We start from the raw sequence: 56,004 nt of genomic DNA, 5'->3' as shown, positions 1-56,004 counted from the left end.
GCGCAACGCCGATCAGCCGCATCAGCAGCGGATAGACTTCGATATTGTCGATGATGCCGACATCGCCTTTCAGGCCGGTGCCGCTCGCGACGAACAGCGCGAGCATCTCCGGGTCCTGATTGTCATAACCGTGTGCGCCGCCCTTGACGGGCCAGGTCGGCGTGCCCGCGATGATCGACCAGCCGGGCTCGGCGATGCAGATGATCGCGGCGACGCGCGGGTTCCGGCCATAGTGCAGCCGCTTCGGCAATTCCTCGCGGCGGTTGCAGACCATATGGTCGTGCGGTTTTAGCAGCGCCTCATATACGCGGTTATCGGTTCCCGCGGCGGGCTCGATCGCGGCGTAGGGGCCGGTCTCGACCGCGATGATGCTGGGAAGGTCGATCAGGTCGGCGAGCTGGATCACGCGGCTTTCGTCGATCGCGCGCATGCCGTGGTCGGCGACGACGATCATCCGCGCGGGCTGCCCCATTGCCGCCAGGCCCGAGACAAGCTCACCAATCCGCGCGTCTACCCCCGTGATGGCGGCATTCACCTCGGCGCTGTCGGGGCCGAACCTATGCCCGGCGTCGTCTACCGCCTCGAAATAGAGCGTGACGAAGGCAGGGCGGATATCGGCGGGTCGGCGCATCCAATCGAGGATCGTGTTGACGCGCTGCGCATAGCCGACATGCGCGTCGTAGCGCAGCCAGTCGGGCGGCCGGTTTTCGTGGATTGCGACCTCGCTGCCCGGCCAGAACATCGTCGCGCTGCGTACCCCGGCCTTGCCCGCCGTGATCCATGCGGGTTCGGCCTCGTTCCACCAGAAGGGATCGAGCGACTGCTTCGGATCACCGAGGCTGAACCGCACATCGGGGCGGCGCGGGTCGATCATATTGTTGCCGACGATGCCATGATTGTCGGGGCGCTTGCCGGTAACGATCGCATAATGGTTGGGGAAGGTCTTGGTCGGGAAGGACGGGCGTAGTTTGCCGTGTGCGCCCTCCGCGGCGAGCCGCGACAGGTTCGGCGTGATGCCGCGACCCAGATAATCGGCGCGAAAGCCGTCGATCGAGATCAGGATCGTCACCGGCTTGCGCTCGCCTCCCTCCTGCGCGTGCACGGCGAAGGGAAGCAGGAGGGCGAGCAGCAGCGAGAAAAGGCGGTTCATGCGCGCTCCGCTATGGCGCGTATGTGACGGCTCGGCGACACGTCACGCCATCTTGATCCCGGCGACATCGCGCTCGACGACCCCCGTCGCGCGCTTCGACAGCGTGTTCACCGGCGTCGTCACCTTGTCGACCACCATGAAGTGCGTTTGCCACGCCTCGCGGTTCACGTCGCACACGAGATAGCCGCGCTGATCGTTCGCGAATTTAAGCTCGGGGTTCTGGCTCAGGAACATATCGGTGCCGTTGCGCCGATCGCTGCCATCGCCGCCCGACGAGATCGATGTCGCGACGAATTCGGAGCCGACCACCTTGTCCTTCGACACCAGATCGCCGCAGAAATTCTGATGCTCGTCGCCGGTCAGCACGACATTGTTCTTGAGCCCCGCCATGCGCGACAGGATGCGCTCGCGCGGCGCTTCATAGCCCGCCCAGCTGTCGAGGTTGACGATCTTCTTCGGCTCTTCGGCCTTCCGCCGCCGGTCGAGCGACATCATCGTAATCTGCTGTGCAAAGGCGTTCCACGTCGCACCGCCCTTCGCCAGATTGCGGCCGAGCCACTCCTCCTGCGCCTTGCCGAGCACCTGCTTATCCCGGGCGAAGACGTCGGGGCACGCGGGCTTGAAGCCGTCGTCACACGGCTGGTCGTCGCGATATTGGCGCGTGTCGAGCAATTGCATCGCCATCAGGTCGCCCCAGCGAAATTCGCGGTTCATCGCGACCATGCCGCCGCGCGGCAGCAGCGCCTTGCGCACCGGCATATGCTCGTACCACGCCTGCATCGCGGCCTGCTTCTTCAGCATGAAGACCTCGGGCGACGCCGCTTCGGGATCGTTGACGTCGAGGCCGAGTTTCCAGTTGTCGACGTCCGACACCCAGTCGTTGCGGATCTCGTGATCGTCGAAGCTCGACAGGAAGGCGTGGACCGATCGCGCCGCCTGCAGGTCGATGTCGCCGAGCTGCTGCGCATAGGCGTTGCGGAAATCATTGACGTCGACAAGTGCCCGGTGCGCATGCTTGCGCACCGGCCGCGTCGGCAGCCCGGTGTTGAACAGATACTCCTCGCTATATTCGTAGATGAAGTCGCCATAATGATAGACGAAGGCGAGGTCTTCGCGCGCGAGGTGACGATAGGCGCCGAAAAAGCCCGCCTCGAAATGCTGGCATCCCGCAACGCCGAATTTCAGCGCATCGGCCTTGGCACCCGGCGCGGGCAGGGTACGCGCGCGGCCGCGCAGGCTGCGCTCGCCGCCCGCCGTGAAGCGGTAATAATAAGGCCGGTCGGGTTGCAGCCCCGCCACCTCGACATGGACGCTATGCGCCAATTCGGGACGCGCGAGTTCGGTCTCCTTGGCGACCACATCGCGAAAACCGCTGTCGCTTGCGACCTCCCAGTCGACGGGGAAGTTCGCCAGCGGCATCCCGCCATGGCGTTCCATCGGTTCGGGGGCGAGGCGTGTCCAGATGACGAAGCCGTCGCTCGCCGGATCGCCTGCCGCAACGCCAAGGCTGAACGGGAACTCGCGGAAGATACCGCCCTCGGCGCGCAGGATCGCGGGGGCGGCAAGGCCGGCGAGCGTGGCTCCGGCGAGGAAATGGCGGCGGTTGAACATGGCTGGGCTCCCCGGGGGCGAATCGAAGTCCCTGATAGCCCAGCCATATGTTTCATCAATGACCGATGCGGGCGAAGATCAGAACCACATCCGTGCCATCCACAGCGCCATCGCGACCATCATCACATTCTCGGTCAGCGAGACGAAGCCCAAAGGCACCTTGCTACTGCCGCCGACACACGCGCATTTGATGTCGCGCTTGTCGATATAGACCGCCTTGAACACCGACACCGCGCCGATGCCGCCGATGAAGAGCGCAAGCGGGATCGACAGCCAGGGCAGCGCATGCGCGGTCATCAGAACACCGGCGAGCCCCTCGGCAAAAGGATAGATGCTCGCATAGGGCACCCAGCGCTTGGCGAGCAGGTCATAGTTCAGGAACATCGTCGCGAATTTGTCGACGTCCTGCAGCTTGAGCAATGCGAGGACGATCATGCTGAACGAGATGAACCATTCGGCGGCGCGCAGCGTGAAGGCATCGCCATAGACCGAGAAGCTGGTTGCGAGCGCCATCAGCGCGGTCATCGCGAACAGCGCGATCACGGGCGTGTAGCTGGTGGCGTCGGGATCGGCGACTTTCAGCCCGAAATGACGGCGCAGATCGTCGTGGCCGCCGATCCGCACGCCGTCGATGAAGGTCTGCGGCGTCGTCTTCACGCCATGCTCGGCCTTGAACGCGTCGGTTTCCTCGCGCGTCGTCAGCCAGCGGTCGTCGACCGTAAAGCCGCGGCTTTCGAGCAGATGTTTCGATTTGAGGCCATAGGGGCAGGTGTGCCCCGGCATGACCATGCGATGGAGGGTTGCTTGTTTTTTCATGCGCCCCATATAGCCTCCGTACTATGGTACGGAGTCAAGCGATGCAATTGACGATCGGGAAATTGGCGGCGGCGGGCGATGTCGGGGTCGAAACTGTCCGCTATTACCAGCGCCGCGGGCTGCTCGACACGCCCGCGCGAAGCGGCGGTGACGGCTGGGGAGGCGGGATCCGGCGTTATGATGAAAGCGACCTCAGGCGGCTGAAGTTCATTCGCGCGGCGCAGGCGGCCGGATTTACGCTGGAGGAGATCGGCGAATTGCTCGCGCTTGAGGCCGGCGACGACCGGGTGCGGGTGCGCACCCTCGCGCACCAGCGGATCGAGGCTCTCGATGAAAAGATCGAGCAGATGGCCGCAACGCGCGCCGCCCTCGCGCGCCTCGCCGAGCAATGCGCGGCGAGCGACAAGGGACCGTGCCCGATTTTGACAGCGTTTGAGCCTTAGCGCCGTCGGAGCCGTTCCGGAGACGGCGGCTTTCGACCGATTCCCGTCATTCCCGCGAAGGCGGGAATCCCGCTTCATTCTCGCCGCCGCCAAGCGGGATCCCCGCCTTCGCGGGGATGACGAAGAAGGGGAAACGCGACAGCTTACCACCCCAAAGCAGGCATCTGCCGCTCGAAAAAAAGCGCTGTCCTACACTATTCGGCTGTGTCAGCCTTCATCCCGGCTCTTTGAATTGGTGGATAAAGGCGGTCGCTACCCGAACAGTCTGGTGCAGCAAGGCGCGGCGTCAACACGCCGCGAGGGTTCAAATCGGCGTGCGCATAGGGCTGAACTTTCCTGAACTTTGGACCGTCATTCCTGAGTCTGTCGAAGGGGTCGCAATGACGAATGGGAGGAAGTGACCGTTTGCGGACTCCAACACTCTCGTCACCCCGGACTTGATCCGGGGTCCATGACGACGGCGCGGCTGTGGATCCCGGATCAAGTCCGGGATGACGAAAGTTGGGTAGCGAACTTCCGCTAACCGCCCGAAGACGACATTCCGCCGAAGGTCTGGTAGCCTGCCGTCGCGGGCTGTCGGCGCCCGTCGCGCGAAAATCGTGAGGGAGCGGGCGAGATGGTGGAGAATTTTGGAGCACTGGTCGGCTGGACACACCATGATGCGGGCGATCGCATAATGCTCCGGCTCGAAAGCGTACAGTCTTCGGAAGCGGTCAAGAAGCACGATCCCGATTTATTTCGGTTCCTTATGACCAAACAGCAAGCGGCGATCCTGGGCAATTATCTGGTGCGGGTTTCCGGGCAACCTCCATTGACCCCGAAAAAGCGGCGCTGGTTTCGGCGCTACTTCGGCTGACGGGCCTTCGGATCAGCTGTGCAAAAAGTGCATCACGTCGCCATCATGCACGACATAGGCCTTGCCTTCGGCGCGCAGCTTGCCCGCTTCGCGCGCCCGCGCTTCGCCGCCCAGCGCGACATAATCGTCATAGGCGATCGTTTCGGCGCGGATGAAGCCCTTCTGGAAATCGCTGTGGATTTCGCCCGCGGCCTCGGGAGCGGTCGCGCCGGTGTGGACGGTCCACGCGCGTGCTTCCTGCGGGCCGACGGTGAAGAAGGTGATCAGGTGGAGCAGTTCGTAACCGGCGCGGATGACGCGCGCGAGGCCGGTTTCGTGGAGGCCCATTTCTTCGAGGAACTCGAGCCGGTCGGCCATGTCCATCGTCACCAGCTCGCTTTCGATCGCGGCCGAAACGACGACCGCCTGCGCGCCTTCGGCGGCGGCCTTGGCGAAGACTTTTTCCGAGAAGGCGTTGCCGTTTGCGGCGCTGCCTTCGTCGACGTTGCAGACGTAAAGGACGGGCTTCGAGGTCAGGAGCTGCGCGGTGCGCAGGACGCGGGCTTCTTCTTCATCCTTGGGTTCGGTCAGCCGCGCGGGCTTGCCTTCGCGCAGCAGCTCAAGCGCCTGACCGAGCACCGATGCGGCGATCTTCGCTTCCTTGTCGCCTTGCGCGGCCTTCTTCGCGAAGGCGGGCACACGCTTTTCGAGGCTTTCGAGGTCGGACAGCAGTAGCTCGGTTTCGACCGTCTCGGCGTCGGCGACCGGATCGACCTTGTTCTCGACATGCTGGATGTCGTCATCCTCGAAACAGCGCAGGACATGGACGATCGCGTCGACTTCGCGGATGTTGCCGAGGAACTGGTTGCCGAGCCCTTCGCCCTTCGACGCGCCGCGCACAAGGCCGGCGATGTCGACGAAGGCGAGCTGGGTCGCGATGATCTTTTTGCTGCTCGCGATGGCGGCAAGCTTTTCGAGCCGCGCGTCGGGCACCGCGACGTTACCGATATTCGGCTCGATCGTGCAGAAAGGATAGTTCGCCGCCTGCGCCGCCGCTGTTTCGGTCAGCGCGTTGAACAGGGTGGACTTGCCGACGTTGGGCAGGCCGACGATCCCGCATTTGAAACCCATAAAAACTCCGTGAGGTTCGGCCTGCCGTGAATGAGGGGCCTGTGTTGCAGCGCCCCTAGCGCCAGATTGGCTCGGGCGCCAGTCTTTGCCGTTGCGCCCGGTTCAGACTTGCGCCTTTATCGCACCCGCCATGACGAAACCCCGCCTCCTCGCCGCCGCTATCCTTCTGACTCTCGGTGGGACCGCTGCCGTCGCCGCGCCGAACCGCTTCGAGGAAGGTGTCTTCACCGAACTCAACCGCTTCCGCAGCGATCCCGCCGGCTATGCCGAATATCTGCGCGACTATCGCCCGCGCTTCGAAGGCAAGCTGCTGGTCAGCGACGACGACAGCGAGATCGACATCATGACGCGCGAGGGCGTCGCCGCGGTCGACGAGGCGATCCGCGACCTTCGCCGCGAAAAGCCGCTGCCCGAACTGGAATGGAGCGATCCGCTGGCACGCGCGGCGGCCGACCATGTCGCGGTCCAGTCGCGCTCGGGCGCGGTGGGGCATTATACGCGGGGCAGCGGTCCCGGCGAACGGATGAGGGCGCGCGGCGGCGGGCCTTATGTGAACGAAGTCATCACCTATGGCCATCACACCCCCGAAGGCGTCGTCGACCAGCTGCTGATCGACGACGGTGTGCCCGACCGCGGCCATCGCCACAGCCTGCTGCGGGCGACGCACCGCTATGCCGGCATCGCATGCGGCCGGCATCCGGTGCACCGGACGATGTGCGTGACCTTGATGTCGCAGACGCGCGACGGCTCGCCCCCGCCGCCGCCCAAGCGCACACCCTGACGGGCCATCCGCTCCGCCCGGCGAAGGGGAGAGCGGACGGCGCGCGATCAGGCCCCGACCGGCTGGCTGTCGGTACGGCGCACGACGACGGTCGATGAGCGCGGCTGCTGCCCCGCGACTGGCCAGTTGCCCGTCGGGTGCTGGATGTTGACGAAGAAGGTCTTGAGGTCGGGCGTATAGGCCAACCCCGTGATCTCGGAGCCGAGCGGGCCGACGAGGAAGCGTTTCGACTGCTTCGTGACCTGGTCGACATAGAACATCGCATTGTGCCCGAACGCCTGGTCGATCGTCCGTCCCGCGACCCCCGAGTTACCGGGAACGCTATGGTCGGTCTGCACCCACATGCGACCCTGCGGGTCGATGCGGAGGCCGTCGGGGCTGGAGAAAGTGTCGCCGTTGATATTGCCGACGAGATTGCTGCCGCCCGCCGAAAGCGACGGATCGCCCGCGGTCAGGAAGATTTCCCAGCTGAACTTGGTCGCCAGCGGCGAATCGCCTTCTTCGCGGAACTTGATGATGTGTCCGTGCAGGTTGGTGACGCGCGGGTTGGCGGGGTCGACCACGCGGCGGCCGCTGTTGTTGGTCAGCGTGCAATAAATCGCCTTGTTGTCGGGCGCGACGGTCAGCCATTCGGGGCGATCCATCACGGTGCCGCCCGCGACGCGCGCCGCCGACGGGCAGTTGATCAGCACATCGGCCTGATTGTTGAAGTTGACCGTCGTCGGCGCCGGCGGGGTCGTGCTCTGGCTGACGTTGCCCGGGTCCTGCGCTCCGGCGGTCAGGCCGTTCTGGCCGACGACGAGTGCGCGCCATTCGCCCGTGCCATTGCCGTTGAAGCGCGCGACATAGAGCGTGCCATAGTCGAGCAGGTCGGTGTTCGCGGCGCGATTGGTGTTGCTCCAGGCCCGGTCTGGAACGAATTTGTAGATGCAGCCGGGAGTCGAATCATCGCCCATGTAAAAGGCGACGCGACGGTCACTGTTCGACATGAAGGCGACGTTTTCATGGCTGAAGCGGCCCATCGCGGTGCGCTTGGTCGGCTGCGCCAACTCGCGCAGCGGGTCGATCTCGACAACCCAGCCATAATCGCGCGCGGGCTGCGTGGGATCGAGATAATTGTCGGTCGTCTCTTCGCAGGTCAGGTAGGTGTCCCACGGGGTCCGGCCGCTCGAGCAGTTGTTGAGCATGCCCTTGATGGAGCCCGACAGCAGGCCGGCGGCGGGGCCGCCGGCGCGATAGCTGCTGTTGCCGGTGTAGCGGCGGTTATAGGTCGATCCCGGCTGCACGGCCCATTTGCCGTCGCTTCCCTTGGCGATTTCGACGACGCCGATACCGACCGCCGACAGGGCGAGCGCCTTTTGGTCGGCCGTCGCGGTGGCGGCGTTGTAGTTGCCTGCCATCAGGATGTTGAAGTCGGGATATTCGAAGTTCATCGCCAGGATGCCGCGGTTATTGGCATCGACGCCCGGAAAGGCGAAATATTCCATGCCGTCATGGTTGCCGCCCGCCCATTTCTCCGCGACCGCGGGGGTGGGGAAGCTGCCCGAATAGGCGGTGCCCGTTTCGACCGAATCGCCAGCCTTCAGCAGCACGTCGACGGTGTAGCCCGCGGGCACGGTGACCTTGTCATCCTGATTCGCGGCGACCGCGGCGAAACTGACGGCGTAGCTGACCGGCGGGGGCGTCGGTGTGGGGGTCGGTGTCGGGGTGGGCGTCGGCAGTACGACCGAGGGATCGCCGCTGGTGTCGTCGCACGCCGCGAGTGCCGGCAGGATCGACAGACCGAAGAGGCCGTTGCGGAGCAGCGTCCGGCGCGAGGGATTTTTGGCAACGATCGCCTCGAGGCTGTCGGGCCCCGGAAGCGTATCGGTGTCGCCGCGATAAGGCGCGCGGGCGTCGTCGGTAAGATGTGACATGCAGTCCCCCTGTTTTCGGTTGAGCCCCGGACTGGATCGTCCGGATGAGGTGGCGCACCGATTGCAGAGGGAGGTGTCAGCTAGATGGCTTCACCATGTCGGGAGCGTATGATTCCTATGACGCTTCAGTGACATCAGGAGCCGTCGGATCAGTCAGCCAGCGGGCGAAAACACGGACGTCCTGGGGTTCCCAGCCGAGATGCTCGTAAAGGCCCGCTACGGGGTTGCCATCGCGAAGCATCAACTCGACCTTGGGGCAGCCGCGAAGCCGGAGCCATTCGCACGCGGCGTCGAGCAATTGTCGCGCAAGGCCCTGTCCCTGATGGTCCGGCGCGACGCCCAGATAATAGATCCATCCGCGGTGTCCGTCGAAGCCGGTCATGGCGGTGGCGACGATCCGCGCGCCGCGTTCAGCCACAATGACCGTCGAAGCTTCATGGCCGAGCGCGCGCCCGAAATCGGCGTCCGGATCATTCCATGGGCGCGTCAGGCCGCACATTTGCCAGATCGCGACGACGGCATCGCGATCGGCCGCCGTTGCATCGCGCGTGGCGGTCATCCCTGCAGGCGCAGCGCGAGATCGCTCTGGAAGCGCACATCGTCGCCGCCCGCCAGCCATTTGGCCTCGGCGGCGATCGCGCCGAGCAGGTCGATCAGCGGCTCCATCTCGCTCTTGTGGTAATTGCCGAGGACATGGCCGGTGACGCGGTCCTTGTGTCCCGGATGGCCGATGCCGATGCGCACGCGGCGGAAATCCTCGCCGATATGCTGGATCATCGACCTTATGCCATTGTGGCCCGCCGCGCCGCCGCCTTGTTTCACTTTGACCTTCATTGGCGCGAGGTCGAGCTCATCGTAGAAGGCGGTGACATCCTGCGGGGTCAATTTATAGAAATCGAGCGCGGCGCGCACGCTGCGGCCGCTTTCGTTCATGAAGGTGCCGGGTTTGAGCAGCAGGATGCGCTGCGAACCGATGCGGCCTTCCTGGACCCAGCCCTGGAATTTCTTCGCGGGCGCCGGAAAGTCGTGGACATCGGCGATGACATCGGCGGCCATGAAGCCGACATTGTGGCGGTGCATCGCATATTGGGGCCCGGGATTTCCGAGGCCGACCCAGAGCTGCATGCTATTCGCCTTTCGTGGAAGGCCCCTCCCGCCGGGGGAGGGGCCGCCCGGATATGATTAGGCTTCTTCGCCGTCTTCGGCAGCAGCAGCTTCGCCGCTGTCGACGGTCGTGTCGCCTTCGCTCGACTTCATCGCCGAGGGGGCAACGATCGTGGCGATGGTGAAGTCGCGATCGGTGATCGCGCTTTCGGCGCCCTTGGGCAGGGTGACGTTGCTGATGTGGATCGAATCGCCAACGTCGAAACCGGTGACATCGATCGTGATCTCGTCGGGGATCTTGTCCGCGTCACAGGCGATTTCCAGCTCGTGACGGACGATGTTCAGCACGCCGCCGCGCTTCAGGCCCGGCGAGGCTTCTTCGTTCGTGAACACGACGGGAACCGCGACGGTGACCTTGGCGTCCTTCGAGATGCGGAGGAAATCGACATGGATCGGGCGATCCTTGACCGGGTGGAAAGCGACGTCCTTCGGCAGGGTGCGGATGGTCTTGCCACCCACGTCGACCATGACGACCGAGTTCATGAAGTGACCCGTCATCAGCTGCTTCATCAGCAGCTTTTCTTCGACGTGGATCATCAGGGGTTCTTCTTTGCCGCCATAGACAACGGCGGGGACGCGGCCATTACGACGCAGGTCACGCGAGGCTCCCTTGCCTCCGCGTTCGCGCGTCTCGGCCGTCAGCGTCAGCTGATCGCTCATATTATTTCTCCGAGAAACAGTTACACAGTTCCGCCACGCCTCCAGGGATGACCATGACGGAAGCCGGGGCGCTTAGCGGGGAAGCGGCGGAAATGCAAGCGCAACGGCGCCTATTGCACCCGCGTCACCTTCAGCCCGTCCGCTTCGAGCATCGCGGGCACGCCGTCGGCCCCGACAAGATGCCCCGCGCCAACCGCCATCAGCACCGTGCCAGGTTGTTCCAGCCGCTTTTGCACCCACGCGCTCCAGCGCCGGTTGCGGTCGGTGATGATCGCCTTGCGCGCCGCCGGTACGGCATCGACATCCTCGTTGATGACCTTTTCCAATGCTGCGACATCACCGCGGCCCCACGCCGCGGTCAGGGCGCCGACGTCTTTTGCCGCGTCGCCCGATTTTTGGGCGGAGCGAGTCAGGAGCGTGCGCTGCGTCTTCGGGTCGAGCGTTTCGAACAGCATCAGTTGCTCGCGTGCCGTCTCCAGCCCCCCGATCGGCTTTCGGGCGTCCTTGAACCGCTCGGTGAGGCGCGTTTCCACGCCGTCCGAGGAATCGAGTTCGGCATTCTGCGCCACGCGCTGGCCCATCAATACCATCACCGCCCAATCGTCGAGCGTGTCGCCGCCGAAATCGCCGCCGCTCGCCTCCAGGGCCCGGTAGCCGGCGAGTGCCTGCGGCGGCAGCCGTTTCTCCATCGCGAGCGGGGCGGTCCGGGGTGCGAGCGCCTGGAAAACGGCGCCCGCCTTCGCCAGTTCGGCGGGCGACAATTCCATCACCAGTTCGTCAGCCGTCCCGACCGCCTCGGCGACCTTGCCGCCTTTCCAGTCGGTGCCGCGCGGCAGGGCGTGCATCGCGCCCAGCATATAGATTTTTGTATCATCGTCGGCGACCAGCCACATCGCGGGCCGCGCCTGCCGTGCCGGCTCTGCGGTGCCGCAAGCGGCGAGCAGGCACGGCAAAAGGGCCGCCGCAAGGCGGCGACCCCAATGGTGCGAAGGGCGGACTGTTCCGCTCAATATTTGACCCGTTTGGCGACGAGGCCGCGTGCCTTCAGATAATCCTGGACGCTCTTATCGCCCGCGAGATGGCCCGCGCCGACCGCGACGAACACGGTGCCCGGCTGATCCATCCGTGCTTTCAGCTGATCGGCCCAGCGGGCGTTGCGATCCCACAGCAGCGTCGCGGCGAGTTCGGGCGTTTCGGCCAGGCTTTCGTTCATCGTCACGGCCAGCGCGTCGGGATCGCCCTTCGCCCACTGCGCGACCATCTTGTCGAGTTGCGGCCCCAGCTTGTCGAGATCCTTCACCACCGAATTCAGGAAGGCGATCTGCTGCGTTTCGGGCAGCGCATCGAAAAAGCCCAGCTGCTGGCTCAGCGTTTCAAGGCCCGCCACCGGCTTGCCGGATTTTTTGGCCGAGGCCGTTAACAGCTTTTCGACGCCCTGTTCGGGATCATAGCCGAGCTTGGTGAGCGGCAGGACCGACAGGGTGATCGCGGGAAACCAGGGTTCGAACATGTCGAACTGCGCCGGCGCGATGCCAAGGCCTGCCAGCGCGGCTTGATACGCCTTGAGCTGTTCGGGATCGAGGCGCGACGAAAGCGTCTTGCCGCTCTGGTCGATCGCCAGCGGCATCATTTCCTTCGCCATCGCCGCCTGGTCGTCGGGCATGACGATTTCGAGCATCAGCTCGTCCGATTTGTCGAACGCCGTCTTCACCGCCTCGTCGAACCAGCCGAGGCCGGGCTTCAGCACATGGACCGTGCCGAAGAGATAGATCGTCGTGTCCTTGTCCTTGACGACCCATAGCGCCGGATCGGCGTCGGTCGTCGTGGGGGACGTTGCGGGTGCCGCCGCCGCGGCCGGCTGGGCGGCATGGGCGGCCGGGAGCATCGCGGACGCCGAGAAGGCGGCGATCGCGCACGTGGTGGCAAGCTTCTTCAACCAGGTTTTCATCGGGAAATCACTTTCGTTACGGGCGCTTATGGCCGGATCGAACAGGGAAGGGGAGTGAAAAATACTCAACGGTATTTAAGCCACAGCCAGACGATCGCGTTGACCGCGAGTGCGCCAAGGAACAGCAGCATGACATCGGGCGCGGGGGCAAGGCTGGCACGGTGGAGCACCCACCACGTCGGTGCCGCGAGCGTCAGCGTATACCACGCCGCGGTGCCGGCCCACAGATACGCCCGCTCCTCGTGATCGTCGACCGAGCGATGATAGAGGATCAGCGAGATCGCCATGCCGACGACCCAAACGATCGACGAACCGATCGCGAAATTGGCCGGCAGCGCCGAATTGCTCAGCAGCGCCAGTCCGATCGTCGCGCCGTCGGTCTGGGTCATCTGCATCCAGGCGCCCAGGACGCCGCCGAACGCGCCGGCCAAGCCGAGTGCGGTCCAGTAACGTTTACGCCGCGGCGACATCGGACGCTTGGCAGGCTTGCTTGCATCACTCATCGTCGCCTCCTTCGAAACCATCATCAAAAATCTCCTCGATCGGCATGTCGAACAGCCGCGCAAGCTTGAAGGCGAGCGGCAGCGACGGGTCATATTTCCCCGTTTCGATCGCATTCACCGCCTGCCGCGAGACATCGAGCCGGTCGGCGAGTTCCGCCTGGCTCCAGTTCCGCATCGCGCGCAGCACTTTCAATTTATTGTTCATCGGCGCCTCGCCAGCATTTCCATCCGAAGGATCATGGCCTTCCCATAGCGCATCAAAATGTCGGGGAAGGGAAATTTTGTCCGGTCCTTCGGGATGGCCGGGATTGGGGGCGACAGGGTCGGTCGACATTCGCGGGGACAAGAGACTGGAGCGCCGTCACATGGAGGGCGCTCCAGCCCAGGTCGCCAGCCGTCACCGGGGAGGCACGGCGCGAGCGAAGCCATCATTTCCGTCGCTTATCGCGCGGCGCTGATCATCAGCAGCGCGAGCTGGGTGCCCTTCTGTGCGCGGGCGATCGCCTGCTTGGTCTGGGGCTCAACGTGGGCAAGGACGTTCGAAAGGCATGCCGACTGGCGCGCATTTTCCGCAGCGCCGCGAAGGCCGGTGTAGCAGAGGCTGCGCGCGGCGCTCTTCAATCGGGTGTCGAGGCGCTCGCGATCCGCCGTGTGGGTCAGGTTCAGATCGTCGATGCGGACTTCGACGGCGGGGTTTCCGGTCTCGGCGGCCATGACGGGCGCAGCAGCGGCGGTGAGCGAGAGCGCGAGGATCAGCGTGCGGGTCATTATGTCTATTCTCCTTGGATCGACTGGTTTTGGTCAGCTCAACCTGTCTTCATGTCAGGTATGCATGACTATATGTCGCGATTCGCTGACTGTGTCAATAACACCTTACAAAAAGTTTTGGAGACCTGACTAAGACGCGCCTTTTCGTCGACGAGCGCGCGGCGGGGAGCCTTGACCATGCGCCGCCGCTAGGCCAATGCGGCGGCGATTTTTGCACCTGCGAAGGAATTGCGGCCGTGGCCGACGGGGCGGACAAGACACCACTCAGTTTTCAGGACATGATCCTGACGCTGCACGCCTATTGGGCGGCGCGCGGTTGCGCGATTTTGCAGCCTTATGACATGCGCGTCGGGGCGGGGACGTTTCACCCGTCGACGACGCTGCGCAGCCTCGGTCCCGAGCCGTGGAATGTCGCCTATGTCCAGCCGAGCCGCCGGCCCACGGACGGCCGATATGGCGAGAACCCGAACCGGCTCCAGCATTATTACCAGTATCAGGTGATCCTGAAGCCGTCGCCCGCCGACCTGCAGGAACAATATCTGGGCAGCCTCGCAGCGATTGGCATCGATCCGCTGCTCCACGACATCCGTTTCGTCGAGGACGATTGGGAAAGCCCGACGCTCGGCGCGTGGGGCTTGGGCTGGGAAGTCTGGTGCGACGGGATGGAAGTCACCCAGTTCACTTATTTCCAGCAAATGGGCGGCTTCGACTGCAAGCCCGTCGCGGGCGAGCTGACCTACGGGCTCGAACGCCTCGCCATGTATATCCAGAATGTCGACAATGTGTACGACCTGCGCTTTTCCGACGCCGTCGGCGATGTGGCGGCGGTCAGCTATGGCGACGTCTTCCTCGAGAATGAAAAGCAGTTCTCGAAATGGAATTTCGAGGTCGCCGACACCGACACCCTGTTCGCGGGCTTCAAGGCAGCAGAGGCCGAATGCCAGCGTGCAATCGAAGCGAACGTGCCGCTCGCGGCCTATGACCAGGCGATCGAGGCGAGCCATTTGTTCAACCTGCTCCAGGCACGCGGCGTGATCAGCGTGCAGGAGCGCGCCAATTACATGGCGCGCGTCCGCGACCTCGCAAAGGGCAGCTGCAAGGCGTGGATCGACAGCCAGTCCGAACGCTGGACCCAAAAATATCCGGGGTGGACGCTGTGACCGACTTTCTTCTCGAACTGCGCAGCGAGGAAATCCCGGCGCGGATGCAGGCCGGCGCGCGCGCCGAACTCGAAAAGCTGTTCCGTGCGCAATTGAGCGCCGCGGGCCTCGAAACGGGCGGCCTCACCATCTGGTCGACCCCGCGCCGCCTCGCGCTGATCGCGCGACACCTCCCCGAAGCGACCGCCGCGGTCAGCGAGGAACTCAAAGGCCCGCGCAGCAGCGCGCCGCCGCAGGCGCTCGAGGGTTTCCTTCGCAAGACCGGCCTGACGCAGGATCAGCTCGAAGACCGCGACGGCGTCTATTTCGCCGTCATCGACAAGCCCGGCCGCGCGACCGCCGAAGTGCTCGCCGAGGCGATCCCCGCGATCGTCCGCGCCTTCGCCTGGCCCAAGTCGATGCGCTGGGGCAAGGAAAGCGCGAGCAGCGAAAGCCTGCGCTGGGTGCGCCCGCTGTCGGGCATCGTCGCGATTTTCGGCGAAGACCTTGTTGCGTGTGAAGTTAGTGGGATTTCGGCGGGTTTCGCGACGCGCGGCCACCGCTTCCACTGCCCGGGCGAGATCACGATCGGCTCGGCTTCCGACTATGCCGAAAAGCTCCGCGCCTGCCACGTCATCGTCGACCATGAAGAACGCCAGTCGATCATCCGCGACGGCGCCGCCAAGGCCGCGGCCGACGCCGGGCTGACGCTCGTCGAGGATGAGGGGCTGGTGATCGAGAACGCCGGCCTCACCGAATGGCCGGTGCCGCTGCTGGGCCGCTTCGACGAAGCCTTCCTCGAAGTGCCGCCCGAGGTCATCCAGCTGACGGCGCGCGTGAACCAGAAATATTTCGTCGTGAACGGCGCGGGCGGCAAGCTCGCCAACGGCTTCGTCTGCACCGCGAATATCGACGCGGTCGATGGCGGCGCCGAGATCGTCGCCGGCAACCGCAAGGTCCTCGCCGCGCGCCTGTCCGACGCGCGCTTCTTCTGGGAACAGGACCAGAAGAAGACGCTCGCTCAGCACGCGGAGAAGCTGGCAAACATCACCTTCCACGAAAAGCTTGGCACCGTTGCCGACAAGGTCGAGCGCGTCGCGAAGCTCGCCGAATGGCTCGCAAGCGAAGGCATCGTCCCGAACTGCGACCCCGCGCTCGCGCGGCAGGCCGCGGAATTGGCGAAAGCCGACCTCGTCACCGAAATGGTCGGCGAGTTCCCCGAACTGCAGGGTCTGATGGGCGGCTACTACGCCCGCGCCGAAGGTCTGCCCGATGCGGTCGCCGACGCGATCCGCGACCACTACAAGCCAGTCGGGCAGGGCGATGACGTGCCGACCGCGCCGGTGACGGTGGCTGTGGCGCTGGCGGATAAACTGGATACACTTGTTGCCTTCTTCGCCATTGGAGAGAAGCCAACGGGATCAAAAGATCCCTTCGCTTTGCGCCGCGCGTCGCTCGGCATCCTCGCCTTGCTGCTGTCGAACGATATTCGTGTCTCTCTTGATGACCTTTCCGTTCAGGCAAGCACTTTGATTGTCACTCAGAACCTCGAACAGGTGGCCCGCGACGATAAGGGAGCGAAAAAAGTGCTCGCCGTAATTGGGAAGGCGCAGGAATCAGACGATGCCGACGGGTTCGTAAGGGAAGCAGCCCGGGAACTTGTCGAGCGCTCAAAGAAATACAATCTAATGGTTCCTCGGGTGAGGCCGGAAACTCGGGCGAAGCTGGAAATATTTGCTTCCTTCCCTGAGGATTTTGACGAGGTTGTACTTCAATTCTTTGTTGACCGGCTCAAGGTCCAGCAACGCGAAGCCGGCGTCCGTCACGACCTGATCGACGCGGTGTTTGCGCTCGGGGGTGAGGATGATCTCGTCCGCCTGCTCGCACGCGTGAAGACGCTGCAGGCGTTCATGGCGACCGACGACGGCACCAACCTGCTCGCGGGTTACAAGCGCGCGGCGAATATTCTGAAGCAGGCGGATATTTCCGTCGCCCCCGCGAAGGCGGGGCCCGCTGGAGGTAGTGCGCCCACGGCAACGGCCCCCGCCTTCGCGGGGGCGACGGATGTGGATCGGGCGCTGCTTACCGCACTCGACACCGCCGAGCCCGCAGCCTCCGCCGCGGTCGCCGACGAACGCTTCACCGACGCGATGGCCGCGCTCGCCAGCCTCCGCGCCCCGATCGACGCTTTCTTCGACGGCGTAATGGTCAACGACCCCGACGAAGCGGTCCGCACCTATCGCCTCGGTCTGCTGTCGCGCTTCACCGGCGCGGTGCACGGCGTCGCCGATTTCTCGAAGATCGAGGGATAGGCGCGGCTGCGCGCGGGAAGGGGTGCCATGAACGAAACGCATCTCGTCTGGATTTTTGCGGTCGGTTTTCCGCTGTTCTTTGTCGCGATGTGGCTGCTCGTTACGCGCGTCCTGTCGTTCGTGGGGTGGTCGAAATATCTGCCTGCCTTCGCGTGGGATCGCCCGATCCCCGCCGATGCGCGGCGCTTTTCGTGGGCGACGATGGTCATCGGCCGCTTTCCGGGGGGCGTCAGCTACAAGAATGCGATGAACGTCTGGCTCGACCAGCGCGGCATCTATCTTCGCCCGCCGCTCTTCTTTCGGATGTTTCACCCGCCGCTGCACATTGGCTGGGACCAGATCGCGGCGATCGAGCCGCGCAAGACGCTGTGGATCAAAGCCTGGTCGCTCGCCTTTCGTCGCGACGTGCCGATTTTAACCTTCGGCGGCGGCGCTGGGCAGGCAATTTTCGATCATTGGCAGGCCCGTCATGGAGGCAGGCCAGCCTGACACCGCTAAAGCAAAACTGAGTCGACCCGGTTGCGGTTCGACCCTATTCCCCCGCCCACCTCCTCCCCGGGGCAGCAGGAGCATATGATGACGAATATGGTGCATTTGTTCGGCGGCGCGGCCACGACGGCCGAACGCTCGAAGGAATTGCTGGGCGGCAAAGGGTCGAACCTTGCCGAAATGGCCTCGATCGGCCTGCCGGTGCCCCCGGGCTTTACGATCACCACCGACGTCTGCACCGCTTATTATGCGAATGGCGAAAAATTCCCCGCGGGCCTGATCGAAGAGGTTGCCGCGGGCATCGCGCATATCGAAGGTATCACCGGCAAGAAATTCGGCGACCCCGCCGATCCGCTGCTCGTCTCGGTCCGTTCGGGCGCGCGCGTGTCGATGCCGGGGATGATGGACACCGTGCTCAACCTCGGGCTCAACGACAAGACCGTCGTCGGCCTGTCCGACGCGTCGGGCGACCCGCGTTTCGCGTGGGACAGCTATCGCCGTTTCGTCCAGATGTACGCCGACGTCGTCATGGGCCTCGACCATGCCGAGTTCGAGGAAGCACTGGAAATCGCGAAGGAGGACAAGGGCTTCTACCTCGATACGGAGATGTCGGCTGAAGACTGGCAGGCGCTGGTCAAGGAATATCAGGCGATCGTCGAGCGCGAGACCGGCGCGCCCTTCCCGCAGGAACCGAACGACCAGCTGTGGGGCGCGGTCGGTGCGGTGTTTGCGAGCTGGGAAAGCGACCGCGCGAAAGTCTATCGCCGCCTGAACTCGATCCCCGCCGAATGGGGCACCGCGGTCAATATCCAGGCGATGGTGTTCGGCAATATGGGCGATACCTCGGCGACGGGCGTCGCGTTCACGCGCGACCCCGCGACCGGCGAGCGCGCCTGGTACGGCGAATGGCTGATCAACGCGCAGGGTGAGGATGTCGTCGCGGGCATCCGCACGCCGCAATATCTGACGAAGGTCGCGCGCGAAAAGGCGGGCGCCAAACCGGCGTCGATGGAAGAGGCGATGCCCGAGACCTTCACCGAGCTCGGCCGCGTCTTCGACACGCTCGAAACCCATTATCGCGACATGCAGGACATCGAGTTCACCGTCGAACGCGGGACGCTGTGGATGCTGCAGACGCGTTCGGGCAAGCGCACCGCGAAGGCGGCGCTCAAGATCGCGGTCGATATGGCCGCCGAAGGGCTGATCACCGAAGAAGAAGCCGTCGGCCGCGTCGATCCGGGCGCGCTCGACCAGCTTCTCCACCCGACGCTCGACCCGAAGGCGCCGCGCGACGTGCTCACCAAGGGGCTTCCCGCAAGCCCCGGCGCGGCGTCGGGCAAGATCATGTTCACCGCCGATGGCGCTGAAAAGGCAGCCGAAATGGGCGAAGCCGTGATTCTCGTCCGCGTCGAAACTTCGCCCGAAGATATTCACGGCATGCACGCCGCAAAGGGCATCCTGACCGCGCGCGGCGGCATGACGTCACACGCGGCGGTGGTCGCGCGCGGCATGGGCCGTCCCTGCGTCTCGGGCGCCGGCGGGCTGTCGATCGACGGCGCGGCGCGCATCCTGCGCGTCGGCGGGCGTGAGCTGCGCGAGGGCGACATCCTGACGCTCGACGGGTCGACCGGCGAAGTGATGGCGGGCGAAGTCCCGACCTTGCTTCCCGAACTGGTCGGCGACTTCGGCACGCTGATGGTATGGGCCGACAAGGTCCGCCGCATGAAGGTGCGCGCCAATGCCGAAACCCCGCAGGATGCGCAGGTCGCGCGCGATTTTGGCGCCGAGGGCATTGGCCTCTGCCGCACCGAGCATATGTTCTTCGACGCCGCGCGCATCACCGCGGTGCGCGAGATGATCCTCGCCGATAGCGAAGCCGGCCGCCGCGCCGCGCTCGCCAAGCTGCTGCCTGAACAGCGCGGCGACTTTGCCGCGATCTTTGGGGTGATGGCGGGGCTTCCCGTCACGATCCGCCTGCTCGATCCGCCGCTCCATGAATTCCTGCCGACGCGCGAAGAGGATTTCGCCGATGTCGCCGAGGCTGCGGGGGTGGGGATCGAGGCATTGAAGGCGCGTGCGAACGAGCTGCACGAATTCAACCCGATGCTCGGTCATCGCGGATGCCGTCTCGGCGTCACCTACCCCGAAATCTACGAGATGCAGGCGCGCGCGATCTTCGAGGCGGCGTGCGACGTCGCCGCCGAAACCGGCGCTGCGCCGATCCCCGAGGTGATGATCCCGCTCGTCGCAACGCGCCGCGAATTCGACCTGATGAAGGCGGTGGTCGATGCGCAGGCGAAGGCTGTGTTCGCCGAAAAGGGCCGCGAGATCGCCTATCTCGTCGGCACGATGATCGAGCTGCCGCGCGCCGCGCTGATGGCCGGAGAAATCGCCGAGAGTGCCGAATTCTTCTCGTTCGGCACCAACGACCTCACGCAGACGACGATCGGCATCAGCCGCGACGACGCGGGCCGCTTCCTGACGCAATATGTCGACAAGGGCATTTTCCTGACCGACCCGTTCGTCAGCCTCGATGTCGAGGGCGTCGGGCAGCTGATCGAGATCGCCGCCGATCGCGGCCGCAAGACGCGCCCCGACGTCAAGCTCGGCATCTGCGGCGAGCATGGCGGCGACGCGCCGAGCATCCATTTCTGCGAAAAGACGGGCCTCGACTATGTCAGCGCCTCGCCTTACCGTGTCCCCATCGCCCGGCTCGCGGCTGCTCAGGCTGCGCTGAAGCGGGGGTAATTCCTGACTTCGTCATCCCGGCGAAGGCCGGGATCTCACCCTCGCGTCATCATGCAACGGCGATACCCCGGCCTTCGCCGGGGTGACGACGAAGGGGGAACGCGCATGAAGGGCTGGCACCGCTATACGATCACCTTGGTGGGCGGATTGGCGGTGGGGCTCGGCGCGGCCTGGGCCATAACCGGCGGCGGCCTCAGTGGCGGCGCGATCGTCAATGGCCCGTGGACGACCTCGCTCGGCTTTGGCACCAAGGCAACGGACCCGATCACGCGCGCGGCGGTGGCGCGCGCGGGTCTGCTTGCGCTCCCCGCAAAGGAAACCGTCTATTGGTCGGCGAAGACCGACGCCGCAGGCGCGCCACTCGACGGCAATTGCCGTTACAGCCTGTCGGGCACGCCGCTCGACGCGCGCTGGTGGAGCGTCACCATCTATGACGAGGCGGGCTATCTCGTTGCGAACCCGGCAAACATCTGGTCGGTGAACGGCGCCAATGTCGCGCTCGATGCCAAGGGCGAATGGCGCGTCACAATCGCCCCGACAAAGCCCGCGGAAGGGGCTTGGTTGCCCGGAACCAAGGGCCAGCCCTTTCACCTGACCCTGCGCATGTACAACCCCGGCAAGGCGTTCCGCGCCGACCCCGCCAAAGCCGTGCTCCCGCAAATCGTGAAGGAGGGCTGCTGAGATGCGCAGCTGGCTCGGCCCGCTCGCCCTAGGCCTGATCGTCGCGGTGGCCACCGCCTATGCGGCGATCTGGGCGATTCCCTATGGCCTGATGAATGTCGCGATCGATCGGCTGGGGCAGGGCGGCGTCAACACCATGTCCTATGGCAACCTCGCGACGCCCGAGCGCCAGCCGGTCGTGCGGCCCAGCCCCGACCTCGCTTATTCGAGCTGTCCCTATGACCTTTCGGGCGGCCCGATCGCGATCGACGTCACGCCGGTTCCGGGCCGCTATACATCGCTCAGCATCTTTGACGCCGCGACCGACGTCATTTTCGTGCGCAACGATGTCGAGGCGGGCGGCAAGCCGTTTCGAATCATCGTCGCGCGCGCGGGACAGGCCGTGCCCAAAGGCGCCGAAATCGTCCGCACGGACCATGATCATGGCATCGCGCTGATCCGTCTTTTGCTGAAAGAGCCCGCGGAAATCGGCGGGCTCGACGCGATCCGCCGCCAATCGTCGTGCGGAACGGTCACAAAGCTGAAATAGGGGGTTGCGCCCCCGCGCGACGGGTCTTAAAGGCGCCTCTCCACGCACCCGTAGCTCAGCTGGATAGAGCATCAGACTACGAATCTGAGGGTCGGACGTTCGAATCGTTCCGGGTGCGCCATTTCCTTCCTGCCATGGTCCGATGCTGTCGGATGAGCGGGTTTTCCATATCCTTGCACGACGAAACGGGCTTCGGACGAGCGGCCGTGCCCGATCTTTCAGCTGGCCGCATATTGCGATAAACAGGCTGCTTATCGCCGGATCGTCAAATTTTCAGGATAGGTCCGATATGCGGCGTCCGTTGCGCACGCGAAGGTGACGATCGAACCGATCTTTCCGGAGAATATGCAGATGGCGGACGAGGTCGAGCTGAAACTCGAAATTGCGAGCGAAGACGCCGGAAAATTCGAGGTGTCGGGTTTGTTGGCGGGCGCCCCCAAAAAGATGCGGCAGATATCGACCTATTTCGACACGCCCGATCATGACGTCGCCAACGCGGGCTTTTCGCTTCGTATCCGCCGTTCGGGCAAGAAGCGTGTCCAGACGATCAAGGCGGACGGCGGCAGTGCTGCCGGTCTCTTCATCCGATCCGAATGGGAGCGCGCGGCGGAAAATGACACACCGGTCCTCGATTTTGCCACGCCGCTTCCCTCGCTGCTCGGCGACAAGATCGATGCCATCGCGCCAGCTTTCGAGGTGGAGATCGACCGCCAGAGCTGGACCATCGACGAGAGCGGCGCAACGATCGAACTGGTGCTCGACCGCGGCGACGTCGTGGTCGGCGAGCGCCGGTCGCCGGTGTGTGAGATCGAGCTTGAGCTGAAGTCCGGCGATCCTGCCGCGCTGTTTGCTTTCGCGCGCCGGATCGACGCGGTCGTGCCGATACGCCTTGGCGTCCTCAGCAAGTCGGAGCGCGGCTATCGGCTCACCGGAGCGGCCCCGGCGCGGGTTACGGCCGAAACGGTGATACTCGCCGGCGACACGACCGCGGCACAGGCGCTTGGGCAGATCATGCAATCATGCATCCGGCAGTTCCGGCTCAACGAGGCGCTTTTGCTCGCGAACCGGAACACCGAAGCCTTGCATCAGGCGCGCGTCGCGCTACGCCGCCTTCGATCGGCCTTCGCGATCTTCAAGCCGATGATCGGGGACGCGGGCATCGATTTGCGCACGGAATTGCGCTGGCTGGCGTCGGAACTGGGCAAGGTGCGCGATCTCGACGTGCTCCTGAAGCGTGCCGAGGGCGGACCGCTGCACGACCGGATCGCGACGATGCGCGAGGCCGCTTATGATAATGTGTGCGAAATTCTCTCGTCCGCGCGGGCGCGCCGGCTCATGCTCGAGGTGACGGCGTGGATTGCGGCGTCGGATTGGTCGGGGACGGCGGACGGTGAACGCGAAGGCAATCGACCGGCGCGGGACTTCGCCGCCCGGGCGCTCGACCGCTATCGGCGAAAGGTGAAGCGCAAGGGGCGTAATCTGGCCAGTCTCGATGACGATGCGCGGCACGAGGTGCGCAAGAGCGCGAAGAAGCTACGTTACGCAGCGGAATTCTTTGCCGGCCTGTTCGAGCGCAAGAGCGAGAAACGCCGGCACAAACGCTTCGTCAAGGCACTCGAAGCGCTGCAGGACCAGCTCGGCGCGCTCAACGATCTTGCGGCCGCCCCCGAGCTGCTGACAAGGCTTGGCATCGCGGAAAGCCCCGGCGCGGCCGAATTGATGGCACATGGCAAGAAGGGACGGCTCATCGAAACGGCCGCCGATGCGCATGAGGATTTCGTCGATACCAAGCGATTCTGGTAGTCGCGCGGTATCGGACGGGACGATCGAACGCCCCTGGTTGCGAGCGCGAAGCCGCTCAATCGATGCTAAAGCGCGCTGTCGGCAGCCGTCGCACGAGCTTTTGCCGGCATGGCAAGCGCAACCGCGGCCCCGACCAGGATGAGCGTCGGGGCGTCGTTCGCCAGCGCGCGCGTTGCAAGGCCGAGCAGGTCGAGGCGCGTCGTGAGCCGCTGCTCGTCGGCGCGGCTGACGTTGCAAGCGATCATCACGGGCATATCGCCCGGCATGCCCGCGCCGATGAGGCCGCGGGCGATCTCGGGCGCCGCGTCGCGCCCCATGTAGAAGGCAAGGGTCGATCCGCAGCGGGCGAGCGAGTTCCAGTCGATGTCGAGCGCCGCGCCGCGGCGGCTGTGTGCGGTGACAAAACGGACATCGCGCGCGACGCCGCGGAGCGAGAGCGATATTTTCGCCGACGCTGCGACGGCGCTCGCCGCGGTAATGCCGGGGCAGACGAAAACGGGATAGCCCGCCATGTGCAAGGCGGCGATTTCTTCGGTCGAACGGCCGAATAGTGAAGGATCGCCGCCCTTCAGGCGCACGACGCGCTTGTCCGCCGCGGCGGCGGCCACCAGCAGAGCGTCGATCTCCTGCTGATCCTTCGAATGGCGACCCGAACGCTTGCCGACGCTCATGCGTTCGGCGCCCGGCGGGATGAGGTCGAGAACGGCGGGGCCGACAAGCGCGTCGTGGAATATGATGTCGGCGCGTTCGATGAGGTGGATCGCCTTGCGCGTCAAAAGGTCGGGGTCGCCGGGGCCGGCACCCACGAGCCAGACCGTGCCGGGCGGAAAATCGTCAGGCTGCATCGCTCGTCTCCTCTGCCAATATGCGGGCGAGCGCCGGGCGGCACGATCCGCAGTTGGTTCCCGCGCCGATCGCGCCGCCGATGGCGGCGACGTCGGCAAGCTGCTGGTTGCGGATGACCGAGGCGATCGTCTTCAATCCGATATCGAAGCAGACGCAGATGATTGGACCGCGGTCGGCCTGGACGCCCGGCGCCCGACCGGCGAGCAGCGTCGGCGCGACGTCAGGGGCCGAAAGCTGCGCGATCAGCCAGTCGCGCGGGGGAAGCTCGCCGCTTTCGGTCACGAACAGCGCGCCGGCGAGACGCCCCCCAGTGACGACCGCGACGCGGCGTGTTCCGCGCGCGCTGTCCTGCGCTTCGATCCGTTCGCCGCGCGGGAGCAGCGCTTCGATGCGCTTGAGGTCGCCGTTGCCGGCGAGTTCCCAGAGCACCCCCGCGGGCACCGCAACGCGGGTCGCCCACAGGCAGGCGGGCCGTTCGTCGAGTTCGTTCGCGAGCAACAGGAAACCGCGCCATTTCGTCGCGACCGGCGCGATCGCGGCGGGGGTGCGTTTGAAGCCCGGCTGCCCCGACACGGGGTCGACGAGCGGGCGCGGGAGGAGCCCGGTGCGACCGCCGCTCGAGGTGCGGTCGGTCCAGTGGATCGGGACGAACAGCTCGCCGCGCCGCTGGCCATCCGAAACGACGATGCGATACACGCTCTCGCCCTGCGGGGTTTCGACGCGCGCGAGCCCGCCGTCGGCAAGCCCGAGCCGCGCGGCGTCATCGGGATGGACCTCGACCAGCGGCTCCTCGCGATGACGCGCAAGCTTTGGCGCGAGGCCGGTGCGTGTCATCGTATGCCACTGATCGCGATAGCGGCCGGTGTTGAGCGTCAACGGCCATTTCGCAAGCGGTTCGGGCAGGGGCTTTTGCGCCACCGGCACAAGCCGCGCGCGTCCGTCTGCGGTCGAAAAGCGGCCGTCGGCAAAGGTCTGATCGCCGCCCCAGCGAAAGGGCATCATGTCGTCATAGGCGGCATTGCCGCCCTGCGCGGCGCCGGGGAGCGCGAAGAGGCGCGCGCCGTCATTGTCATAGGTCGACAGGCGGCAATGCTCGCGCCAGATGTCGGCCGGACGGTCATAGCTGAAGGCAGTCTTCCAGCCCATGCGCCGCGCGACTTCCTTGATGATCCACCAATCGGGCATCGCTTCGCCAGGCAGCGGAAACAGTGCGCGCTGGCGGCTGATCGTGCGGTCGCTGTTGGTGACGGTGCCATCTTTCTCGCCCCACGCGGCGGCGGGAAGGCGGACATGCGCAAAGGCGCCGGTGTCGGTCTGTTCGATCACGTCGCTGACGACGACGAAGGGACAGGCGGCGAGGGCTTCGCGCACGCGGTTCGCGTCGGGCATCGACACGGCGGGGTTGGTCGCCATCACCCACAACGCCTTGATGCGGCCCTCGCCGACCGCGCGGAACAGGTCGACGGCCTTCAGTCCGGGCTTCTCCGCCATCGCCGGCGCGGCCCAGAAGCGCTGGACGCGGTCGCGGTTTTCGGGCGCGAAATCCATGTGCGCGGCAAGCGTCGAGGCGAGCCCGCCGACCTCGCGCCCGCCCATCGCATTCGGCTGGCCGGTGATCGAAAAGGGCGCGGCGCCGGGTTTGCCGATGCGTCCGGTGGCGAGATGGAGGTTGGTTATCGCATTCACTTGGTCGGTGCCTGACGTCGACTGGTTGATCCCCTGGCTGAACATCGTCACCGTGCGCGGCGTTGCGGCGAACAGCTCATAGAAACGCCTGAGGTCGGCGACGGGCACGTCGCACGCGCGCGCCACCGACCACAGGTCATTCCCCTCTCCAAGCTGGTCCCAGAAATTGTCAGGCACCGCGACATGTGCGGCGAGATAATCGTCGTCGACCACGCCCGCCTCGCGGCAATATTGCAGGAGGCCGTTCATCAGCGCGACGTCGCTGCCGGGGCGGATCGCGACATGGAGGTCGGCCTCCTCGGCGGTTTCGGTGCGGCGCGGGTCGATCACGACGAGCTTTGCGCCCGCTTCGCAACGCGCGCGGATGCGCTGATAGACGATCGGGTGGCACCAGGCGGTGTTGCTGCCGACGAGGACGATCAGGTCGGCAGCGTCGAGATCGTCGTAGGTCGCGGGGACGATATCCTCGCCAAAGGCGCGCGTATGGCCCGCGACCGCGCTCGACATGCAGAGCCGCGAATTGGTGTCGATATTCGCGGTGCCGATGAAGCCCTTCATCAGCTTGTTCGCGACATAATAATCCTCGGTGAGCAATTGCCCCGAGACGTAGAAGGCGACGCTGTTCGGGCCGTGACGCGCGATCGTTTCCTTGAAACGCTTCGCGACGAGGTCGAGCGCCTTGTCCCAGCTCGCGCGCTTCTTGCCGATCATGGGCGTGAGCAGACGACCTTCGAGCCCGACGGTTTCGCCAAGATGCGTGCCCTTCGAGCAAAGGCGCCCACGGTTGGCGGGGTGGTCGGGATCGCCTTCGATCGTTACCGTCCGCTCGCCCGTCACCGTCGCGCGGATGCCGCAGCCGACGCCGCAATAGGCGCAGGTGGTGCGGACCGCTTCGCTCATCAGGCCGCGGCCTTCAATGTGCTCGCGCGGCAGATGAGTACCCGGCCGGCGTCGATCTTGACCGGCACCGTCGGCGTGCAGCCCTTGTCATCGCCGAGCGCCTCGCCGGTCGACAGGCTGATCCGCCAATTGTGCAAGGGGCAGGCGACCGCGCCCCCGTGGACGATGCCCTGGCTCAGCCGCCCATGCTTGTGCGGGCAGCGGTCGCGCAGCGCGAAGACCTTGCCTTCGGCGGTGCGGAAGACGGCGATATCATCGCCGCCTTCGACCTGCACAGTGCGGCTGCCGCGCACGGGGATCTGGTCGACCCAGCCGATGTCGAGCCATTCTGCGGTCGTCATGCGAGTTCCTCCTGCGGGGTGAAGCGCGCCATCGGCGCATGATGTTCGCGTTCGGCACCCTCGGCGCGCTGTGCCCACGGGTCGTCCTGCGAAAAGCTCTGGGCATAAAGGAAGCGCGCGCGCAGTGCCTCGCGGCCCGCGGGGTCGTCGGCGATCCGCGCCTTCACATAATCGACCCCGACGCGTTCGATCCACGGCGCGGTACGTTCGAGGTAGCGCGCCTCCTCGCGGTAGAGCTGGATGAAGGCGGCGCAATAATCCATCGCCTCCTGCTCGGTCGCGACCTTGCAAAGCAGGTCGGTGGCACGGACATGGATGCCGCCGTTGCCGCCGACGTGCAGCTCGTAACCGCTGTCGACGCAGACGATGCCGAAATCCTTGATCGTCGCCTCGGCGCAATTGCGCGGGCAGCCCGACACCGCGATCTTGAACTTGTGCGGCATCCAGCTGCCCCAGCTCATCCGCTCGATCTTGACGCCGAGGCCGGTCGAATCCTGCGTGCCGAAGCGGCACCATTCGGACCCGACGCACGTCTTCACCGTGCGGAGCGACTTGCCGTAAGCGTGGCCCGAGACCATGCCGGCGGCATTGAGGTCGGCCCAGACCGCGGGCAGATCCTCCTTCTTGATTCCGAAGATGTCGAGCCGCTGGCCGCCGGTGACCTTGACCATCGGCGCATTGAACTTCTCGACGACATCGGCGATCGCGCGCAACTCGGTCGGGTTGGTGAGCCCGCCCCACATGCGCGGCACGACCGAATAGGTGCCGTCCTTCTGGATGTTGGCGTGCATCCGCTCGTTGACGAAGCGGCTCTGCTGGTCGTCGACATAGTCGCCGGGAAGCGCACAGAGCAGATAATAGTTGAGCGCCGGGCGGCACGACGAACAGCCGTCGGGGGTCGTCCAGTGCAGCTTCTGCATCACTTCGGGGATCGAGCGCATGGCCTGCGCGACGATCTCACGCCGGACGTCGTCATGGCCGAAGCTCGTGCATTTACACATCGTCTTGGGCCCCGCCTGGACATCGTCGCCGAGCGTCAGCGCGAGGAGATTCTCGACCAGGCCGGTGCAGCTGCCGCAGCTCGCCGACGCCTTGCAGGTGCCGCGCACCGCGTCGAGGCTGTGCGCCCCCTTGGCGATGCACGACACGACCTGGCCCTTGGTGACGCCGTTGCAGCCGCAGATCTCGGCATCATCCGAGAGCGCTGCAACGGCCGCCTTAGGGTCCGCCGCGCCCCCTCCTGAGGCGAAGGACTGGCCGAAGATCAGCAGGTCGCGAAGCTCGGAGACATCCTCCTGCTTCTTGAGCAGGTCGAAATACCAGCTGCCGTCGGCGGTATCGCCATAGAGCACCGCGCCGACGATCCGGTCGTCCCTGACGATAACGCGCTTGTAGACGCCGCGGCTCGCGTCGCGCAGCACGATGTCCTCGCACCCGTCGCCGCCCGAAAAATCGCCCGCCGAAAAGACGTCGATTCCCGACACCTTGAGCTTGGTCGAGGTGACCGAGCCGCGATAGCCCGTCGGCTGCTCGACGAGTCCGTCGGCGAGGCTGCGGCACATGTCCCACAGCGGCGCGACGAGGCCGTAGACCTGCCCGTCATGCTCGACGCATTCGCCCACCGCGAGCACCGCGGGGTCGCTGGTGACCATATGGTCGTCGACCTGGATGCCGCGCCCGACCGCGAGTCCGGCGTCGCGGGCAAGCGCGACCGAGGGACGGATGCCGACTGCCATCACGACGAGGCTGGCGGGGATCAGCGTTCCGTCCTTGAGTTTCACCCCCTCGACCTTGCCGTCGCCGACGATCTCGGCGGTGTCGGCGCCGGTCAGGATCGTCTGGCCGCGGCCTTCCAATGCCTGCTTGAGCAGCCAGCCAGCCGCCTCGTCGAGCTGGCGTTCCATCAAGGTCGGCATCAGGTGAATGACGGTGACCTTCATCCCGCGGAGCGAAAGCCCGTGCGCGGCTTCGAGCCCGAGCAGCCCGCCGCCGATGACGACCGCATCGCCGCCCGCATCCGCGGCCGCGAGCATTGTGTCGACATCGTCCATGTCGCGAAACGCGATCACCCCGGGCAGGTCCTTACCCGGCACCGGGATGATGAAGGGATCGGAGCCGGTCGCGATCAGCAGCCGGTCATAGCTTTCGGTCGAGCCGCCGCGCGTCGTTACCGTCTTCGCGGCGCGGTCGATCTGCGCGACCGGGTCGCCTGCGACCAGCGCAATGCCTTTCGCCGCATACCATTCGGCGTCGTTGATGACGATGTCGTCGAAGCTCTTCTCGCCCGCGAGCACGGGGGACAGCATGATGCGATTGTAGTTGACCCGCGGCTCGGCGCCGAAGATCGTCACGCGGTAGCGCGCCGGATCGCGCGCGAGCAATTCCTCGACCGCGCGGCATCCGGCCATGCCGTTGCCGATGACGACCAGATGGTCGCGCGTGTCGGCGTCGGTCTTGATGGGGCGGTGTTCCATTAAATCGTCCAGTCCAGTTGCAGCCAGAATTTGTCGGTATCGGTGGCGAAAGTGTTGGCGTCGTAATGCGCGTAGCGCGCCGCGGCGGTGACCTTGCCGAGCTTCGCGCTCGCGAGCAGATTGATCTCGTCGCCATAGGAGCGGCTCGCGCGGTCGCTTCGATAGTCGTGGTACGCGGCTTGCAGCGTGACGGCCTTGAGCGGACCGACCGCCTTCCAGCTCCATCCTGTGCTTGCGTACAGGTCGCGGACGCCGTCGGGCGGGGTGGTCAGGAACTTGTCGGCCCAGCCCTGGAACTTGAAACCCGTCGCGAGCGGTGTCTGGAAACTGGTGAGCGCGGTTCCGTCGTCGGCGCCGAGTATCTCGTACCCGACGCCGACCCGGGGGCCTCCGAAATCGACCGCCATGTCGGCGAGATAATAGTCGGCGCCGTAATTGTTGGGATTGCGATGCCAGTCCGACTGGCGCGCATAGCTCAGCTGGTAAGCGATCTTAGCCTTGCCGAGCGCCTGCGTTCCGTCGAGCCGGACGCCATAGCTCTGGCTCGACAGGCGGAAGCCCTGCATCGCCGCCTCGTCCTGGTCGACGAGATAGACAAAGGTCGAGAGTTTGCCGATCGGGGTCTGGGTGCTGAGGTTGCCGAAGACATTGTCGCCCGACACAGCCTGTTGCCGCGGCCCGGTGCCGTCGATGCCCCAGATCGTCCGCACGCTCCACGCATAGGCGAGGTCGGCCTTCACGCCCTTTAGCGGCGTGATCTCGGCCCGCACCGCGTCGAAGCTCTGGCCGTTCTGGCGAAAGCCGACGCTGCCGACGAAACGCTCGTCGTCGAAGCCGAGCCGCTGGCGCCCCGCGGTGAGCGCGAAGACGGGCGACGCATAGCGGATTTGCGCGCGGGTGAGGGCTATATTGTCGGGATCGGCGATCAGCGGGCGCGTCGCGGCGCCGTGGAGACCGTCGAAATAGTCGTCGACGATCGCGAGGTTGCCTTGCCCCTCGACCAGCGTCGACCAGCTGCCGGCCTTGGCCTCGACCCCGGCGCGGACGCGGAGCGTCAGGGCTTCGGCGTCGGCGGGCAGGCCGTCCTGATCGACCTGCTCATAGCGCAGGCGCGCTTCGCCCATCGGCTTCAGGACGATATCCTGTGCCTGCGCGACCCCGGCGGGCGCGAGTGTGGCCAGGAAGATGAGGGTGCGCGTCATCGATCAGATCCGCACGCCTTCGGCCGCGCCCCACGTCCGGCGCCACTGGCCCTTGACGAAGAGCAGCGCGACCAGCGCGACCACCGCAAGGCCGGCGAAGATATAGAAACCCGGGGCGAAGGTGCCCGCCCATTGCTTGGCGAAGCCGAGCGAGGAGGCGAGGTAGAAACCGCCGACCCCGCCCGCCATGCCGACAAGCCCGGTCATTACGCCGATTTCGGCCGAAAAGCGCTGCGGCACGAGCTGGAAGACCGAGCCATTCCCGGTGCCGAGCGCGAGCATCGCGATCACGAACAGGCCGAGCGCGGCTGGCAGCGTGTCGGCCTGCGGCACCCCGGCAATCGCCAGCGCCGCGACGACGAAGACCATCATCAGCGCTTTCACTCCGCCGATCCGGTCGGCGAGCGCGCCGCCCATCGGACGCACGAGCGATCCGGCGAAGACGCAGCCCGCGGTGCAATAACCCGCCATCACCGGGGTCAGGTGGAACTGGTCGGTGAAATAGATCGGCAGCGACGCCGCGAGCCCGACGAAGCCGCCAAAGGTCACCGCGTAAAAGGCCATTAGCCACCAGGCGTCGGCGGTCTTGAGCGGTTCGAAATAATGAGCCAGCTTCTTCGGTGCTGGCGCGTTCGGCGCGTCCTTCGCCATCGCGAGATAGACGAAGAAGACAATCGTCAGCGGGATGCACGCAAGTCCGAGCACGGCGTTCCAGCCGAACAGCTTGGCGAGCCCGGGTGCGAAAAGCGCGGCAAGCACAACGCCCGAATTGCCCATGCCGGCGAGGCCCATCGCTTTGCCCTGATGCTCGGGCGGATACCAGCGGCTGGCGAGGGGCAATGCGATGGCGAAACTCGCGCCCGCGAAGCCGAGGATGATGCCCAGCGCGAGCGTGCCGGCAAAACTAGAAACCCCCATCGCCCACGCGGAAAACAGCCCGGCGATGACGATGATCTGGCTGATCGCGCCCGACCGCTTCGGCCCGATGCGGTCGACGAGCAGGCCGTTGACGACGCGGAGCAACGCGCCCGCCAGTGTCGGCACCGCAACCATCAGCCCCTTTTGCGCCGGGGTGAGCCCGAGGTCTTCAGAAATCGCGGGGGCGAGCGGCCCGAGGATGACCCACACCATGAAGGCGAGGTCGAAATAGAGAAAGGCCGCGACCAGTGTCGGCCAGTGGCCGCTGGCCCAGAAGTTCGATTTTGCTCCGGCGCTGGCGCCGTTCATCATGTCCGTCATCGTCCGTCCCCTTGTGCGACGGGCAATAAAAAAGCCGCCAGGACGGCGGCCACGCGGGCGCATCCTGACGGCTTCATTGCCTGTTGGAGTGCAGGGAAAAGGCTCCCTGCCTGCCGCGCGGACCGGCCCCGTCGTTGGAGCCGTAGCCGCTTTATCCTGCCCCGGCAGCGTCGCCGAGTGCGTTTAAACTGCCTGATTCGCAGATGGCACGCAACTTGTTATTTCGCAGGTGCAGCATAAATTCGAATGCAGGAATAAACCTAGCTAAAATCAGATAGGTAGCCTTGAATATCGTCGGGATCGAAGGCGCGCCCGTCGAAAAAGCGGTCGCTGCCGAGCACAAGGCGGCCCTGTGTCGACCCGGCGCCAAGGGGCTCGCCGATCCCGCCTTCGAGCTTCGAACTGGCGCCGGGAAGAGGCGCGCCCGACCCCGCCAGTGCGGCGCGATAAACGTCCGGGCGGAACACCGCGGCGGCTGTCGCGGCATCGGCGGCCGAATAGTCGGCCCGGTCCCACCGAAGCATCTGCGAATAAAGCCATGCGGCCTGGCTGCGCCACGGGAAATTCGCGGCTTCGCGATACTGGAACATGAAGTCGGGATAGTGGATCGGTTCGCCGCCGGGGACGAGGCGGATGCGGTCGGTGATCGCGCGCAGCACCGCATCGCGCGAGGCGCCCAGATATTCGGCCCGCGCCAATATGTCGGCGCTTTCTTCGGCGGTGCCGGGTGCTACGAAATGGGCGGCGGCGGCGTGGAGCGCGCGCAGCAGCGCCTCGACGGCATCGCGCCGCTCGTCGATGACGGCTTCGCGCATCGCGAGGACCTTTTCGACGCCGCGGCGCCAGATTTGCGCGGTGGCGAGCGCGATATGTCCGACGCCGCGCTCGACCGCGATCGAGTTCCACGGCTCGCCGACGCATATGCCGTCGACCTCGCCCGCGGCGAGTGCATCGGCGGCGAAGGGCGGGCTGGTCACGACGATCTCAACGTCGGCGTCGGGGCGGATGCCCACCCCGGCGAGCCAGTAGCGCAGCATGTAATTATGGCTGGAGTAGCGGTGCACCACGCCAAAGCGTAGCGGTTTGCCCGCCACCTTCCGCGCGGCGGCGACGCGTTCGAGCACTACGCCGATCGCCGCGGGGTCGCCGAGTGTATCGCCGAGCCCGACATCTTTCGCGAGCCGGGTCGAAAAGGTCACGGCATTGCCGTTGAGACCGAGCACGAAGGGCACCGCCATCGGCACCGCCGGCCGGTCGCGGCCGAGCGCGGTCGCGATCGCGAGCGGCGCGATCATGTGCGCCGCGTCGGTGTGGCCATAGAGCAGCCGGTCGCGCACCGTCGCCCATGTCATGTCGCGGACCAGTTCGATGGTCACGCCCTCGCGTGCTGCGAAACCCAGCTCGTGGGCGAGGATGGGCAGCGCGGCGTCGACCAGCGGCAGGAATCCGATGCGGAATGTTTCGGCGCTCATTCCATCTCTCCCAGGAGCGCGTCGCTCGTGACAATCGCCTCGGCGATCTCGGCGATCCGGCGGTTGGTGCGCATCGCCTGGCCGCGCAGCAGCGCGTAGGCGGCGGGCTCGTCGATGGTGCGGCGTTTCATCAGGATGGCCTTGGCGCGATCAATCACCGTGCGTTCGGCCAGGGCATTTTTGGCTTCGTCGAGCTCGCGCTGGAGCCGCGAAAAGGCTTGAAAACGGCGCACCGCAAGGTCGATGACGGGTTTGATCCGCTGCTTCGACAGGCCGTCGACGACATAGGCCGACACCCCCGCGTCGATCGCGGCGCCGGTCGCCTCGGTATCGCTCTGGTCGACAAACATCGCGATCGGCCGGGCGAGCGCGCGCGACATGGCAAAGAAATCCTCGAGCAGGTCGCGGCTGGGATTTTCCAGATTGACCAATATGACTTCGGGCTTCGCCGCTTCGATTTGCGCGACCAGCGCGCCCGCCGGATCGATCAGCACCAGATCGTCGAGCCCCGCCTCGCGCAAACCATCGGAGATGATCGCCGCGCGCGTCGTGCTGGTGTCGATGATCGCGATCCGCATGGCCGCGCCTTTACGGCGTGGCGTTCGAAACCGCTAGGGGGATCGTGTTTCGAGCATCCAAGCTAACATATCGTGCCCGGATTTTGACATTTTCGACCACAAATGGATCAACGGCTGCTTGGCCCTGTTGACCACGCGAAAAGCGGAGGCTCACCGAGGATCGTGCCGATTTGACCGGAATATTGTTCGGGTGGCGGAGCGGGAGGGATTCGAACCCTCGATACGCTTTTGACGTATACTCACTTTCCAGGCGAGCGCCTTCGACCACTCGGCCACCGCTCCGCATGCTCTGGAACGGGCGCCCTAATCGCTTGGCGGGGCTTTCGCAAGCCGATTGGGCATGGCAGACATCGGCTATGAAACATCTGCTCCTGTCGGCCGTTGCTGCCGCGTCGCTCATCCTTCCCGCATATGGCGCGGAGCCCGCACCAATCCCCTCGCCGGGAGAGATTGCCGCTGCGGCGCCGGCGAGCGCCTGGGTCGCCATTGCACCGTCGGACCTGCTGGTGATGGACCTCGCGCCCGATGCGAAGGGCAAGCCGCGCCGCGTTGTCATCCAGCTGATGCCAGCGCCGTTCAGTCAGGGATGGATCGGCAATATCCGCAAGCTCGCCGCCGCGCACTGGTGGGACGGAACGAGCGTCAACCGCGTGCAGGACAATTATGTCGCGCAATGGGGCGATGCGACCGAGAAGAAGGCGTTGCCGGCGGGTTTGGCGATGGTTCCCGAGGTTGACTATGTCGTCGCCGACCCGGCGAGCGCCGAAACCACCGTGGAGGGAAAAACGGTCATAGTCATGTCAAAGGATGAAGCGGCACGACGGGCGGCGAGGATGAAAGAGGCCACCGCCATATTCGGAGATGGTTTCGACCCGGACGCCGATGCTTATGCCCCGACGGTGGCGTTCGAATCGGGCTGGCCGATCGGTCTCGACGATCGCGGAGTCCCCGACAGGAGGTGGCCGCTCCACTGTTACGCGACGGTCGGCGTCGGACGAAATATGTCACCTGATACCGGCAGCGGCGCCGAACTCTATGCCGTGATCGGACACGCCCCACGCCATCTCGATCGCAACATCGCCGTTGTCGGCCGCGTCATCAGCGGGATCGAGCATCTTTCGAGCCTGCCACGCGGGACGGAGGCGCTTGGTTTCTACAAGACCGACGCCGAACGCACACCCATCGCGTCGATCCGCATCGCGAGCGAATTGCCGGCGGCCGAGCAGCCGAAATTCGAATATCTGTCGACCGAAAGCGACAGCTTCGGCCGATATGTCGATGCGCGCGCAAACCGGCGCGATCCCTTCTTCATCACGCCCGCGGGCGGTGCCGATATTTGCAATATCCCGGTGCCGGTACGCCCGGTCGCCGCGAAGTAATTCCTTGGAGGAGTTTACCGTCACGACGCCGCTGTGGCGCTGGCAATCGGCGACTGCGCCCGCCGCGTGGTTCTTCGTCACGATCGCCGGTGAGGCGGCCGATGGGATTCGCATGGCGGCGATGACCGGGCAGTGGCTCGACGGGCGAAAGGGATTCGGATCTGCGCGTGTCGAGGCGAATATCGGCGGCACGCGTTGGAAGACGTCGGTCTTTCCGCACAAGGAAAGTGGCGGCTGGTTGCTGCCGGTCAAGGCGATGGTGCGAAAGGCCGAGGGGATCGCCGAGGGCGACGACGTGACGGTGACCGTCAGTCTTTAGGCGGTGTTTCGGCCTTGCTATCGCGCGCCTGCGCCTTGCGCTTGCGCAGATTGGCGCGCAGCGCCTCGGCGAGGCGGCGTTCGCGTTCGATATCGGAGGGGGAGGGCGTCTTGCTCACGCCATGAGCCATGCCCGCGAAATCGCCATATCGTCAAGCCTCGCACCTTGACAGGCGCAAGGCGCCCCGTCATAGGCCGCGCCTGCCCAGCGAACATCCGTTTGCCGGCATCCCGGTTGCTGCTGTAGCTCAGTGGTAGAGCGCGTCATTGGTAATGACGAGGTCGACAGTTCAATCCTGTCCAGCAGCACCATTTTCCTGAAGAGCTCGGAAGTTCGCACAGCAGCCGGCGCGTTGAAAACGACGCGCAAGGTCGTCGCAGTTTTACCGCGCAAACCATGCTGAATATCCGCAATCGGCGAAGACCGGATAATCCTGTCGCGCGTTCCGGAATCGGACGTCCCGAGCCCGCAGAGCAGGCGTGCTAGCCGATCAGGTCAGGGTTTTCAGGCCGGACGGGGAATTGCGATGATCTCGTCGAAATCGATCGCGCCGGCGCTCGCGGATCGATCGAAGGGATTGTGGACATCGTAGCCGCAGCGATCGAAGAGCGCGATAATCGCTTCGGGTGACGATCCGTTCCTTGCGAGCAACGGGCGGCTGAATTCGGAAAGGACCACAGGCCGATAATCGCGCAAAGTCTGTTGCGCGCCCTCGAAGACCATGCCTTCCGCGCCTTCGACGTCCACCTTTATGACGGCAGGCCGCAGCCCATTCTCGGCGACGAGGCTGTCGAGGGGCCTGGCCTGAACCGTTTCGGTCTGCACGGCCTGGCCAACTACCGACGGGTGCACGATTCCTCCCATGGACGAATATTCTTCGCGGCCCGGAACGATGTCCAGCGTCGCCAAACTCGCCTCGTTCGACACCAGGCCGTTGTACAATATGACCTTCGTCTCGACATCGTTGATCGTGACATTTTGCGAGAGGCGCGAAAATGCGGCCGTTGTGGGCTCTGCGGCGAGGACGCGCCCCGTCGTCAGCCGCTTCGCCGCCAGAACCGAAAAAAAGCCGACGTTCGCGCCAACATCGACAACATCACGATCGGGCGTCAGATGGGACAGGAAAAGCTGCACCAATTGGGGTTCGTAAAAGCCCTGGGAAAGAAGACGCCGAAGGATATGCGAGCGCGGCCCCAGTATGAATTCGCCGTCAAACTCTTCGACTCTCAGCCGGACATCCGATGCGACGAGACCCTCGACGCGATCGAGAACGGCTCTGGCGGGCGCCTGCCGATATCCCATCCACCTGTTCCGCCCATATAACGGGAGCGAAAAGACCGAACGGATGAACCGCGAACGACGTGCGAAATTCACCAGATCCATTTTGCAGCCTTCCCGAGCTTGATGAAGCTTAGAGGGTCGCAGCCTTGTCGCGCACTTATGTGGCGAGTGCAATTCCCGTCGTCGACGGGTCCGTCGTGCCTGTCCGCATCGTATTCATGATGCTATATCTTCGCGGCGAGCAACCAGTCGTGGAACAGCTTGACCGCCGGCTGGCGCAGCGCGCGGGGGCGGCACACGAACCAATAGCTGTACGGGCTATCGACGTCGAAATCGAACAGGCGGACGAGGCGCGGGTCGTGCGCATCGTCGAAATGATGGCCATGCATGAAGGCGACGCCGATCCCCTGCGCCGCAGCTTCGAGCATCAGCGGTCCCGAATCGAAATAATCGATCCCTGCCGGCTCCAGATAGGGCATGCCGATCGCCTTTTTCCACTCGGCGAAGGTCTCCGGCATCTCGCGATGGAGCAGGACGGTCATCCGTTGCATCTGTTCGGGCACGGCGATCGCGCGATCGCCGTCGGTCAATGTCCGCGAGGCAATCGGGAACACCTTGTCCTGGTCGAGCCGCGCGGCATAGAGCACGGGGTCGATCGAGCGTGCGAGCGCGATCGCGGCGTCGATGCCGTCGCCCAGCCGGGCTTCGGCATGCGACATGGTGTCGATGTCGATATGCAGTTCGGGGTGCTGGCGCCGAAGCTCGGGAAGCCGGGGGAACAGGCGCTGCTGCGCGAAAAGCGGCAGGACGTTGAGGTGCAGGCGCAGCGAGGCGTCGGGGCTGCCGACCTGTTCGATCACGTTACGCAATTCGTCGAGAATCGGCGACAATTGTTCGTGCAGCGCCCGGCCCGCTTCGGTCAGGCTGAGCCCGTGGTGGTGGCGGTTGAACAGCGGGCGGCCGACGGTGTGCTCTAGCGTCTGGATGCGGCGCGACAAAGCGGGCATCGACAGGCCGAGTTCGATTGCGGCCGCCTTGACCGTGCCGTGGCGGGCGACCTCGAGAAAGGCCTCCATGCTGCTGATGGGGGGAAGGCGTGGCATATCGGGTGCCGATGATGACATGACCTTGCCGGACATGCCAGAATTTTGTGCAGTGCGTCATAAATGGCTGTGGTGCCGGGGGTCGCAAATCGGGAACGACCATCCTATCTTCGGCATTCTGACTATTTTGCGGGAGACACGCCTTGGCCGACGCAGCGGTAAAAGAAAAACAGGTCAAACTGCAGGTGGCGAATGCACGCGCCGAAGAAAGCGGGGGAGGAATCGCCCGTATTCCGCGCTCCGCGATGGCCGAACTTGGCGTCACCGAAGGCGATATCGTCCAGATCAGCGGCAAACGCGAGACAGCCTCGCGCGTCGTGCTTCCCTATGCCGAGGATGAAGGGCTGGAAGTCATCCGGCTCGACGGCCTGCTGCGCGCCAATGCGGGCGCGGGCGCGGGCGATATGGTTGTGCTGAGCCGCGTGGAACCGCGCCCCGCGACGCGCGTCATATTCGCTCCGGCGCAGGAGAATCTTCGCCTGCAGGGCTCGGCCAATGCCTTGAAGCGCAGCTTCTTCGGCCGGCCGGTGGTCGCAGGCGATACGGTTGCGACCGCAGGGCAGCAGCGGCTGGAGTCGGGCGACATGCCGCCGCAGCTTCGCCAGATGCTCAACGCGCCCGCCTATGCGCTCGCCGAAGTACGCCTGCTCGTCGTATCGGCGACCCCCAAGGGAATCGTCTTCATTGACGAGAATACCGAAATCGAACTGCTTCCCGAATATCAGGAGCCGCACGACGCGCGCCGCACCGACGTCACTTACGACGATCTCGGCGGGCTTGGCGATACGATCGACCAGCTTCGCGAAATGGTCGAACTGCCGCTGCGCTATCCCGAACTGTTCCAGCGCCTCGGCGTCGATCCGCCGCGCGGCGTGTTGCTGCATGGGCCGCCGGGAACAGGCAAGACGCGGCTGGCGCGCGCGGTCGCCAATGAAAGCGACGCGCAATTTTTCCTGATCAACGGGCCCGAGATCATGGGCAGCGCCTATGGCGAGTCCGAAAAGCGGCTGCGCGACGTGTTCGAGGCGGCCGCGAAGGCTGCACCGTCGATCCTGTTCATCGACGAGATCGATTCGATCGCGCCGAAACGCGGGCAGGTGCAGGGCGAAGCCGAGAAGCGCCTCGTCGCGCAATTGCTGACGTTGATGGACGGGCTGGAGCCGCGAACGAACCTTGTCGTCATCGCGGCGACCAATCGCCCCGACGCGATCGACGAGGCGCTGCGGCGTCCGGGCCGTTTCGACCGCGAAATCGTGATCGGCGTTCCCGACGAAAGCGGCCGGCGCGAGATCCTAGGCATCCATACGCGCGGCATGCCGCTCGCCGAGAATGTCGACCTTGCCGAACTTGCGCGCACGACCTTCGGCTTCGTCGGCGCCGACATGGCGGCGCTGACGCGCGAAGCCGCGATCGAGGCGGTGCGGCGGATCATGCCCAAGCTCAACCTTGAGGAAGGCACGATCCCCCCCGAGGTGCTCGCGGAATTGCGCGTCACGCGTGAGGACTTCAACAACGCGCTGAAACGCGTCCAGCCGTCGGCGATGCGCGAAGTGATGGTGCAGGCGCCGAAGACGCGGTGGAGCGACATCGGCGGGCTCGACGCCGCGCGCGACAAGCTGATCGAGGGGATCGAACTGCCGCTGAAGAACCCTGCGGCCTTTCGTCGGCTCGGCATTCGTCCGGCGAAGGGCTTCCTGCTTTATGGGCCCCCCGGAACCGGCAAGACCCTGTTGGCGAAGGCGGCGGCACGCGAATCCGATGCGAACTTCATCTCGATCAAATCGTCGGATTTACTTTCGAAATGGTATGGCGAGAGCGAGCAGCAGATCGCGCGTCTGTTCGCCCGCGCACGCGCGGTTGCGCCGACGATTATCTTCATCGACGAACTCGACAGTCTGGTGCCAGCACGCGGCAGCGGCGCGTCGGGCGAACCACAGGTGACCGAACGCGTCGTCAACACGATCCTCGCCGAGATGGACGGGATCGAGGAGATGCAGTCGGTGGTCGTCATCGGCGCCACCAACCGTCCGAATCTGATCGACCCGGCGTTGCTTCGTCCGGGCCGGCTCGATGAACTGATTTACGTCGCGGTGCCCGACAAGGAAGGGCGCCGCCGCATCCTCGAAATCCAGACCGGCAAGATGCCGCTGGCGAAGGATGTCGACCTCGCGGTGCTCGCCGAAAAGTCGGACCGCTTCACTGGTGCCGACCTTGAAGATCTGACGCGCCGCGCGGGGCTTGCCGCGCTCAAGCGGTCGCTCGACAGCGACACGGTGACGATGGAAGATTTCGAAGCGGCGCTGAAGGACACCCGCGCCTCGGTGACCGAGGCGATGGAAAAGGATTATGAAAAGATCCAGGGCGAGATCAAGCAGGCCGCGATGAGCGTCGATCCGATCGGCTTCTTCGCGCCCGGCATGCTCAAGCCCGTGCGCGAGCGCAAGCACGACGATACGGCCGACTAAAGCTGTTGTTCCTTGGGCTGGTTCGGTTTCAGCGCCGACCAGCCCCACAGGACCAGCCAGCCGCAAAAGCCCGCCATCAGGCCGTAAGCGGCCATCGGATGCCAATTATAGAGCAGCACCCCGACCGCGGGCGATACGATATAGGCCGACCCGTTGATCGATGCGGTCATCCCCGCGACGCTGCCCTGATCGCGGCGCGGCACCGATAGCGACGCGCCCGCGGTGAAACCGGGACGGAACAGCCCGAAGCCGAGCGAGGCGAGGGCGAAGCCGATGATGATGCCGTGGAAGTCATAAGACAGGCCGGTCATCACCGTCCCGAGCCCGCCGAGACTGGCGCCGCAAAGCACCGCGGTACGCGGCGACATCTTGAGCAGCGGGATCAATCCCCATTGCGACAGCAGCGTTGCGAAGGCGCCCGCCATCAATACGATCCCCGTCATCGCGGCGCCCTCGTCGGGACGCAGGCGGAGGTGCAGGCGGTCGAGGATCAGGAAGCCGATCACGCCGAGCACCATCGCTTGCGCCTGCCCGCCGAACAAGCCGGCGAGCAACCACGGCCGCACGCGCGTATCGGTCCAGCGAAGGGGAGGGGTATCGACGGCCTGATCGATGATCTGGTCCTCGGCTTCTTCGGCGGCGGTCTGCGGTGAGCCACCCGTGGTGGGATAGGAAACGATCGCGCCGCGCGCGGCATAGCGGGGCATGTCGTCGGGCAGGCGCCAGCGCAGCATGACGAGCACGCCGAGGCCGATCAGCGCAAAGACGAGCAAGGGCCCGGCGAGGCCGACGATCGGCAGGATGAAGAAGGGAGCGATCGCGGGGCCGATGACGGTGCCGAGCCCGAAGGACGAGGAAACGAGCGAAAGCGCCTGCGTCCGCTGCGCGGGGTCGGTGCGCGCTGCGACATAAGCCTGTACCGCGGGGGGCGAGGCCGAGCCGAAGCCGCCGTAGAGGCTGCGAAACACCGCAAAGACGATGAAGGTGACCCCTGCAGCGAGATAGCCCTGAAGCCCGGCCCAGAGGGTCAGCCCGCACAAGGCCATCGACGACAGGAAGCCGATAACGCCGAGCGCCATCAATGCCTTGCGGCCGCGCTTGTCCGACTGGCGCGCCCAATGCGGCGCGGTGAGCACCCAGAGCAGCGCCGACCAGCTGAACGCCAGGCTGACCCAGACGTCGGGGATGCGCAATTTGGCGCCAATTGCGGGCAGGATCGATTGCATCGCGGTGTTGCCCGCGGCGGCGACCAGCATCACCGCGAAGAGCACCGCCATACGGTCGGAGGGGATGGAATGCGATGTCGTCGCCATGTTCGCCCCCTCCTTGGCTTTGGTCGGTAACGCCGCTTCTCCCTACACGCGGGCGCCCCGCTGTCTAGAGTCAAGACAGACTCTTTCCTTGCGCCAACGCGCCGATTTTGCCACGCCTTTGGTAACCGCAACAACGCGAAAGCCAACATGACCAATCCGCGGGCGCAGGCCCAAGAAACAAAAGCCCCGCTGACCCGCCGGGTTCGCGAAGGCGTAAAACGCTTTTTCGGACCGTGGGGCATGTTCGTCCGCGGCTTCATCAAGCATCCGGTCATGGTGGGATCGATCGTGCCGTCGTCGCCGACGCTGATCCGCCACATGCTGAAGCCCGTCGACTGGAAGAACACGAAGCTCTTCGTCGAATATGGCCCGGGCGTCGGCACATTTTGCCGCCCCATACTCGAACATATGGCCGGCGATGCGACGCTGATCGCGATCGACACCAACGAGGATTTCATCGACTATCTGCGTAAGGACATCCGCGACAGCCGCTTCATCGCGGTCCACGGCTCGGCCTCTGATGTCGAAGAGATCGTACGCGCGCATGGTTTCGAGCACGCCGACTATGTCCTTTCGGGCTTGCCTTTTTCGACGCTTCCCGCCGGCGTCGGCCCGGCGATTGCCGCCGCGACGTACCGCGTGCTTCGCCCCGGCGGCGCGTTCCTTGTCTATCAGTTCCGCGCTCGCGCGCGCGATTTCCTGGCCGTCCACTTCAATCGCATCGACAATGCGTTCGAATGGGTCAATGTCCCGCCCTGCTTCCTGTTCTGGGGCTGGAAGGACTAAACTTCCGGGTCGGGATCGCCGAGCCCGAAGTTCAATTTTCGCGACACCGTATAATCGACGATGCCGACCACGAACCAGGCGAGCGTCCAGCGGATGCGCGTCAGCCAACCGGCGCGCGCCTTGTGCGAATTCGGTGTGATGACTTCGCAATCGGACCGCATTTCCGCGACGAAACCGCGCATCTGTCGGGCAAAGCCCGCGTCGGCGATCCGCACCATCACCTCGACATTCACGAACAGGCTGCGCACGTCGAAATTGGCCGAGCCGATATAGACGACATCATCGATGATGATCAGCTTCATGTGCAGTTTGCACGGCTGATATTCACACACATCGGCGGATTTGCGCAGCAAATAGCCGTAGAGCAGGCGCGATGCGCCGATCGTTGCTGCATTGTCCGATTTGCCTGCCATCACGAAGCGCGCCCGCCCACGCTGCGCGACGCGTCCGAGGCGGCGGAGCATGCCCTGGCCCGGGGAAAAATAGGCCATCGCCATGTCGAGTTGGCGCGCGTTTTCGAGGTCAGCGCGCACCGCGCGGGCCCAGGGCGACAGCCGCTGGGTGGGGCCGCCGACCAGCCAGGATATCGCGCCATTGTCGATCGGCCATTCGCGGATCAGTCGCCGCAACATCAGCAGTTTGCCGTCGTTGTTGACGGTGTAATCATGGATTTCGTCGAACCATAGCGCCGCGCGTGCGATACTCGGTCCCTTGACGATCATCCCGATGTCGAACCAGCAATCGCTGCGCGGGGGGCTCAGATAATCGTCGGCGATGTTGAAGCCGCCGGTTACCGCCACATGATCGTCGATCAGGACCAGTTTCTGGTGGTTGCGGATCAAATAGGTCGAGCGCCAGCGGCGCGAGAAAAAGGTAACGCTGCCGCCGGCTTCGCGAAGCGGCGCGAACAGGCCGTCGGGCGTGTCGCCCGACCCGAAGCTGTCGATAACCGCGCGCACGCGCACGCCGCGTCTGGCGGCGACCAGCAAGGCGTCGACGATGCGCACGCCCGCGGCGTCGCCCTCGAAAATATACATGATGATGTCGATGCTGTGCGCCGCGCCGTTGATCAGGTCGAGCAGCCGGGTCAGCCGCTCGCCGCCGTCGAAGATCAGCTCGAGCCGGTGACCAGCCACGTCCGCCGTCAGTCGTTCGGACAAGTCGACGGGTGCGCAGGCTTCGGTCATCAACCGCTCATAGGCCGGTGTCTGCAAAGCCCGCAAGGGCAGCGCTTTGATTGACATCGCCCGCCGGTGCTGCTAGCGCGCAGCGCTTGCCGCCATGCCCCTCCAAAGGGCTGGCCTCTCCTATACCTAAGGAAACAATATGGCCCGCGTTACCGTCGAGGATTGCGTCGACAAAGTTCCCAACCGTTTCGACCTGGTCCTGCTCTCCGCGCATCGCGCGCGCGAGATTTCGGGCGGTTCGGAGCTGACCGTCGATCGCGACCGCGACAAGAACCCGGTCGTCGCGCTGCGCGAGATCGCCGAACAGACCGTGCGTCCGAAGGATCTGAAGGAAACGCTCGTCGGTTCGATGCAGAAGGTCGTCGTCGACGATGACGATACGCCCGATGAAATCAGCTCGATCAGCCGCTCGGCCGAAGCGCTTCGCCTGACCGCCGCTGCGCCGCCGCGCAGCCCCGCGGGTGGTGGCAGCGACTTCGAATAAGCGCTGTATAATCCGATCACCAAGGGGGCCGCAGGAAACTGCGGCCCTTTTTGTGTCAGTCGACCTCGGTCAACTCGGCAATGCGGATGGCCTTTGACGCCAGCATGGGTTCGATGATCCGCTGGATGCGATGCGCGCGCGGCGAACCGACCGTGATATTGAACAGGCTGTTCGCGATCACGTCGGCGATCTGGACCCCGTCGCTGCGTTTGCTGTCGGCCAGCGACGCACGGCCCCATTGGCCGAGCCCCGCCTGTATCTCTTCGCGTACATGCGAAAGGATCTTCGGATCATAGCGTCCGTCGTCGATCACGACGTCGGTACAGACCCCGCCGGTTTCGGGCAGCCAGTGGCCAACCGCACTGTTGAGCAACGCGCCATAGAGCGCGAGGTCGCTGGGCAGCGTGCCGCCCGGGTTTTGCGCGAGCTTGTCGCGTTCGGCGACGGCCACCCAGGCGCGGCCGCCGGCGCGGTCGAAGAGTTCGAGCAGATAGGCGCGTTCGACAACGCTGATGCGGCTGCCCTTGAGTTCGCCGCGCAGTCCGGTCACGCCACGAAAGCGCGCGTGGATGTCCGCCGCGGCCTTGGGGGTCAGCATCACCGCCGAAAAGGTCATCGCGCCGGCGTTGAGACCACCCGATTCATCGCAATAAATGGTCATCTAGCGGTTCACCGAACCCGGCCGAAAAAAGCGACCGAGCGGCTTTGCCCCGGGGCGATCGCATCGGGCCACAGCCAGCGGACATGCGTCACATCGGCGGCCGTCGCGGGACGGGGCGCCGCGCCGCCGACGGGCACCGTCAGCGCCGCGAGCGCGCCGAACGTCTTGCCGCCGTCGGTCGAAACGCCGAAACCCGCCGTATCGGCGGTGTCGTCGAACATAAGGCCCTCGGGGATCGGATTGACCAAATTGAGCCCTGCCGCGGGGGCTGCGCCGTTGTTGGTGAAGGTGAGCGCTACGCGGACGCGGTCGCCCGGGACGACCACATCGGGTGCAACATAGGTCTTTTTCGGCGGTTGGCCGTCCGACGACGCGGTCGATTTTTCGAGTTCGATCTTGCTTGTCAACGAGCCGGTACCCTGCGCCGCCGCCGGCTGAATGCCCGCCGCAAAAACGGCCGCCAAGGCCAGGGCATTCCACGCTTTGCCGATCATCGCCGTCTCCTTTGGTCCTGGCCGCACCTTTGACGCATCAAACGGGGCAGGGATAGCGTTTCTTCATCAGCGCATCGAACGCCGAATAGACGCTGACCGACTTGCGTGCCGAGACGGGATAACTGCGCAGGTGGGACAGCCATTGATCGGGGGTCAGGCTCCCCGATTCCGGGGGGCAACTTGTCGTCTTGCGACCGGCGCGGCGTTCGGCATCGATCCGCGCCTTATAGCGTTTGCCCGCGGCGACCACTTCGCCCTTGAGCTGGTTTCCCTGCGGGGTCGCGAGCGCCAGCGGGCCGAGCCGTTCGAGCGAGGCTGCGCGCGCGAGGAATGCCGCGACGCTCATGTCGCCTGGCGCCATCGCACAGAGGAAGGGGGCGGCGAGCAGGGCAGGCAAGATGCGTGCATATGTCCCTTTGGTCATATGCCGCAACTTGCCCCCACCCAATGAATAGTCCCTGAATCGAAGGAGCTAGGCGGAAAGCCTAGGCGCCCTGCGGGTTGGCGTCACCGAACGGGCGCGGCTTGCGCTTGATCTGCGGGATGCCGCCGGCATGGCCCGACACCGGGGTGCCGCGCTTGCCGGCTTCGTCTTCGCGGCCGATGTCTTCGCCCTTGATCGCGCGCTTCGATTCCTCGCCCGACAGCGTCTCATATTCGAGTAGCGCACCGGCGAGCAGATGAAGCTCGTCGATATTGTCGGTCAGCACCTTGCGCGCGACCTTTTCGCCTTCCTCGACGAGGCGGCGGACTTCGGCGTCGATCAGCTTGGCGGTCTCTTCCGACATATTCTGCGCGCGCGACACGCTATGGCCGAGGAATACCTCGTCCTGATTGTCGCGATAGCGCAGCCAGCCGAGCTTTTCGGACATGCCATATTCCATGACCATCGAACGCGCCATGTCGGTCGCCTGCTGGATGTCGTTCGACGCGCCGGTGTTGAGCTCGTCCTTGCCGTAGATCAGCTGTTCGGCGATGCGGCCGCCGAAGCAGAGCGCAAGGCGCGCCTTCATCTGCTTCATATTGGTCGAATAACGATCGCGTTCAGGCAGGTTCCACGTCACGCCCAGCGCGCGGCCGCGCGGGATGATCGTGACCTTGTGCAGCGGATCGCAGCCGTCGACGTGCAGCGAGACGAGCGCGTGGCCGGCCTCGTGATAGGCGGTCGACTTCTTTTCGTCCTCGGTCATGACCATCGAGCGGCGTTCGGCGCCCATCATGACCTTGTCCTTCGCCTCTTCGAACTCGTCGTTGGCGATCAGGCGCTTGCCCTTGCGCGCGGCAAGCAGCGCAGCTTCGTTGCAAAGATTGGCCAGATCGGCGCCCGAGAAGCCCGGGGTTCCGCGCGCGACGCGGCGGAGGTCGACGTCGGGTGCGAGCGGCTTCTTGCGCGTGTGGACTTCAAGGATCTTCTGGCGGCCCTCGATGTCGGGGCGCGGCACGACGACCTGGCGGTCGAAGCGGCCCGGACGCAGCAGCGCGGGATCGAGCACGTCGGGGCGGTTCGTTGCCGCGACGATAATGATGCCTTCATTGGCTTCGAAGCCGTCCATTTCGACGAGAAGCTGGTTCAACGTCTGTTCGCGCTCGTCGTTACCGTTGCCGAGGCCGGCGCCGCGATGGCGGCCGACCGCGTCGATTTCGTCGATGAAGACGATGCACGGCGCGTTGCGCTTGGCCTGTTCGAACATGTCGCGGACGCGCGATGCGCCGACACCGACGAACATTTCGACGAAGTCCGAACCCGAAATGGTGAAGAAGGGAACGCCTGCTTCACCCGCGATTGCGCGGGCGAGCAAAGTCTTGCCGGTGCCGGGCGAGCCGACGAGCAACGCGCCCTTCGGAATCTGACCGCCGAGTTTCGAAAATTTGGTCGGATCGCGCAGGAACTCGACGATTTCTTCGAGCTCTTCGCGTGCTTCATCGATGCCCGCGACGTCGTCGAAGGTCACCTTGCCCTGCTTTTCGGTCAGCATCTTGGCGCGCGATTTGCCGAAGCCCATCGCGCCCGAGCCGTTGTTCTTCTGGACCTGGCGGAAGACGAAAAAGGCGATGCCGAGGATCAGCAGGAAGGGCAGCGACTGGACGAGCATATACATCCAGAAATTCGGCGCTTCGGTCGCCTTGCCGTCATATTTGACGCCATTGTCGTTGAGCATCTTGAGCAGTTCGGGATCGCGCACGACGTTGGCGCTGAAACGGTCGCCGTTCGACAGCGTGCCCGTCACCTTGTCTTCGGACAGCACGACGTCCTTGACGGCGCCTTCCTCGACCTTTTGCCGGAACTCGGAATAGGCAAGCGGATTGCCGACAGGCTGCGAAGCGCCGCCGAACATCGAGGCGACGAGGAGCATCGCAAGCAGAATGCCGCTCCAGATCATCACGCTCTTCATCCAGGGATTGCCCTGCGGTTCCTTGTCGTCCTGCATTCGGATTCGTTCCTCAACGGCGCGGTACTGCGCTCCTATCCGCACAAGATAGGATAATCGGGTTAAATGACAATGAGGCAATCAGCCCTTTTTCGCTGCTTTCCTGCGCGGCGCCGCGGAAATGCGCCAGATCGTCCCTTCGAGGCCGCGCACCGCATCGATCAAGAGCGCGCCGACCATCGCTCGCCGCCCTTCGTGCATCGCGGCGATCACGCCGTCGAGCGAGGCACCGCGCAGCACGAGCTGCGGCGCGTTGGCGCGCAACCGCTGCGCGACGATGCGGCGAAACATCTCGGGCGGATAGCCGTCGTTGCGGATCACCGCGACGTCCGACGCATCGGGCCAGGAAGCAATCAGCCGTTCGACCGCCCAGTCGAGCGCCTCGTCGGCTTCGGCGAGCCACGCCGCCGATTTGGCCGCGGCAGCAGGGTCGAGCGCGGTCTGCGACTGAAGCGCGTGACGCAGCCTCGCCCGATCGAAGCGATTGTCGCTGTTCGACGGATCGTCGACGAAGGGCAGGTCGTTTTCGAGCGCCAGATGGACAAGCTCGCTGCGCCGCCAGTGCAGGAGCGGGCGCAGGATTGCCCCATTGCGCGCGCGGATCGCGGCAAGCCCGCCGACGCCGCTGCTGCGGTTGAGCCGCATGACGATCGTCTCCAACTGATCGTCGGCATGGTGCGCCGTGACGATCTGGTTGAGTGCCTTGGCCTCGCGCCATTGTTCGAGCAGGCGGTAGCGTTCGGTGCGCGCCGCGGCCTGCAACGAGCCTTTGATCGGAGCGGGTGGCCGCAGCGTCGAATGCGGAATATGCTCGCGTTCGCAAAAGCTCGCGACCATGCGCGCCTCATCGTCCGAGCCCTTGCGCAGGCCATGGTCGACCGTCGCTGCCCAGACCTGTCCGGGCAGCAGCGACGCCATCAGCCAGAGCAGCGCCATGCTGTCGGGCCCGCCCGAAACGGCGACGCCATAGTGGAGGCGGTGCCAGTCGGACCCGACGAGCGCGGCGAGATCGCCGGCGAGCCGGTCCGCGGCGTCGCGGTCAGCAACCTGCTTTTGTTTTTGCGGCGGCAGCATCGGTCCGGACATCCTGCGGCGCCTTGTCGCCATAGACTTCGTCGAGTTCGCGGAACGCCTTGCACGCGTCGGCCTTGCGGCCGAGCTTGTCGAGCGCGACGCCCATGTACATCAGGCTGTGCGGCGCGCGTGCGCCGCTCGGGCGATCCTTGTAATTATTGTAAAAGGCGACCGCGGCAAGGCTCGGCTTGCCTTCGTCGAGATAGGAGCGGCCGAGCAAATTCTGCGCAAAGCTCGCCTGGCTGCTCTTCGGCCATTTGGTAACGACGGTCTTCAGCTGCGCCTGCGCTTCGGGATAGAGCTTCGCTTCCCACAGGCGATAGCCATAGTCGTATGCGTCCTTGGTTTCGTTGCCGCTGGCCGGGACCTCAACCTTCTGGACGAGCGCGAGCCGCGCGGCGTCGGTGGTCGCGGGCTTTGCCGCCGGCTTGTCGGCGGGCTTCTTCACCGGGGTGGCCGCGACCGTGGTCGCCGCTGCCGGCGGCTTCACCGCCGGGGCGAGGCTGGCGGGCGTCGCGGTGGGGGCGGCTTCGACTGCGGGATCGGCGAAGCGCTTGTCCATTTCGGCCTTGTAGGCGGTGAACTGCTTTTCGAGTTCACGGAGCTGGAAGGCATTTTGTTCGGTCTGGCCAGTGAGTGCCTGCAACTGCGATTCGAGCGCGTCGACGCGCGCGGTCAGGTCGATCACCGGAGCATTGGTGCGCGCGCGTTCGCCGGGCGTGTTGTCGGGCGCGATCTCGCCCTCGAAGAAGGTCGGGCTGCCGCCCGGGAAGACCGACCGTTGGACCGCGCGCATTTCCTTTTCAAGCCGTTCGACCCGCTTGACGACCGCAGTATCCTGCGCCGCCGCGGGCATCGCCGCCACGAGCGCGACCGTTGCCGCTCCAAGGAAAGTGATCTGACGCATCATCATCTGCCGTTAGGTCCCCACTAATTAACCATTTCGTTGCTCATAACGCGGCAAAGCACGGCAGCGCAAACCCATTTCGGTGCACTGCCGCTCGAGCCGGCCCGATTGATCGGCGGTTCAGCCCTTGGGGCGCGGTCCCGCCGCCGGTGCCGGTGCGCCATTGCCTTCGGCGCGCGCCACCAGATCCGCGGGCTTCAGCGAGACATTCTTGACCAGCGTGTCGGCGGGGCCGATCGGGCCGATGTCGCGGCCGCCGACGGTGACCTTGAGCGCCTGCGGGATGCTCGTGCGCAGCGTGAACTGTTCGATATATTCGGGCGGGACCTGATAGGTTTCGCCCGCGTCGAGCGTGCGCCAATTCTCGGTCTTGCCCTTTGCGTCGTCGAAACCGATCCAGACTTCCGAAACGCCCGTCAGCACGACCGGTGCGTTCGCGGCGACGGCGGACTGCCCGGTTGCGGCCTTGGTCGCCGGGGTGGCCCCAGCATCGCTCTGCGGTGCTTCCGACGCGTCGGCGGCGCGATTCTGCGCCGCGATCAGGGCTTCGTCGGGTTCGACCGACAGGAAACGCCATACGCCATACGCCGATGCGAGCAGCAGCGTGACGATGACGAGGGTCCAGGTCAGCCGCGCGGTGGGCAGGCGTGCCGGATCGGTCGGCTCATAGGCTTCGTACAGCGGACGCGAGCCATAGGCGTCTTCTTCGAGCTCGTGGCGAATTGCGGAGCCGATCTCGGCCTCGGGAAGATCGACGGCGCGGGCATAGGCGCGCGCGAAGCCGGTGACATAGGTCCGGCCCGGAAGTTCCGAATAATCGGACTTTTCTATCGCGGCGAGATGGCGCTGGGTGATGCGCGTGCGGGTCGCGACATCGGCAAGCGACAGCCCTGCAGCCTCCCGCGCCAGCCGGAGCCGATCGCCGGTGCGCGTGATCGCAAGCTCGCCCTGTTCCGGGGCGACGTCCTCATCTGCCATTACTGTCTCCGTGCCGGCCGTTTGACCCAGATCGACCGTGTCGCCCATTCATCGCATTTACGGCGCGGGAAAGTCAAATGAAGTTCGGTAAATTGCTGGTTGAAAGGATGCCGATTTGGGGTTGGTGGAATTGGCGTCTGGATCGAACGGAACCAGCAGTAAAGATGGTCCGCGCAGGTGGGCACGTCCAAATCGGGAAAGGTCGGTGCAAGGGCCTGCCGTCGCCGTCCCATGATCTCACTATGGCGGATTTCGGCGTTTTTTTTACTCACAGAGTGGATACAGCGGCCTATGCCCGAGAACCGCGCATTTTCTCACACTCTAAAAGAGGGCACCGATCTGCCGCCCAGATCGAATGTTCGCCGGTGCACTGCATACTCCCATTGCTAGGCAGTCATGGAAGCTGGGTTCGTCAAAACCTGACATCGCGTCTGCTATCAAATGTTATGGTCGCATGGCGATGTCGCAATTACACTATCGGTGGACTGGTGGGGCTGGTGAGGCTCGGGAAGTCGTAGATTTCGTCATTCAGGCATTCGTGACAAACGAAGTCTTGGTGAAACCGAGGCGGCGGCATCATGAGTGGCCCAGAAAACGCTTTCCAGCCTGTCATCTGCGCGGCCTCGTCTAGAGGATTGCCACATGAGCAGCAGACAGGCTTCGTTGCCCGCCAAGCTTCGTCCTTAGCTTCCGCTTCGTCTTTCAACCTACCTGGTCGTTTTCCGAAAAGAGCGCGGGCTCTGATGGATTCAAAATCATATCCAGCGCCGTAATTATATACCCTCTTTATCGCGCCGTTCCTGGCTTCGGTTTTGCCATTTGTTAGCCGCCCGTGGTCGAAAAAATTCAAGATCTCGTCGTGCCAGTTGTCGATGGCCGACGCGACCGCTGCGAAAACGTGCAGGGGATCGTTCGGTATGGATGCGCGCCATTCGTCGATCGCCGCCTCTGCCGTCGCGCGGTCGTGCAATTCCCAGATACTCAACAAGGCTTCTTTGGACTCGTACGCCGCATAGAGCTTGGATGAATTGGCCAGCCAACCTCCAAGGTCGAGTGCCTCGCTAGGGCTTAACTCTGACCGTCGTTTGAGAAATATCCCGTTCACGCTTTTTAACTCAGTCGTTGTCTCGAGGTGAATGGTTCTTTGATAACGACGACGCGCCTCATCCATTGCATCGTTCACTTTATCAACCATGTGCCACCGGTCGACGATAACGGCGGCCTGCGGAATTGTTCTCTTCACCGCCGCCCTATACTGCCACCTCATGTCCATAGTGACGGCCTCAACGTCCCCCCGGTTCGGTAGTCGCATGAGGAAGTTCCGGATAGACGCCATGGTTCGGTTGGGGAGCATCTCGAACGGCCAGCTGTCGTCAAGGTTGATGAAGATGGCCCGAAACACATCGCGGAGCTTCAGTTCATCAAGGCCGATGTGGCGGGGCGCTCGTAAATCGCGCGCGTGCTTTTTAGACAACTGCGTGTGATATGCCTTGCTGATAACTCCGACGGTTTTCTCAGGCACACCAGTGTCTTCGGTAACATGAGCGATTGGTTTCAATAGAGATTGTTTTTCGATGTAATTGACCAAGCGCTTGGTCATTCGGTACGAGTGATGCATTCCCCGCAATGGCTGCATGAATGAGGCGCCGCACTCGCGACAAGTATATTTGGTCAGGTGGACGTGGATGAACGTAGTCCGGCCGTGAACTGGCGCGTCGACGAACTTCTTCGTTCGTCCTCCGCGTTTGCTCAGGCTGCCGGGGATTCCGCATCGCTTGCACGCTTTGGGTGCGAGCTCATAGGTGGCAGTGATCTGATAGGCCTCGTTTTCGTCAATGACGACGTCAGAAACCGACCAGTCTGGCATCAGGAGAATATTCCACATGCTCTCTGTAGTGATATGAAATCTATTAATAAAATCTATAGGGCGCCGGTGAAATTGATCGTGTTTTGGTTGCATCTGCGCTCGCGCTGGAACCGCGCCCGGGTTATGTCTAGCGGATGATGGGTTCGACGGATTCCCCATCACCAGCGATGATCCCGCGGACAAAGCTCTGCTGGACGAGTTCGCGACCTTGCCTGGGCGCACGGGCAACTGATGCCATCTATTACCGGCGATCCGGCGAACATCGCAACTGAGACCTCGGATCGGATGGCCCAATCAGCAATTTCAGAACGTTGTACAAGACCGCGTCCATACCCGCAGCGTCGTCGCGCTCCTGGGCACGGGCATCCGCCGGCAGACGAGGCCGCGTTCAAGGCGTGGCGCGCAATTTGGGTGCAGCTGACATCACATTGGCCATCGGATGACGCGTGGATTGCCTCGCGCGGTCTGGCGCGGCACCTTCTAATCCACAGCTGTGAAATCGAAAATTTACCTCCGACATTCAAAACGCGGGCTGTAATGGAGGTCCAATTACAGCTCTTAATTTTGCAATCACCGATGAAGGCATTTTTCTCGCGACCGACACGCTAGTCAGCCGCGATGGTCGGCCATTGATGTTTACAGCCAAGGTCCTGACGCTGCCTCACCTGAACGGTCTTATATCCGGAACGGGTTCGATGGTCCTGTTTCAACGTAAGCGATGTTCGGGCCCCACCTTGTTTGGTTTCGTGATTGAGGCAGACCAGAGGGGATATGGACGACGCGACGCTAACGACCGGACTGGACACGCGCACTGGAGTTAGTCCGGAGCCGGCCCGGCGCCTCGAGGTGTTCAGTGGGACGGTCGGTCGACGCCGATCGTGGACCGTGGAGCAGAAGTTGGCGATCGTCGCAGAAGCGCAGCATTGCGATAATCTGACGGCGCTTGCTCAGCGGCACGATATCCGGACCTCCCAGCTCTACACCTGGCGCCGCGAGCTTCGTTACGCGCTGGAAGCCCAGCGTGGCTCGATGGATGCGGAGCCGATGTTCGTGCCGGTGGTCGCCGACAACGCCCGACGCAGCGATGTCGCGATAGAAGTGGAGATCGATGGTGCCGTGATCCGGATTGGGCGAACGGCCAAGGCCGATCTGGCTGCTGCCGTGGTGCAAGCCCTTCGGTCGGCTCGATGATCGGGCCTGGCGCTGGCGCCCGCGTCATGATCGCAACGCGGCCCGTAGATTTCCGCAAAGGGCCGGACGCGTTGGCGGCGTTGGTCGGTGCCGAGTATGGCGGCGATCCCTTTTCCGGGGTGATTTACGTCTTTCGGGCGAAGCGGACCGACCGGATCAAGCTGGTCTGGTGGGATGGAACCGGCCTGTGCCTGATGGCTAAGAAGCTGGAGTCAGGGAGCTTCAAGTGGCCGGGGATTCAGGACGGCGTGATGCGTGTGACGGCGGCACAACTTGGCGCTCTGCTGGAAGGTCTGGACTGGCGCCGAGTGCATGGCGGACGCCGCCCGATCGCTCCGCAGATTGCCGGTTGACGCGGCCTTCCCATGCTGATTCACTGCTTCCATGCTCATGGAAGCCGACCTTCCCGATGACGTTGAAGCGCTTCGCGCGCTCGTCCTCGAACAGGCTCGCGAGCTCGATGCGCTCAAGATTTTCAAAGCCGAGGTCGAGCGTCTACAAGCGATCATCGACGCCCTGCAGCGTCACCGTTTTGGCCGCCGGTCCGAACAGCTCGATCCCGATCAGTTCCAGCTTGCCCTCGAGGAAGTCGAGACGGCCTTGGCCGCGGCCGAACACGCTCGCGACAAGGCAAGCGGGGCTCCGGCACAGCGGCCGCGGAAGACCAACCGGGGTTCGCTGCCGACGCATCTGGAGCGGGTCGAACAGATCGTCGATGTCGAGACGAAGACCTGTGTCTGTTGTGGCGGCGCGCTTCATCAGATCGGCGAGGACGTCGCCGAGCGCCTCGATGTCGTGCCGACCACCTTCCGTGTCCTCGTCACCCGCCGCCCGCGCTACGGTTGCCGTTCATGCGAGGGTGCGGTCGTGCAGGCCCCGGCACCGCCGCGGATCGTCGAGGGCGGTATCCCGACCGAAGCGCTGATCGCGCAGGTGCTGGTCTCCAAGTATGCCGACCATCTTCCGCTATACCGGCAGACACAGATCTATGCCCGGCAAGGTATCCAGCTCGATCGCTCGACGCTGGCCGACTGGGTTGGCCGGGCGGCATGGTATTTGCGCCCCTTGCGCGATCACATCCTCGAGCGATTGCGAAGATCGGAACGCTTGTTCGCCGACGAGACGACGGCGCCGGTGCTCGATCCCGGACGCGGGCGGACCAAGACCGGGCAGCTATGGGCCTATGCACGCGATGATCGCCCCTGGGGCGGCAACGATCCGCCGATGGTCGCCTATGTCTATGCCGCCGACCGCAAGGCTGAGCGGGCAGAAGCCCATCTCGGCGATTTCGCGGGCATCCTGCAGGTCGACGGCTATGGCGGCTATGCCGCGCTGGCGAAGCGGCGTCAGCAGATTCGGCTCGCCTTCTGCTGGGCCCATGTGCGCCGCAAGTTCTACGAGCTCGCCGACACATCGCCGGTCGCCACCGAGGTGCTGCGCCGCATCGCCTTGCTCTATGCCATCGAAGACGAGGTGCGAGGTGCGCCGCCCGAACAGCGCCAACAAGCCCGGGGCGAGCGCAGCCGCGCCATCATCGACGATCTGCGTCGGTTTCTTGAAGCCCGCAGCCGTCAGGTCAGCGCCAAAGCGAAGATCGGTGAAGCAATCCGCTACGCGCTCACTCGCTGGGACGGGCTCTCCCGCTTCCTCGACGATGGCCGGGTCGACCTCGATAGCAATGCCGTCGAGCGGTCGATCCGCCCCCTCGCTTTGAACCGCAAAAATGCCCTCTTCGCAGGCTCTGATGAAGGCGGAGACAACTGGGCCGTCATCGCCACGCTCATCGAAAACTGCAAGCTCTCCGGTCTCAACCCCCACACTTGGCTGACCGAAATACTGACCAAGCTCGCCAACGGGCATCCCGCCAATGCCGTCCGCAACCTCATGCCCTGGACCGCCGTGGCCTGAAAACATCGCTTAC

General features: G+C 64.7%; 52 protein-coding genes and 3 tRNA genes (1 of these 55 only partly in view). 20 read left to right on the top strand and 35 right to left on the bottom strand.

Annotated elements, in window-relative coordinates; translation table 11 throughout:
- From ACTJI5_RS02760 to ACTJI5_RS02750, 3 genes are all read right to left on the bottom strand, one after another.
- Positions 1 to 1,150: the 5' portion of a nucleotide pyrophosphatase/phosphodiesterase family protein gene (locus ACTJI5_RS02760; RefSeq protein ID WP_440859322.1), read on the bottom strand. The gene continues 47 nt to the left of window position 1, outside the view; 1,150 of the gene's 1,197 nt are visible here — the first part of the coding sequence; the start codon lies at positions 1,148 to 1,150; its stop codon lies beyond the left edge, outside the window.
- A 42-nt stretch (positions 1,151 to 1,192) separates the two neighbouring features.
- A complete protein-coding gene (locus ACTJI5_RS02755) occupies positions 1,193 to 2,761 on the bottom strand; it encodes an alkaline phosphatase D family protein (RefSeq protein WP_440859321.1) in 1,569 nt (522 codons plus the stop codon).
- Positions 2,762 to 2,839: 78 nt separating this feature from the next.
- Positions 2,840 to 3,577 (bottom strand): glutaredoxin family protein, encoded by a 738-nt coding sequence (locus tag ACTJI5_RS02750; protein ID WP_310254123.1) that lies wholly within the window; start codon positions 3,575 to 3,577, stop codon positions 2,840 to 2,842.
- 41 nt (positions 3,578 to 3,618) lie between these two features.
- Here ACTJI5_RS02750 and ACTJI5_RS02745 point away from each other — a divergent pair, with 41 nt between their 5' ends.
- Positions 3,619 to 4,020 (top strand): MerR family DNA-binding protein, encoded by a 402-nt coding sequence (locus tag ACTJI5_RS02745; protein WP_440859320.1) that lies wholly within the window; start codon positions 3,619 to 3,621, stop codon positions 4,018 to 4,020.
- Between the two features lie 616 nt (positions 4,021 to 4,636).
- Complete coding sequence (locus ACTJI5_RS02740) at positions 4,637 to 4,876, top strand: hypothetical protein (RefSeq protein ID WP_440859319.1); 240 nt, start codon at positions 4,637 to 4,639, stop codon at positions 4,874 to 4,876.
- A 12-nt stretch (positions 4,877 to 4,888) separates the two neighbouring features.
- Here ACTJI5_RS02740 and ychF read toward each other — a convergent pair whose 3' ends face one another.
- Positions 4,889 to 5,986, bottom strand: coding sequence for a redox-regulated ATPase YchF (gene ychF / locus ACTJI5_RS02735; protein ID WP_440859318.1), 1,098 nt, complete (start codon positions 5,984 to 5,986; stop codon positions 4,889 to 4,891).
- A 130-nt stretch (positions 5,987 to 6,116) separates the two neighbouring features.
- On the opposite strand from ychF, the gene ACTJI5_RS02730 reads away from it, so the two are divergent.
- Positions 6,117 to 6,767, top strand: a complete 651-nt coding sequence (locus tag ACTJI5_RS02730) for a CAP domain-containing protein (protein WP_310254117.1) — start codon at positions 6,117 to 6,119, stop codon at positions 6,765 to 6,767.
- 47 nt (positions 6,768 to 6,814) lie between these two features.
- On the opposite strand, the gene ACTJI5_RS02725 is transcribed toward ACTJI5_RS02730, so the two are convergent.
- The 9 genes from ACTJI5_RS02725 to ACTJI5_RS02685 all read right to left on the bottom strand — a co-directional run bounded on the left by ACTJI5_RS02725 (position 6,815) and on the right by ACTJI5_RS02685 (position 13,726).
- On the bottom strand, positions 6,815 to 8,683 hold the full coding sequence (locus ACTJI5_RS02725) for a PhoX family protein (RefSeq protein ID WP_440859317.1): 1,869 nt from the start codon (positions 8,681 to 8,683) through the stop codon (positions 6,815 to 6,817).
- Between the two features lie 115 nt (positions 8,684 to 8,798).
- Positions 8,799 to 9,242 (bottom strand): GNAT family acetyltransferase, encoded by a 444-nt coding sequence (locus ACTJI5_RS02720; protein ID WP_058538271.1) that lies wholly within the window; start codon positions 9,240 to 9,242, stop codon positions 8,799 to 8,801.
- Complete coding sequence (gene pth, locus ACTJI5_RS02715; protein ID WP_440859316.1) at positions 9,239 to 9,808, bottom strand: aminoacyl-tRNA hydrolase; 570 nt, start codon at positions 9,806 to 9,808, stop codon at positions 9,239 to 9,241. The genes ACTJI5_RS02720 and pth overlap by 4 nt, the downstream gene beginning before the upstream one ends.
- 57 nt (positions 9,809 to 9,865) lie before the next feature.
- A complete protein-coding gene (locus ACTJI5_RS02710) occupies positions 9,866 to 10,507 on the bottom strand; it encodes a 50S ribosomal protein L25/general stress protein Ctc (RefSeq protein ID WP_058538273.1) in 642 nt (213 codons plus the stop codon).
- Positions 10,508 to 10,617: 110 nt separating this feature from the next.
- Positions 10,618 to 11,517 carry a TraB/GumN family protein gene (locus ACTJI5_RS02705; RefSeq protein ID WP_440859315.1) on the bottom strand — a complete coding sequence of 300 codons (900 nt, stop codon included), beginning with the start codon at positions 11,515 to 11,517 and terminating at the stop codon, positions 10,618 to 10,620.
- Complete coding sequence (locus ACTJI5_RS02700) at positions 11,514 to 12,455, bottom strand: TraB/GumN family protein (protein ID WP_440859314.1); 942 nt, start codon at positions 12,453 to 12,455, stop codon at positions 11,514 to 11,516. Before ACTJI5_RS02700 ends, ACTJI5_RS02705 begins: the two co-directional genes overlap by 4 nt.
- Positions 12,456 to 12,520: 65 nt before the next feature.
- A complete protein-coding gene (locus ACTJI5_RS02695; RefSeq protein ID WP_058799855.1) occupies positions 12,521 to 12,958 on the bottom strand; it encodes a hypothetical protein in 438 nt (145 codons plus the stop codon).
- Positions 12,951 to 13,163 (bottom strand): helix-turn-helix transcriptional regulator, encoded by a 213-nt coding sequence (locus ACTJI5_RS02690; RefSeq protein WP_058538277.1) that lies wholly within the window; start codon positions 13,161 to 13,163, stop codon positions 12,951 to 12,953. The genes ACTJI5_RS02695 and ACTJI5_RS02690 overlap by 8 nt, the downstream gene beginning before the upstream one ends.
- A 236-nt stretch (positions 13,164 to 13,399) precedes the next feature.
- The gene (locus tag ACTJI5_RS02685) at positions 13,400 to 13,726 is read right to left on the bottom strand and encodes a UrcA family protein (RefSeq protein WP_440859313.1); all 327 of its coding nucleotides are present in this window, start codon (positions 13,724 to 13,726) and stop codon (positions 13,400 to 13,402) included.
- A gap of 278 nt (positions 13,727 to 14,004) precedes the next feature.
- On the opposite strand from ACTJI5_RS02685, the gene ACTJI5_RS02680 reads away from it, so the two are divergent.
- The 8 genes from ACTJI5_RS02680 (at position 14,005) to ACTJI5_RS02645 (ending at position 23,427) form a co-directional block, all read left to right on the top strand.
- Positions 14,005 to 14,886: a glycine--tRNA ligase subunit alpha gene (locus tag ACTJI5_RS02680; RefSeq protein WP_439512008.1), complete on the top strand. Its 882-nt coding sequence runs from the start codon at positions 14,005 to 14,007 to the stop codon at positions 14,884 to 14,886.
- Positions 14,883 to 17,177: a glycine--tRNA ligase subunit beta gene (gene glyS / locus ACTJI5_RS02675; RefSeq protein WP_440859312.1), complete on the top strand. Its 2,295-nt coding sequence runs from the start codon at positions 14,883 to 14,885 to the stop codon at positions 17,175 to 17,177. The genes ACTJI5_RS02680 and glyS overlap by 4 nt, the downstream gene beginning before the upstream one ends.
- 27 nt (positions 17,178 to 17,204) lie before the next feature.
- On the top strand, positions 17,205 to 17,666 hold the full coding sequence (locus ACTJI5_RS02670) for a hypothetical protein (RefSeq protein ID WP_440859311.1): 462 nt from the start codon (positions 17,205 to 17,207) through the stop codon (positions 17,664 to 17,666).
- Between the two features lie 87 nt (positions 17,667 to 17,753).
- Entirely contained in the window at positions 17,754 to 20,414 is a 2,661-nt protein-coding gene (ppdK, locus tag ACTJI5_RS02665) for a pyruvate, phosphate dikinase (RefSeq protein ID WP_440859310.1), read from the top strand.
- 105 nt (positions 20,415 to 20,519) lie between these two features.
- A complete protein-coding gene (locus ACTJI5_RS02660) occupies positions 20,520 to 21,095 on the top strand; it encodes a DUF1214 domain-containing protein (RefSeq protein WP_440859309.1) in 576 nt (191 codons plus the stop codon).
- A gap of 1 nt (position 21,096) precedes the next feature.
- Positions 21,097 to 21,624 (top strand): DUF1254 domain-containing protein, encoded by a 528-nt coding sequence (locus ACTJI5_RS02655; RefSeq protein ID WP_440859308.1) that lies wholly within the window; start codon positions 21,097 to 21,099, stop codon positions 21,622 to 21,624.
- A gap of 44 nt (positions 21,625 to 21,668) precedes the next feature.
- A tRNA-Arg gene (locus tag ACTJI5_RS02650) sits at positions 21,669 to 21,745 on the top strand.
- Between the two features lie 194 nt (positions 21,746 to 21,939).
- Positions 21,940 to 23,427, top strand: coding sequence for a CYTH and CHAD domain-containing protein (locus ACTJI5_RS02645; protein ID WP_440859307.1), 1,488 nt, complete (start codon positions 21,940 to 21,942; stop codon positions 23,425 to 23,427).
- A gap of 65 nt (positions 23,428 to 23,492) precedes the next feature.
- Here the strand turns inward: ACTJI5_RS02645 and cobA are convergent, their stop codons facing one another.
- The 9 genes from cobA to ACTJI5_RS02600 form a co-directional block, all read right to left on the bottom strand.
- Positions 23,493 to 24,272 (bottom strand): uroporphyrinogen-III C-methyltransferase, encoded by a 780-nt coding sequence (gene cobA, locus ACTJI5_RS02640; RefSeq protein ID WP_440859306.1) that lies wholly within the window; start codon positions 24,270 to 24,272, stop codon positions 23,493 to 23,495.
- Complete coding sequence (locus tag ACTJI5_RS02635) at positions 24,262 to 26,859, bottom strand: molybdopterin-dependent oxidoreductase (protein WP_440859305.1); 2,598 nt, start codon at positions 26,857 to 26,859, stop codon at positions 24,262 to 24,264. Before ACTJI5_RS02635 ends, cobA begins: the two co-directional genes overlap by 11 nt.
- Positions 26,859 to 27,200, bottom strand: coding sequence for a nitrite reductase small subunit NirD (gene nirD / locus ACTJI5_RS02630; RefSeq protein ID WP_310254092.1), 342 nt, complete (start codon positions 27,198 to 27,200; stop codon positions 26,859 to 26,861). Before nirD ends, ACTJI5_RS02635 begins: the two co-directional genes overlap by 1 nt.
- Positions 27,197 to 29,674 carry a nitrite reductase large subunit NirB gene (gene nirB, locus ACTJI5_RS02625; protein WP_440859304.1) on the bottom strand — a complete coding sequence of 826 codons (2,478 nt, stop codon included), beginning with the start codon at positions 29,672 to 29,674 and terminating at the stop codon, positions 27,197 to 27,199. The genes nirD and nirB overlap by 4 nt, the downstream gene beginning before the upstream one ends.
- Positions 29,674 to 30,876, bottom strand: a complete 1,203-nt coding sequence (locus ACTJI5_RS02620; protein ID WP_440859303.1) for a hypothetical protein — start codon at positions 30,874 to 30,876, stop codon at positions 29,674 to 29,676. The genes nirB and ACTJI5_RS02620 overlap by 1 nt, the downstream gene beginning before the upstream one ends.
- A gap of 3 nt (positions 30,877 to 30,879) precedes the next feature.
- On the bottom strand, positions 30,880 to 32,115 hold the full coding sequence (locus ACTJI5_RS02615; protein WP_440859302.1) for a nitrate/nitrite transporter: 1,236 nt from the start codon (positions 32,113 to 32,115) through the stop codon (positions 30,880 to 30,882).
- 260 nt (positions 32,116 to 32,375) lie between these two features.
- Positions 32,376 to 33,587, bottom strand: a complete 1,212-nt coding sequence (locus tag ACTJI5_RS02610; protein ID WP_440859301.1) for a CmpA/NrtA family ABC transporter substrate-binding protein — start codon at positions 33,585 to 33,587, stop codon at positions 32,376 to 32,378.
- Positions 33,584 to 34,165, bottom strand: coding sequence for an ANTAR domain-containing response regulator (locus tag ACTJI5_RS02605; protein WP_440859300.1), 582 nt, complete (start codon positions 34,163 to 34,165; stop codon positions 33,584 to 33,586). The genes ACTJI5_RS02610 and ACTJI5_RS02605 overlap by 4 nt, the downstream gene beginning before the upstream one ends.
- A 191-nt stretch (positions 34,166 to 34,356) precedes the next feature.
- Positions 34,357 to 34,447, bottom strand: a tRNA-Ser gene (locus tag ACTJI5_RS02600).
- A gap of 74 nt (positions 34,448 to 34,521) precedes the next feature.
- Between ACTJI5_RS02600 and ACTJI5_RS02595 the strand changes: the two genes are divergently transcribed.
- Positions 34,522 to 35,544, top strand: a complete 1,023-nt coding sequence (locus ACTJI5_RS02595; protein WP_440859299.1) for a peptidylprolyl isomerase — start codon at positions 34,522 to 34,524, stop codon at positions 35,542 to 35,544.
- A gap of 4 nt (positions 35,545 to 35,548) precedes the next feature.
- Positions 35,549 to 35,863, top strand: a complete 315-nt coding sequence (locus tag ACTJI5_RS02590) for a DUF1905 domain-containing protein (RefSeq protein WP_440859298.1) — start codon at positions 35,549 to 35,551, stop codon at positions 35,861 to 35,863.
- On the opposite strand, the gene ACTJI5_RS02585 is transcribed toward ACTJI5_RS02590, so the two are convergent.
- Complete coding sequence (locus tag ACTJI5_RS02585; protein ID WP_269433257.1) at positions 35,853 to 35,981, bottom strand: hypothetical protein; 129 nt, start codon at positions 35,979 to 35,981, stop codon at positions 35,853 to 35,855. The two genes, ACTJI5_RS02590 and ACTJI5_RS02585, sit on opposite strands and share 11 nt — an antisense overlap.
- 118 nt (positions 35,982 to 36,099) lie before the next feature.
- Here ACTJI5_RS02585 and ACTJI5_RS02580 point away from each other — a divergent pair.
- A tRNA-Thr gene (locus ACTJI5_RS02580) sits at positions 36,100 to 36,174 on the top strand.
- Positions 36,175 to 36,367: 193 nt separating this feature from the next.
- Here ACTJI5_RS02580 and ACTJI5_RS02575 read toward each other — a convergent pair.
- Entirely contained in the window at positions 36,368 to 37,246 is an 879-nt protein-coding gene (locus tag ACTJI5_RS02575) for an FkbM family methyltransferase (RefSeq protein ID WP_440859297.1), read from the bottom strand.
- A gap of 122 nt (positions 37,247 to 37,368) precedes the next feature.
- Positions 37,369 to 38,247: a LysR substrate-binding domain-containing protein gene (locus tag ACTJI5_RS02570; RefSeq protein WP_058538588.1), complete on the bottom strand. Its 879-nt coding sequence runs from the start codon at positions 38,245 to 38,247 to the stop codon at positions 37,369 to 37,371.
- Between the two features lie 143 nt (positions 38,248 to 38,390).
- On the opposite strand from ACTJI5_RS02570, the gene ACTJI5_RS02565 reads away from it, so the two are divergent.
- The gene (locus ACTJI5_RS02565) at positions 38,391 to 40,712 is read left to right on the top strand and encodes a CDC48 family AAA ATPase (RefSeq protein ID WP_439511820.1); all 2,322 of its coding nucleotides are present in this window, start codon (positions 38,391 to 38,393) and stop codon (positions 40,710 to 40,712) included.
- Here ACTJI5_RS02565 and ACTJI5_RS02560 read toward each other — a convergent pair.
- Entirely contained in the window at positions 40,709 to 42,025 is a 1,317-nt protein-coding gene (locus ACTJI5_RS02560; RefSeq protein ID WP_440859296.1) for an MFS transporter, read from the bottom strand. The two genes, ACTJI5_RS02565 and ACTJI5_RS02560, sit on opposite strands and share 4 nt — an antisense overlap.
- 147 nt (positions 42,026 to 42,172) lie before the next feature.
- On the opposite strand from ACTJI5_RS02560, the gene ACTJI5_RS02555 reads away from it, so the two are divergent.
- Complete coding sequence (locus ACTJI5_RS02555; RefSeq protein WP_440859295.1) at positions 42,173 to 42,811, top strand: class I SAM-dependent methyltransferase; 639 nt, start codon at positions 42,173 to 42,175, stop codon at positions 42,809 to 42,811.
- On the opposite strand, the gene ACTJI5_RS02550 is transcribed toward ACTJI5_RS02555, so the two are convergent.
- A complete protein-coding gene (locus ACTJI5_RS02550; protein ID WP_310254071.1) occupies positions 42,808 to 43,998 on the bottom strand; it encodes a phospholipase D-like domain-containing protein in 1,191 nt (396 codons plus the stop codon). The genes ACTJI5_RS02555 and ACTJI5_RS02550 overlap by 4 nt on opposite strands.
- Positions 43,999 to 44,137: 139 nt before the next feature.
- Here ACTJI5_RS02550 and rpoZ point away from each other — a divergent pair, with 139 nt between their 5' ends.
- Entirely contained in the window at positions 44,138 to 44,482 is a 345-nt protein-coding gene (gene rpoZ, locus ACTJI5_RS02545) for a DNA-directed RNA polymerase subunit omega (RefSeq protein ID WP_037515032.1), read from the top strand.
- A 55-nt stretch (positions 44,483 to 44,537) separates the two neighbouring features.
- Here the strand turns inward: rpoZ and ACTJI5_RS02540 are convergent, their stop codons facing one another.
- From ACTJI5_RS02540 to ACTJI5_RS02505, 8 genes are all read right to left on the bottom strand, one after another.
- The gene (locus ACTJI5_RS02540) at positions 44,538 to 45,143 is read right to left on the bottom strand and encodes a DUF3800 domain-containing protein (protein ID WP_440859294.1); all 606 of its coding nucleotides are present in this window, start codon (positions 45,141 to 45,143) and stop codon (positions 44,538 to 44,540) included.
- An 8-nt stretch (positions 45,144 to 45,151) separates the two neighbouring features.
- Positions 45,152 to 45,637: a hypothetical protein gene (locus tag ACTJI5_RS02535; protein WP_440859293.1), complete on the bottom strand. Its 486-nt coding sequence runs from the start codon at positions 45,635 to 45,637 to the stop codon at positions 45,152 to 45,154.
- A gap of 37 nt (positions 45,638 to 45,674) precedes the next feature.
- Positions 45,675 to 46,061, bottom strand: a complete 387-nt coding sequence (locus tag ACTJI5_RS02530) for a hypothetical protein (protein WP_440859292.1) — start codon at positions 46,059 to 46,061, stop codon at positions 45,675 to 45,677.
- Between the two features lie 61 nt (positions 46,062 to 46,122).
- On the bottom strand, positions 46,123 to 48,066 hold the full coding sequence (ftsH, locus tag ACTJI5_RS02525; RefSeq protein WP_058538299.1) for an ATP-dependent zinc metalloprotease FtsH: 1,944 nt from the start codon (positions 48,064 to 48,066) through the stop codon (positions 46,123 to 46,125).
- Positions 48,067 to 48,147: 81 nt separating this feature from the next.
- Positions 48,148 to 49,152: a tRNA lysidine(34) synthetase TilS gene (gene tilS, locus ACTJI5_RS02520; RefSeq protein WP_440859291.1), complete on the bottom strand. Its 1,005-nt coding sequence runs from the start codon at positions 49,150 to 49,152 to the stop codon at positions 48,148 to 48,150.
- Positions 49,106 to 50,053, bottom strand: a complete 948-nt coding sequence (locus ACTJI5_RS02515) for a tetratricopeptide repeat protein (protein ID WP_440859290.1) — start codon at positions 50,051 to 50,053, stop codon at positions 49,106 to 49,108. Before ACTJI5_RS02515 ends, tilS begins: the two co-directional genes overlap by 47 nt.
- Before the next feature lie 114 nt (positions 50,054 to 50,167).
- Complete coding sequence (locus tag ACTJI5_RS02510) at positions 50,168 to 51,025, bottom strand: helix-turn-helix domain-containing protein (RefSeq protein WP_440859289.1); 858 nt, start codon at positions 51,023 to 51,025, stop codon at positions 50,168 to 50,170.
- Between the two features lie 469 nt (positions 51,026 to 51,494).
- Positions 51,495 to 52,910 (bottom strand): ISL3 family transposase, encoded by a 1,416-nt coding sequence (locus ACTJI5_RS02505; RefSeq protein ID WP_440859288.1) that lies wholly within the window; start codon positions 52,908 to 52,910, stop codon positions 51,495 to 51,497.
- Positions 52,911 to 53,663: 753 nt separating this feature from the next.
- Here ACTJI5_RS02505 and ACTJI5_RS02500 point away from each other — a divergent pair.
- The 3 genes from ACTJI5_RS02500 to tnpC are packed head-to-tail and all read left to right on the top strand — an operon-like array spanning position 53,664 to position 55,991.
- The gene (locus tag ACTJI5_RS02500) at positions 53,664 to 54,083 is read left to right on the top strand and encodes a transposase (protein ID WP_440859287.1); all 420 of its coding nucleotides are present in this window, start codon (positions 53,664 to 53,666) and stop codon (positions 54,081 to 54,083) included.
- A gap of 26 nt (positions 54,084 to 54,109) precedes the next feature.
- Positions 54,110 to 54,436, top strand: a complete 327-nt coding sequence (gene tnpB, locus ACTJI5_RS02495; protein WP_440859286.1) for an IS66 family insertion sequence element accessory protein TnpB — start codon at positions 54,110 to 54,112, stop codon at positions 54,434 to 54,436.
- 31 nt (positions 54,437 to 54,467) lie between these two features.
- The gene (tnpC, locus tag ACTJI5_RS02490; protein ID WP_440859285.1) at positions 54,468 to 55,991 is read left to right on the top strand and encodes an IS66 family transposase; all 1,524 of its coding nucleotides are present in this window, start codon (positions 54,468 to 54,470) and stop codon (positions 55,989 to 55,991) included.
- Positions 55,992 to 56,004 lie beyond the last annotated feature (13 nt).

Source organism: Sphingopyxis sp. 22461 (assembly GCF_052044915.1).
Classification (GTDB): Bacteria; Pseudomonadota; Alphaproteobacteria; order Sphingomonadales; family Sphingomonadaceae; genus Sphingopyxis.
Note: the sequence above shows the minus strand (reverse complement) of the source record. Positions and strands in the feature narration are given on the sequence as shown.

Excerpts from the sequence above, each read along its gene's own strand:
- ACTJI5_RS02755 (WP_440859321.1), bottom strand. The coding sequence starts at position 2,761 with ATGTTCAACCGCCGCCATTTCCTCGCCGGAGCCACGCTCGCCGGCCTT.
- ACTJI5_RS02750 (WP_310254123.1), bottom strand. The coding sequence starts at position 3,577 with ATGAAAAAACAAGCAACCCTCCATCGCATGGTCATGCCGGGGCACACC.
- ACTJI5_RS02745 (WP_440859320.1), top strand. The coding sequence starts at position 3,619 with ATGCAATTGACGATCGGGAAATTGGCGGCGGCGGGCGATGTCGGGGTC.
- ACTJI5_RS02740 (WP_440859319.1), top strand. The coding sequence starts at position 4,637 with ATGGTGGAGAATTTTGGAGCACTGGTCGGCTGGACACACCATGATGCG.
- ychF (WP_440859318.1), bottom strand. The coding sequence starts at position 5,986 with ATGGGTTTCAAATGCGGGATCGTCGGCCTGCCCAACGTCGGCAAGTCC.
- ACTJI5_RS02730 (WP_310254117.1), top strand. The coding sequence starts at position 6,117 with ATGACGAAACCCCGCCTCCTCGCCGCCGCTATCCTTCTGACTCTCGGT.
- ACTJI5_RS02725 (WP_440859317.1), bottom strand. The coding sequence starts at position 8,683 with ATGTCACATCTTACCGACGACGCCCGCGCGCCTTATCGCGGCGACACC.
- ACTJI5_RS02720 (WP_058538271.1), bottom strand. The coding sequence starts at position 9,242 with ATGACCGCCACGCGCGATGCAACGGCGGCCGATCGCGATGCCGTCGTC.
- pth (WP_440859316.1), bottom strand. The coding sequence starts at position 9,808 with ATGCAGCTCTGGGTCGGCCTCGGAAATCCCGGGCCCCAATATGCGATG.
- ACTJI5_RS02710 (WP_058538273.1), bottom strand. The coding sequence starts at position 10,507 with ATGAGCGATCAGCTGACGCTGACGGCCGAGACGCGCGAACGCGGAGGC.
- ACTJI5_RS02700 (WP_440859314.1), bottom strand. The coding sequence starts at position 12,455 with ATGAAAACCTGGTTGAAGAAGCTTGCCACCACGTGCGCGATCGCCGCC.
- ACTJI5_RS02695 (WP_058799855.1), bottom strand. The coding sequence starts at position 12,958 with ATGAGTGATGCAAGCAAGCCTGCCAAGCGTCCGATGTCGCCGCGGCGT.
- ACTJI5_RS02690 (WP_058538277.1), bottom strand. The coding sequence starts at position 13,163 with ATGAACAATAAATTGAAAGTGCTGCGCGCGATGCGGAACTGGAGCCAG.
- ACTJI5_RS02685 (WP_440859313.1), bottom strand. The coding sequence starts at position 13,726 with ATGACCCGCACGCTGATCCTCGCGCTCTCGCTCACCGCCGCTGCTGCG.
- ACTJI5_RS02680 (WP_439512008.1), top strand. The coding sequence starts at position 14,005 with ATGATCCTGACGCTGCACGCCTATTGGGCGGCGCGCGGTTGCGCGATT.
- ACTJI5_RS02670 (WP_440859311.1), top strand. The coding sequence starts at position 17,205 with ATGAACGAAACGCATCTCGTCTGGATTTTTGCGGTCGGTTTTCCGCTG.
- ppdK (WP_440859310.1), top strand. The coding sequence starts at position 17,754 with ATGACGAATATGGTGCATTTGTTCGGCGGCGCGGCCACGACGGCCGAA.
- ACTJI5_RS02660 (WP_440859309.1), top strand. The coding sequence starts at position 20,520 with ATGAAGGGCTGGCACCGCTATACGATCACCTTGGTGGGCGGATTGGCG.
- ACTJI5_RS02655 (WP_440859308.1), top strand. The coding sequence starts at position 21,097 with ATGCGCAGCTGGCTCGGCCCGCTCGCCCTAGGCCTGATCGTCGCGGTG.
- cobA (WP_440859306.1), bottom strand. The coding sequence starts at position 24,272 with ATGCAGCCTGACGATTTTCCGCCCGGCACGGTCTGGCTCGTGGGTGCC.
- ACTJI5_RS02635 (WP_440859305.1), bottom strand. The coding sequence starts at position 26,859 with ATGAGCGAAGCGGTCCGCACCACCTGCGCCTATTGCGGCGTCGGCTGC.
- nirD (WP_310254092.1), bottom strand. The coding sequence starts at position 27,200 with ATGACGACCGCAGAATGGCTCGACATCGGCTGGGTCGACCAGATCCCC.
- nirB (WP_440859304.1), bottom strand. The coding sequence starts at position 29,674 with ATGGAACACCGCCCCATCAAGACCGACGCCGACACGCGCGACCATCTG.
- ACTJI5_RS02620 (WP_440859303.1), bottom strand. The coding sequence starts at position 30,876 with ATGACGCGCACCCTCATCTTCCTGGCCACACTCGCGCCCGCCGGGGTC.
- ACTJI5_RS02615 (WP_440859302.1), bottom strand. The coding sequence starts at position 32,115 with ATGACGGACATGATGAACGGCGCCAGCGCCGGAGCAAAATCGAACTTC.
- ACTJI5_RS02610 (WP_440859301.1), bottom strand. The coding sequence starts at position 33,587 with ATGAGCGCCGAAACATTCCGCATCGGATTCCTGCCGCTGGTCGACGCC.
- ACTJI5_RS02605 (WP_440859300.1), bottom strand. The coding sequence starts at position 34,165 with ATGCGGATCGCGATCATCGACACCAGCACGACGCGCGCGGCGATCATC.
- ACTJI5_RS02595 (WP_440859299.1), top strand. The coding sequence starts at position 34,522 with ATGAAACATCTGCTCCTGTCGGCCGTTGCTGCCGCGTCGCTCATCCTT.
- ACTJI5_RS02575 (WP_440859297.1), bottom strand. The coding sequence starts at position 37,246 with ATGGATCTGGTGAATTTCGCACGTCGTTCGCGGTTCATCCGTTCGGTC.
- ACTJI5_RS02570 (WP_058538588.1), bottom strand. The coding sequence starts at position 38,247 with ATGCCACGCCTTCCCCCCATCAGCAGCATGGAGGCCTTTCTCGAGGTC.
- ACTJI5_RS02560 (WP_440859296.1), bottom strand. The coding sequence starts at position 42,025 with ATGGCGACGACATCGCATTCCATCCCCTCCGACCGTATGGCGGTGCTC.
- ACTJI5_RS02555 (WP_440859295.1), top strand. The coding sequence starts at position 42,173 with ATGACCAATCCGCGGGCGCAGGCCCAAGAAACAAAAGCCCCGCTGACC.
- ACTJI5_RS02550 (WP_310254071.1), bottom strand. The coding sequence starts at position 43,998 with ATGACCGAAGCCTGCGCACCCGTCGACTTGTCCGAACGACTGACGGCG.
- rpoZ (WP_037515032.1), top strand. The coding sequence starts at position 44,138 with ATGGCCCGCGTTACCGTCGAGGATTGCGTCGACAAAGTTCCCAACCGT.
- ACTJI5_RS02540 (WP_440859294.1), bottom strand. The coding sequence starts at position 45,143 with ATGACCATTTATTGCGATGAATCGGGTGGTCTCAACGCCGGCGCGATG.
- ACTJI5_RS02535 (WP_440859293.1), bottom strand. The coding sequence starts at position 45,637 with ATGATCGGCAAAGCGTGGAATGCCCTGGCCTTGGCGGCCGTTTTTGCG.
- ACTJI5_RS02530 (WP_440859292.1), bottom strand. The coding sequence starts at position 46,061 with ATGACCAAAGGGACATATGCACGCATCTTGCCTGCCCTGCTCGCCGCC.
- ftsH (WP_058538299.1), bottom strand. The coding sequence starts at position 48,066 with ATGCAGGACGACAAGGAACCGCAGGGCAATCCCTGGATGAAGAGCGTG.
- tilS (WP_440859291.1), bottom strand. The coding sequence starts at position 49,152 with ATGTCCGGACCGATGCTGCCGCCGCAAAAACAAAAGCAGGTTGCTGAC.
- ACTJI5_RS02515 (WP_440859290.1), bottom strand. The coding sequence starts at position 50,053 with ATGATGATGCGTCAGATCACTTTCCTTGGAGCGGCAACGGTCGCGCTC.
- ACTJI5_RS02510 (WP_440859289.1), bottom strand. The coding sequence starts at position 51,025 with ATGGCAGATGAGGACGTCGCCCCGGAACAGGGCGAGCTTGCGATCACG.
- ACTJI5_RS02505 (WP_440859288.1), bottom strand. The coding sequence starts at position 52,910 with ATGTGGAATATTCTCCTGATGCCAGACTGGTCGGTTTCTGACGTCGTC.
- ACTJI5_RS02500 (WP_440859287.1), top strand. The coding sequence starts at position 53,664 with ATGGACGACGCGACGCTAACGACCGGACTGGACACGCGCACTGGAGTT.
- tnpB (WP_440859286.1), top strand. The coding sequence starts at position 54,110 with ATGATCGCAACGCGGCCCGTAGATTTCCGCAAAGGGCCGGACGCGTTG.
- tnpC (WP_440859285.1), top strand. The coding sequence starts at position 54,468 with ATGCTCATGGAAGCCGACCTTCCCGATGACGTTGAAGCGCTTCGCGCG.